The organism is Mameliella sp. CS4 (assembly GCF_019392335.1).
GTDB lineage: Bacteria > Pseudomonadota > Alphaproteobacteria > Rhodobacterales > Rhodobacteraceae > Antarctobacter.
Genome location: NZ_JAHXRQ010000023.1, coordinates 1 through 54,657, shown reverse-complemented (window position 1 = coordinate 54,657; position 54,657 = coordinate 1). Strand labels below are relative to the sequence as shown.

59 protein-coding genes and 3 tRNA genes (1 of these 62 only partly in view) are annotated in these 54,657 nt (G+C 64.9%); 37 read left to right on the top strand and 25 right to left on the bottom strand.

What is annotated here, in order from left to right; genetic code table 11:
* The 4 genes from KZZ07_RS21635 to KZZ07_RS21620 form a co-directional block, all read right to left on the bottom strand.
* Positions 1-873, bottom strand: the 5' portion of a protein-coding gene (locus KZZ07_RS21635; RefSeq protein ID WP_219517090.1) for an SLAC1 anion channel family protein. 117 nt of this gene lie to the left of the window's left edge; only the first 873 of its 990 coding nucleotides appear in the window; the start codon lies at positions 871-873; the stop codon falls past the left edge of the window.
* 159 nt (positions 874-1,032) lie between these two features.
* Positions 1,033-2,130 (bottom strand): redox-regulated ATPase YchF, encoded by a 1,098-nt coding sequence (gene ychF, locus KZZ07_RS21630; protein WP_219517088.1) that lies wholly within the window; start codon positions 2,128-2,130, stop codon positions 1,033-1,035.
* 145 nt (positions 2,131-2,275) lie between these two features.
* Entirely contained in the window at positions 2,276-2,656 is a 381-nt protein-coding gene (locus tag KZZ07_RS21625) for a DUF805 domain-containing protein (RefSeq protein WP_219517086.1), read from the bottom strand.
* Positions 2,657-2,794: 138 nt separating this feature from the next.
* Positions 2,795-4,165 (bottom strand): MATE family efflux transporter, encoded by a 1,371-nt coding sequence (locus tag KZZ07_RS21620; protein WP_219517084.1) that lies wholly within the window; start codon positions 4,163-4,165, stop codon positions 2,795-2,797.
* A gap of 102 nt (positions 4,166-4,267) precedes the next feature.
* Between KZZ07_RS21620 and KZZ07_RS21615 the strand changes: the two genes are divergently transcribed.
* Positions 4,268-4,909, top strand: coding sequence for a TIGR02453 family protein (locus tag KZZ07_RS21615; RefSeq protein WP_219517082.1), 642 nt, complete (start codon positions 4,268-4,270; stop codon positions 4,907-4,909).
* Between the two features lie 3 nt (positions 4,910-4,912).
* Here the strand turns inward: KZZ07_RS21615 and ppk2 are convergent, their stop codons facing one another.
* On the bottom strand, positions 4,913-5,914 hold the full coding sequence (gene ppk2 / locus KZZ07_RS21610; RefSeq protein WP_219517081.1) for a polyphosphate kinase 2: 1,002 nt from the start codon (positions 5,912-5,914) through the stop codon (positions 4,913-4,915).
* Positions 5,915-6,080: 166 nt separating this feature from the next.
* Between ppk2 and trpA the strand changes: the two genes are divergently transcribed.
* Positions 6,081-6,872 carry a tryptophan synthase subunit alpha gene (gene trpA / locus KZZ07_RS21605; protein WP_219517080.1) on the top strand — a complete coding sequence of 264 codons (792 nt, stop codon included), beginning with the start codon at positions 6,081-6,083 and terminating at the stop codon, positions 6,870-6,872.
* On the opposite strand, the gene KZZ07_RS21600 is transcribed toward trpA, so the two are convergent.
* Both KZZ07_RS21600 and KZZ07_RS21595 read right to left on the bottom strand, forming a co-directional pair.
* Entirely contained in the window at positions 6,860-8,215 is a 1,356-nt protein-coding gene (locus KZZ07_RS21600) for an ATP-binding protein (protein ID WP_219517079.1), read from the bottom strand. The genes trpA and KZZ07_RS21600 overlap by 13 nt on opposite strands.
* A 3-nt stretch (positions 8,216-8,218) precedes the next feature.
* Entirely contained in the window at positions 8,219-8,755 is a 537-nt protein-coding gene (locus KZZ07_RS21595) for a heme NO-binding domain-containing protein (protein ID WP_219517078.1), read from the bottom strand.
* Positions 8,756-8,884: 129 nt separating this feature from the next.
* Here KZZ07_RS21595 and KZZ07_RS21590 point away from each other — a divergent pair, with 129 nt between their 5' ends.
* Positions 8,885-10,048 carry an alpha-hydroxy acid oxidase gene (locus KZZ07_RS21590; protein WP_219517077.1) on the top strand — a complete coding sequence of 388 codons (1,164 nt, stop codon included), beginning with the start codon at positions 8,885-8,887 and terminating at the stop codon, positions 10,046-10,048.
* 60 nt (positions 10,049-10,108) lie between these two features.
* On the opposite strand, the gene KZZ07_RS21585 is transcribed toward KZZ07_RS21590, so the two are convergent.
* Positions 10,109-11,272: an MFS transporter gene (locus tag KZZ07_RS21585; protein ID WP_219517076.1), complete on the bottom strand. Its 1,164-nt coding sequence runs from the start codon at positions 11,270-11,272 to the stop codon at positions 10,109-10,111.
* A gap of 160 nt (positions 11,273-11,432) precedes the next feature.
* Between KZZ07_RS21585 and KZZ07_RS21580 the strand changes: the two genes are divergently transcribed.
* Positions 11,433-12,089, top strand: a complete 657-nt coding sequence (locus tag KZZ07_RS21580; RefSeq protein ID WP_219517075.1) for a 50S ribosomal protein L25/general stress protein Ctc — start codon at positions 11,433-11,435, stop codon at positions 12,087-12,089.
* 116 nt (positions 12,090-12,205) lie between these two features.
* On the opposite strand, the gene KZZ07_RS21575 is transcribed toward KZZ07_RS21580, so the two are convergent.
* Together KZZ07_RS21575 and hmuQ are read right to left on the bottom strand one after the other, a co-directional pair.
* Complete coding sequence (locus KZZ07_RS21575; RefSeq protein ID WP_219517073.1) at positions 12,206-12,385, bottom strand: hypothetical protein; 180 nt, start codon at positions 12,383-12,385, stop codon at positions 12,206-12,208.
* 38 nt (positions 12,386-12,423) lie between these two features.
* Complete coding sequence (gene hmuQ / locus KZZ07_RS21570) at positions 12,424-12,738, bottom strand: heme-degrading protein HmuQ (protein WP_219517072.1); 315 nt, start codon at positions 12,736-12,738, stop codon at positions 12,424-12,426.
* Between the two features lie 68 nt (positions 12,739-12,806).
* Here hmuQ and pth point away from each other — a divergent pair, with 68 nt between their 5' ends.
* The 3 genes from pth to KZZ07_RS21555 are packed head-to-tail and all read left to right on the top strand — an operon-like array spanning position 12,807 to position 15,046.
* Positions 12,807-13,502 carry an aminoacyl-tRNA hydrolase gene (pth, locus tag KZZ07_RS21565; protein WP_219517071.1) on the top strand — a complete coding sequence of 232 codons (696 nt, stop codon included), beginning with the start codon at positions 12,807-12,809 and terminating at the stop codon, positions 13,500-13,502.
* Complete coding sequence (locus KZZ07_RS21560) at positions 13,499-14,650, top strand: serine hydrolase domain-containing protein (protein ID WP_219517070.1); 1,152 nt, start codon at positions 13,499-13,501, stop codon at positions 14,648-14,650. The genes pth and KZZ07_RS21560 overlap by 4 nt, the downstream gene beginning before the upstream one ends.
* 15 nt (positions 14,651-14,665) lie before the next feature.
* On the top strand, positions 14,666-15,046 hold the full coding sequence (locus KZZ07_RS21555; RefSeq protein ID WP_219517069.1) for a DUF2237 family protein: 381 nt from the start codon (positions 14,666-14,668) through the stop codon (positions 15,044-15,046).
* A 219-nt stretch (positions 15,047-15,265) separates the two neighbouring features.
* Here KZZ07_RS21555 and KZZ07_RS21550 read toward each other — a convergent pair whose 3' ends face one another.
* The 11 genes from KZZ07_RS21550 to KZZ07_RS21500 all read right to left on the bottom strand — a co-directional run bounded on the left by KZZ07_RS21550 (position 15,266) and on the right by KZZ07_RS21500 (position 23,051).
* Positions 15,266-16,414 (bottom strand): slipin family protein, encoded by a 1,149-nt coding sequence (locus KZZ07_RS21550; protein ID WP_219517068.1) that lies wholly within the window; start codon positions 16,412-16,414, stop codon positions 15,266-15,268.
* 385 nt (positions 16,415-16,799) lie between these two features.
* Positions 16,800-16,874, bottom strand: a tRNA-Lys gene (locus KZZ07_RS21545).
* A 4-nt stretch (positions 16,875-16,878) separates the two neighbouring features.
* Positions 16,879-16,952 (bottom strand) — tRNA-OTHER (locus KZZ07_RS21540).
* Positions 16,953-17,225: 273 nt separating this feature from the next.
* A complete protein-coding gene (locus KZZ07_RS21535; RefSeq protein ID WP_370631217.1) occupies positions 17,226-17,741 on the bottom strand; it encodes a helix-turn-helix transcriptional regulator in 516 nt (171 codons plus the stop codon).
* A gap of 139 nt (positions 17,742-17,880) precedes the next feature.
* Entirely contained in the window at positions 17,881-18,426 is a 546-nt protein-coding gene (locus KZZ07_RS21530; protein ID WP_219517067.1) for a hypothetical protein, read from the bottom strand.
* Between the two features lie 7 nt (positions 18,427-18,433).
* The gene (locus KZZ07_RS21525) at positions 18,434-18,631 is read right to left on the bottom strand and encodes a hypothetical protein (RefSeq protein WP_219517065.1); all 198 of its coding nucleotides are present in this window, start codon (positions 18,629-18,631) and stop codon (positions 18,434-18,436) included.
* Between the two features lie 359 nt (positions 18,632-18,990).
* Positions 18,991-20,235 carry a tryptophan synthase subunit beta gene (gene trpB / locus KZZ07_RS21520; RefSeq protein ID WP_219517063.1) on the bottom strand — a complete coding sequence of 415 codons (1,245 nt, stop codon included), beginning with the start codon at positions 20,233-20,235 and terminating at the stop codon, positions 18,991-18,993.
* A 187-nt stretch (positions 20,236-20,422) separates the two neighbouring features.
* On the bottom strand, positions 20,423-20,653 hold the full coding sequence (locus KZZ07_RS21515; RefSeq protein WP_219517060.1) for an N-(5'-phosphoribosyl)anthranilate isomerase: 231 nt from the start codon (positions 20,651-20,653) through the stop codon (positions 20,423-20,425).
* Positions 20,654-20,687: 34 nt separating this feature from the next.
* Complete coding sequence (locus KZZ07_RS21510) at positions 20,688-22,010, bottom strand: MATE family efflux transporter (RefSeq protein WP_219517058.1); 1,323 nt, start codon at positions 22,008-22,010, stop codon at positions 20,688-20,690.
* A 109-nt stretch (positions 22,011-22,119) separates the two neighbouring features.
* Positions 22,120-22,629, bottom strand: coding sequence for a PaaI family thioesterase (locus KZZ07_RS21505; RefSeq protein ID WP_219517057.1), 510 nt, complete (start codon positions 22,627-22,629; stop codon positions 22,120-22,122).
* Positions 22,629-23,051, bottom strand: coding sequence for a PaaI family thioesterase (locus tag KZZ07_RS21500; protein ID WP_219517056.1), 423 nt, complete (start codon positions 23,049-23,051; stop codon positions 22,629-22,631). The genes KZZ07_RS21505 and KZZ07_RS21500 overlap by 1 nt, the downstream gene beginning before the upstream one ends.
* A gap of 136 nt (positions 23,052-23,187) precedes the next feature.
* Between KZZ07_RS21500 and KZZ07_RS21495 the strand changes: the two genes are divergently transcribed.
* The 12 genes from KZZ07_RS21495 (at position 23,188) to KZZ07_RS21440 (ending at position 34,094) form a co-directional block, all read left to right on the top strand.
* Positions 23,188-23,565 (top strand): MerR family transcriptional regulator, encoded by a 378-nt coding sequence (locus KZZ07_RS21495; RefSeq protein ID WP_219517055.1) that lies wholly within the window; start codon positions 23,188-23,190, stop codon positions 23,563-23,565.
* A gap of 245 nt (positions 23,566-23,810) precedes the next feature.
* Complete coding sequence (locus KZZ07_RS21490) at positions 23,811-24,212, top strand: MerR family transcriptional regulator (protein WP_219517054.1); 402 nt, start codon at positions 23,811-23,813, stop codon at positions 24,210-24,212.
* Between the two features lie 37 nt (positions 24,213-24,249).
* The gene (locus KZZ07_RS21485) at positions 24,250-26,031 is read left to right on the top strand and encodes an acyl-CoA dehydrogenase C-terminal domain-containing protein (RefSeq protein ID WP_219517053.1); all 1,782 of its coding nucleotides are present in this window, start codon (positions 24,250-24,252) and stop codon (positions 26,029-26,031) included.
* 83 nt (positions 26,032-26,114) lie between these two features.
* Complete coding sequence (locus KZZ07_RS21480; RefSeq protein ID WP_069209703.1) at positions 26,115-26,327, top strand: hypothetical protein; 213 nt, start codon at positions 26,115-26,117, stop codon at positions 26,325-26,327.
* Positions 26,328-26,335: 8 nt separating this feature from the next.
* A complete protein-coding gene (locus KZZ07_RS21475) occupies positions 26,336-27,475 on the top strand; it encodes an acyl-CoA dehydrogenase family protein (RefSeq protein WP_255564504.1) in 1,140 nt (379 codons plus the stop codon).
* 325 nt (positions 27,476-27,800) lie between these two features.
* Positions 27,801-28,439 (top strand): glutathione S-transferase family protein, encoded by a 639-nt coding sequence (locus tag KZZ07_RS21470; protein WP_219517052.1) that lies wholly within the window; start codon positions 27,801-27,803, stop codon positions 28,437-28,439.
* A gap of 16 nt (positions 28,440-28,455) precedes the next feature.
* A complete protein-coding gene (locus KZZ07_RS21465; protein ID WP_219517051.1) occupies positions 28,456-29,667 on the top strand; it encodes an acetyl-CoA C-acetyltransferase in 1,212 nt (403 codons plus the stop codon).
* 9 nt (positions 29,668-29,676) lie between these two features.
* On the top strand, positions 29,677-30,588 hold the full coding sequence (locus KZZ07_RS21460) for a hypothetical protein (RefSeq protein ID WP_219517050.1): 912 nt from the start codon (positions 29,677-29,679) through the stop codon (positions 30,586-30,588).
* Complete coding sequence (locus tag KZZ07_RS21455) at positions 30,585-30,989, top strand: hypothetical protein (RefSeq protein WP_219517048.1); 405 nt, start codon at positions 30,585-30,587, stop codon at positions 30,987-30,989. Before KZZ07_RS21460 ends, KZZ07_RS21455 begins: the two co-directional genes overlap by 4 nt.
* Positions 30,989-31,456, top strand: coding sequence for a cupin domain-containing protein (locus KZZ07_RS21450; protein ID WP_219517046.1), 468 nt, complete (start codon positions 30,989-30,991; stop codon positions 31,454-31,456). Before KZZ07_RS21455 ends, KZZ07_RS21450 begins: the two co-directional genes overlap by 1 nt.
* Positions 31,453-31,890, top strand: coding sequence for a hypothetical protein (locus KZZ07_RS21445; protein WP_219517044.1), 438 nt, complete (start codon positions 31,453-31,455; stop codon positions 31,888-31,890). The genes KZZ07_RS21450 and KZZ07_RS21445 overlap by 4 nt, the downstream gene beginning before the upstream one ends.
* Before the next feature lie 2 nt (positions 31,891-31,892).
* Positions 31,893-34,094: a 3-hydroxyacyl-CoA dehydrogenase NAD-binding domain-containing protein gene (locus KZZ07_RS21440; protein WP_219517042.1), complete on the top strand. Its 2,202-nt coding sequence runs from the start codon at positions 31,893-31,895 to the stop codon at positions 34,092-34,094.
* 48 nt (positions 34,095-34,142) lie between these two features.
* Here KZZ07_RS21440 and KZZ07_RS21435 read toward each other — a convergent pair whose 3' ends face one another.
* Positions 34,143-34,901: a helix-turn-helix domain-containing protein gene (locus tag KZZ07_RS21435; protein ID WP_370631219.1), complete on the bottom strand. Its 759-nt coding sequence runs from the start codon at positions 34,899-34,901 to the stop codon at positions 34,143-34,145.
* Positions 34,902-35,121: 220 nt separating this feature from the next.
* On the opposite strand from KZZ07_RS21435, the gene KZZ07_RS21430 reads away from it, so the two are divergent.
* The 6 genes from KZZ07_RS21430 (at position 35,122) to KZZ07_RS21405 (ending at position 42,932) form a co-directional block, all read left to right on the top strand.
* A complete protein-coding gene (locus KZZ07_RS21430; RefSeq protein ID WP_219517040.1) occupies positions 35,122-36,672 on the top strand; it encodes an ABC transporter substrate-binding protein in 1,551 nt (516 codons plus the stop codon).
* A gap of 84 nt (positions 36,673-36,756) precedes the next feature.
* Positions 36,757-37,701, top strand: a complete 945-nt coding sequence (locus tag KZZ07_RS21425; RefSeq protein ID WP_219517039.1) for an ABC transporter permease — start codon at positions 36,757-36,759, stop codon at positions 37,699-37,701.
* A complete protein-coding gene (locus KZZ07_RS21420) occupies positions 37,682-38,581 on the top strand; it encodes an ABC transporter permease (RefSeq protein WP_300442716.1) in 900 nt (299 codons plus the stop codon). Before KZZ07_RS21425 ends, KZZ07_RS21420 begins: the two co-directional genes overlap by 20 nt.
* A gap of 13 nt (positions 38,582-38,594) precedes the next feature.
* On the top strand, positions 38,595-40,661 hold the full coding sequence (locus tag KZZ07_RS21415; protein WP_219517038.1) for a dipeptide ABC transporter ATP-binding protein: 2,067 nt from the start codon (positions 38,595-38,597) through the stop codon (positions 40,659-40,661).
* Positions 40,658-42,082 carry a C69 family dipeptidase gene (locus KZZ07_RS21410; RefSeq protein ID WP_219517037.1) on the top strand — a complete coding sequence of 475 codons (1,425 nt, stop codon included), beginning with the start codon at positions 40,658-40,660 and terminating at the stop codon, positions 42,080-42,082. The genes KZZ07_RS21415 and KZZ07_RS21410 overlap by 4 nt, the downstream gene beginning before the upstream one ends.
* 298 nt (positions 42,083-42,380) lie before the next feature.
* On the top strand, positions 42,381-42,932 hold the full coding sequence (locus tag KZZ07_RS21405; protein ID WP_219517036.1) for an HD domain-containing protein: 552 nt from the start codon (positions 42,381-42,383) through the stop codon (positions 42,930-42,932).
* Here the strand turns inward: KZZ07_RS21405 and KZZ07_RS21400 are convergent.
* Both KZZ07_RS21400 and KZZ07_RS21395 read right to left on the bottom strand, forming a co-directional pair.
* The gene (locus KZZ07_RS21400) at positions 42,899-43,426 is read right to left on the bottom strand and encodes a DUF4166 domain-containing protein (protein WP_219517035.1); all 528 of its coding nucleotides are present in this window, start codon (positions 43,424-43,426) and stop codon (positions 42,899-42,901) included. The genes KZZ07_RS21405 and KZZ07_RS21400 overlap by 34 nt on opposite strands.
* Positions 43,423-43,884 carry a thiol-disulfide oxidoreductase DCC family protein gene (locus tag KZZ07_RS21395; protein WP_219517034.1) on the bottom strand — a complete coding sequence of 154 codons (462 nt, stop codon included), beginning with the start codon at positions 43,882-43,884 and terminating at the stop codon, positions 43,423-43,425. The genes KZZ07_RS21400 and KZZ07_RS21395 overlap by 4 nt, the downstream gene beginning before the upstream one ends.
* Positions 43,885-44,306: 422 nt before the next feature.
* Here KZZ07_RS21395 and KZZ07_RS21390 point away from each other — a divergent pair, with 422 nt between their 5' ends.
* From KZZ07_RS21390 to selD, 10 genes are all read left to right on the top strand, one after another.
* Positions 44,307-44,591, top strand: coding sequence for an STAS domain-containing protein (locus KZZ07_RS21390; protein WP_219517032.1), 285 nt, complete (start codon positions 44,307-44,309; stop codon positions 44,589-44,591).
* Positions 44,588-44,962, top strand: coding sequence for a response regulator (locus KZZ07_RS21385; RefSeq protein WP_219517031.1), 375 nt, complete (start codon positions 44,588-44,590; stop codon positions 44,960-44,962). Before KZZ07_RS21390 ends, KZZ07_RS21385 begins: the two co-directional genes overlap by 4 nt.
* Before the next feature lies 1 nt (position 44,963).
* Positions 44,964-47,081, top strand: coding sequence for a chemotaxis protein CheA (locus KZZ07_RS21380; RefSeq protein WP_219517029.1), 2,118 nt, complete (start codon positions 44,964-44,966; stop codon positions 47,079-47,081).
* Positions 47,074-47,541 (top strand): chemotaxis protein CheW, encoded by a 468-nt coding sequence (locus KZZ07_RS21375; RefSeq protein WP_219517027.1) that lies wholly within the window; start codon positions 47,074-47,076, stop codon positions 47,539-47,541. The genes KZZ07_RS21380 and KZZ07_RS21375 overlap by 8 nt, the downstream gene beginning before the upstream one ends.
* Positions 47,538-48,419 (top strand): CheR family methyltransferase, encoded by an 882-nt coding sequence (locus KZZ07_RS21370; RefSeq protein ID WP_219517026.1) that lies wholly within the window; start codon positions 47,538-47,540, stop codon positions 48,417-48,419. The genes KZZ07_RS21375 and KZZ07_RS21370 overlap by 4 nt, the downstream gene beginning before the upstream one ends.
* A 9-nt stretch (positions 48,420-48,428) precedes the next feature.
* A complete protein-coding gene (locus tag KZZ07_RS21365) occupies positions 48,429-48,815 on the top strand; it encodes a response regulator (RefSeq protein WP_219517025.1) in 387 nt (128 codons plus the stop codon).
* A gap of 20 nt (positions 48,816-48,835) precedes the next feature.
* The gene (locus KZZ07_RS21360) at positions 48,836-49,171 is read left to right on the top strand and encodes a DUF8776 family protein (protein ID WP_219517024.1); all 336 of its coding nucleotides are present in this window, start codon (positions 48,836-48,838) and stop codon (positions 49,169-49,171) included.
* A 56-nt stretch (positions 49,172-49,227) separates the two neighbouring features.
* Positions 49,228-50,409: a CheB methylesterase domain-containing protein gene (locus KZZ07_RS21355; protein ID WP_255564503.1), complete on the top strand. Its 1,182-nt coding sequence runs from the start codon at positions 49,228-49,230 to the stop codon at positions 50,407-50,409.
* On the top strand, positions 50,406-50,939 hold the full coding sequence (locus KZZ07_RS21350) for a chemotaxis protein CheD (protein WP_219517023.1): 534 nt from the start codon (positions 50,406-50,408) through the stop codon (positions 50,937-50,939). The genes KZZ07_RS21355 and KZZ07_RS21350 overlap by 4 nt, the downstream gene beginning before the upstream one ends.
* 62 nt (positions 50,940-51,001) lie before the next feature.
* Positions 51,002-53,134, top strand: a complete 2,133-nt coding sequence (gene selD / locus KZZ07_RS21345; RefSeq protein WP_219517022.1) for a selenide, water dikinase SelD — start codon at positions 51,002-51,004, stop codon at positions 53,132-53,134.
* Here the strand turns inward: selD and mnmH are convergent.
* A complete protein-coding gene (gene mnmH, locus KZZ07_RS21340; RefSeq protein ID WP_219517021.1) occupies positions 53,116-54,174 on the bottom strand; it encodes a tRNA 2-selenouridine(34) synthase MnmH in 1,059 nt (352 codons plus the stop codon). The two genes, selD and mnmH, sit on opposite strands and share 19 nt — an antisense overlap.
* Positions 54,175-54,308: 134 nt before the next feature.
* On the opposite strand from mnmH, the gene KZZ07_RS21335 reads away from it, so the two are divergent.
* Positions 54,309-54,383: transfer RNA gene (locus KZZ07_RS21335), tRNA-Phe, on the top strand.
* A gap of 61 nt (positions 54,384-54,444) precedes the next feature.
* Positions 54,445-54,657, top strand: a 213-nt coding sequence (locus tag KZZ07_RS28130) for a DUF6538 domain-containing protein (RefSeq protein ID WP_370631215.1), incomplete at its 3' end; no start/stop codon positions are given.

The window sequence follows — 54,657 nt, the reverse complement described above, 5'->3', positions numbered from 1 at the left end:
GGAGCCGGCAAGGTCCGCGTAGCGCAGGCAGGAGATCGTCAAACTCGCCAAGGGGAAGCTCAGCGCCCACCAGGACAGGGCAAAGGGCGGGCGCATCGCCTGGACCAGAAGGACCGTCGCCAGGGCGCCGAAGGCAAGCCCGCCATTGATCAGCACGCGCGCGAAACCGTCCAACTCACCGCCATTCAGCTGCAACCAGGACAGGAAGGCGACGGATGGCGGCGCCACGAGGATCGCCAACGTCGGCTGCAAACGCGCCGGCAGGGCCGGTTGCGTGATCAGGCGCAAGAGCAGGATCGGCAGCAGCGCGGCCCAGAAGAGGACGCCGGTTGCGAAGAACAGCCAGGAAAGATCGGCAAAGCCCAGCGGCACACCCGCCACCGGCACCACCACGTTGCCCACCGCCGGGATGAACCAGGCCGGGTTCACCTGTCCCAGGCCGAAGGTTCGCGGCCCCATCCAGGCCGCGATCACCGCCAGCGCCAGCCCCGCCTGCAGCGCCACGCCAACACCCCAAAGCCACAGCGCCGCGCCCGGCAGTTCAAATCGCAGGGCGGTGGCCACCAGCATCAGTGAAATCGGGATGGCGGGGAAAAAGTTCAGCTTGACCGGATGCGCCCATTCCTGCGCAACCGCGCCGGGATGGCGCAGCGCCTTGAGCGCGTAGAACAACGTGACCGCGATGAGATCCGCCGCTGCCACCGCCAGCGCGAACCGTGGCAGCCCCGGTCCCCAGCCGAAATAGCCCGCCGCCGCATGCAGCGCCAGCGCCAGACCGGACAGGCCCATCACGCTGGCAAAAAGGGTGATGTGAAAATGCGACAGCCTCTGCTCGGGCATCGGCGCGGCATGGGGGGAAACTTGGTCGGTCATCGCGGGCCTCCGGAAACACATTCATCTCTTGGAATGTATTTGCCGCGTTCGCGTTGACCTGCATCAAATCCGCGGAACCGCGTTACCTGGACAACAAAAAGCCCCCTGCCCGGCAGGGGCAGAGGGCCGTTGCATCAAGGCGCCGCTGATCGGATCAGGTCAGGTGTTGAAGAGGAAATGCAGAACGTCGCCGTCCTTGACCTCGTAGGCCTTGCCCTCGGCGCGCATCTTGCCCGCGTCCTTGGCGCCGGATTCACCGTTGCAGGACACGTAGTCGTCAAAGGCGATGGTCTCAGCCCGGATGAACCCCTTTTCGAAATCGCCGTGGATCACGCCCGCCGCCTGAGGCGCCGAGGTGCCCCGCTTGATCGTCCAGGCGCGGGCCTCTTTCGGGCCGACGGTGAAATAGGTCTGCAGGCCCAAGAGCTCGTAACCCGCCTTGATCAGCCGGTCGAGACCCGCCTCTTGCAGCCCCAGTTCCTCCAGGAACTCGGCGGCTTCCTCGGCGTCCAGCTGGCTGATCTCTTCCTCGATCTTGGCAGAGATCACCACGTGGGAATTGCCCTGCGCCGCCGCCATCTCGCCCACCTTGGCCGACAGGCTGTTGCCCTCGGCCGCGTCGCCCTCATCGACATTGCAGACGTAGAGCACCGGCTTGGAGGTCAGGAGCTGCAGCATCCGCCAGGCCTTGGCGTCCTCGTCGTCCACCTCGACCACGCGGGCGGGTTTGCCCTCTTCCAGAACGGCCAGGGCCAGCTTCATCAGCCGTTCCTGCTGAACCGCCTCCTTGTCGCCGCCGCGCACCTTGCGGACGATGTTCTGCAACCGCTTCTCGATGCTCTCCATGTCGGCGATGATCAGCTCGGTCTCGATGGTTTCGGCATCCGAGACCGGGTCGACACGCCCGTCAACGTGGGTGACGTCGTCATCCTCGAAACAGCGCAGGACATGGGCGATGGCGTCAACCTCGCGGATGTTGGCCAGGAACTGGTTGCCCAGCCCTTCGCCCTTGGACGCACCTTTGACCAGCCCGGCGATGTCGACGAAGGTCATGCGCGTCGGGATGATCTGGCCCGACTTGGCGATCTCCGCCAGCTGCGTCAGCCGCGGATCGGGCACTGCCACATCGCCCACGTTGGGCTCGATGGTGCAGAAGGGGAAGTTCGCCGCCTGCGCCGCCGCTGTTTTGGTCAGCGCGTTGAACAGCGTCGACTTGCCCACGTTGGGCAGCCCCACGATTCCCATCCGAAAGCCCATCGGGCACACTCCTTCTTGAATGACGGGCCGCTTCTAGTCGGGCAACCCCGTGCGTGCAAGCGGCGAGGCGTCCCGTGACACGCAAAACCCCTCTTCCCGTTGGGGAAGAGGGGTCCGTGCATGCCTTGAACTGACGAAGGAGGGATCAGCCGAAGCGGTTCGGGCCGGGGGTCGGCTTCTGGATGAAGAAGTAGATCAGCACCAGGAAACCGACAACCGGGACCAGGCCGATCAGCAGCCACCAGCCCGACTTGTCGATGTCATGCAGACGGCGGACGCCAATCGCGATGCCCGGGATCAGGGTCGCCAGCGAAAAGATTGCGCCCAGCACCATGATGCCCAGCATGCCGTCGATGATTCCCAGAACGAAGGAGATGAGGATGATGGCCAGGAAGGCCCACCAATATTCACCGCGGTTCGAGCGGCCTTCGAAATTGATGTAATTGCTGAAGAAAAGCTTGACTGCTTCTCCCATGCCGACCTGGCGGTCGTATCCGCCGGCACCCGCATCCATTGTATGGGCCATAATCTGTGTCTCCTGAAAACTGTCCGTGGTCCCTGAGTGGCCCGGATCGCGTCCCCGATCCGGTAGCGGCAATTAACCACCGTACCAGGGCGTTCTCAATGGTGGAATACCACCAGTCGCGCGAAAACGAGTGGTAAATCAGGCGCCTGACGTCTGCCGCGCCAGAATCGCCGGACTGTGCTTCCAGAAGCGCCACATCAACAGCCCCGCCGCCGCCGCAAGCCCCACGACCAGCCCGAACCAGATGCCCTCTCCGCCCCAATCCAGGGCAAAGCCAAAGACCCAGGCGCAGGGCATCCCAATACCCCAATAGGCCACCCCCGCCATGATCATCGGCACCCGCGTGTCCTGCAGCCCGCGCAACAGGCCGATGTGGATCACCTGGGTCGCATCGACGACCTGGAACAGCGCCGCCATCAGCAACAGCCCCCGGCCCGCCGCGATGATCGCGTCCCGCTGGGGGTCCTGCGGGTCGACAAAGAGGCTCATCAGCGTTTCGGGCAGCGCCACGAAGACGGTCACGGTCAGCGCCGCCGCCACGGCGCCCAGCACCGCCACCACCCGTGCCCCGCGCTGCATATGATCCAGGTCGCCCCGGCCCAAGGCATTGCCCGCCCGCACAGTCGCCGCATTGGACAGGCCCAGCTGTACCATGAAGGCCGCCGTCGAGATCTGCAGCGCCACACCATGCGCCGCAAGCGGGATCGTGCCCAGCCAGCCCATCAGCACGGCGGTGGCCGCGAACAGCGCGACCTCTGCCAGGGTCGTCAGCCCGATGGGCCAGCCAAGGTGAAAGACCTGCGCGAACATCTCCCAGTCCGGGCGCCAGAAGCGCACCATCAGTTCGTGCTCTGGCAGCTTGATCAGCGCATAACCCGCCACCAGCAGCAGCGAGATCACATGCACCGTCACAGAGGCGATCGCCGCCCCGGAAATCCCCAGTTCCGGCGCACCCCAGTTGCCGAAGATCAGCGCATAGTTGGCCAGCGCATTGGCCCCCGCCGCGGCCAGCGTGATCCACAGCACCACGCGTGTATGTTCCAGCCCGGCCAGGTAGTTCTTGAACACCATGACCCCCAGCGCGGGCAAAAGCCCGGCGGCCGCGATGCGCAGGTAGGTCTGTGCCAGCGCCGCCACCTCGGGCGTCTGGCCCATGCCGCCTAGGATCGTCCCCGAAAACCAGAACAACGGCAGGGTCACGAAGAAATAGAGGATCGACAGCCACAGCGCCATGCGTGTCGCGCGCCGCACCAGCACCTCGTCCTGCTGCGCGGCATAGCGCGCCACCATCGGCATGATCGCCCAGGCAAAGCCCGACCCGAACAGGAAAACCGTGAAAAAGAACGACCCGGCCAGGGTCAGGGCCGCCAGTTCCGGCACACCGTACCAGCCGATCATGATCGTGTCGGTCAGACCGATGGCAAATTGCGCCAGATGCCCGCCGATCAGCGGCAGGCCAAGGCGCAGGACAGCGCGCCTGTGTTCGGTGTAGGACATGGGCATGGTCATGCCCCGCCCTTAGTGCCAGCCCCCACGGGAGGCAAGGGCGCGGGGTGCGTTACCTGCCGTCCTGTGCTAGGCTGTTCGCAGGCGCCTTGATGGAGCTTTCCAATGGCCGACCCCGTTGATCTTGAGCGGCTTTTGCCGGACGCCCGCGCCTTCCTTTCGGAACTTGCGGAAAACAACGACCGTGAGTGGTTTCGGGACAACAAGGCGCGCTACGACAGCCAGCTCAAGCGCCCGTCGGAAAAGCTGCTTGCGCGGATTGCCGCCTGGCTTGGAGAGACCCGGGGCACGCCGCCACGGACCAAGCTGTTCCGCCCCCACCGCGATGTGCGCTTTTCCGAGGACAAGACCCCCTATCACACCCATCTGCACATGATGTGGTCGCTGCCGGACGGGCGGGTCTGGATGCTGGGTATCTCGCCCGACTATGCCACGCTGGGCGCCGGGTTGATGCAGTTCGAACCCGCGCAGCTTGACCGCTGGCGCGAGGCGGTGGCCTCGGACCGGGGGGCAGAGCTGGCCGCGCTGGTGGCGGAGGCGGGATGGCGCGTCGATCCCCCCTCGCTGCAACGGGTGCCCGCCCCCTACCCCGCCGATCACCCGCGCGAGGACATGCTGCGGTGCAAGGGCTATGTCGCCTGGCGCGATAACCTGGACGCGGCGCTGGCCGCCGATCCCGCCGCCAGCAGCCGGCAGGTCATCACCGAGTTCGCCCCGCTGATGGACTGGCTGGGCGAGATCGCCTGAGCGTCAGGTCCGGCGCCCGTCCGGGTGCAGGATCTTGCCCAGGATATGATCCGACCGGTGGATGACATGCCCGGCCCCGCCCACGATCAGCGGATCGGGCACGCCGACGATCCTGTGATCCTTGTCCGGGTAATCCAGCGTCGACAGGAAATGCCGCATGCAGTTCAGCCGCGCGCGTTTCTTGTCGTCCGACTTGATGACCGTCCAAGGCGCATCGGCGGTGTCCGTGTAAAAGAACATCGCCTCCTTGGCCTCGGTATAATCTTCCCACTTGTTCAGGCTGGCCTTGTCGATGGGCGACAGTTTCCACTGTTTCAGCGGGTCCGTCTCTCGGCTCTGGAACCGGGCCAGCTGCTCGTCCTGCGTGACAGAGAACCAGTACTTGTAAAGCTGGATGCCGGAGCGCACCAACATCCGCTCCAGATCCGGGGTCTGGCGCATGAATTCCAAGTAGTCGTTCGGCTCGCAAAAGCCCATGACCCGCTCGACGCCGGCGCGGTTGTACCACGACCGGTCATACAGCACGATCTCGCCCGCAGTCGGCAGGTGCTCGATATAGCGCTGGAAATACCACTGCCCGCGCTCCTGCTCCGTCGGCTTGTTCAGTGCGACGACACGCGCGTTGCGCGGGTTCAGATGTTCGGTGAACCGCTTGATCGTGCCCCCCTTGCCGGCGGCATCTCGGCCCTCGAACAGCAGCACGAATTTCTGCCCGGTTTCCTGCGCCCAGAGCTGCACCTTCAGCAGTTCGGCCTGCAGGCGCGCCTTGTCGCGTTCGTAGGCGCGGCGCGACACCTTCTTGTCATAGGGATATTCGCCGGTCTCAAAGGCGCGGCGGATCTCGTCCGGGGTCGGGTGATGGCGTTCTTTCCGCGCGGGCAGCGGCACGGCAACGGGATCGACTGCAGGTGCTTCGGCTTCCACGACAGGCTCGGGCGCGGCAACAGCATCGACGGCATTGGCAACAATCTGGTCTTCGGCGGGGGCGGTCTGGGATGGCGGCATGGGGTCTCCTTTATGTCACGGTCCAATGATCGCATGATCCCGGCGCCCCCGCCTTGCGACACGTCAAGAAACCGTCACGAAAGCTTCACCTTTTTCCATTTTCCAGGCGGCATTGATTTTCCCCCGCACATCCGGCAAGAGGCAAAAGCCTTGCAGGGAGTGAGCCATGACACGCATCGATTCCACCTTCGCCCGGTTGCAAGCCGAGGGACGGAAAGCCTTTGTCGCCTATATCATGGCCGGTGACCCGGACGTGGCCACCTCGTTGGCGGTGATGAAGGGCCTGCCCGGGGCCGGCGTCGACGTGATCGAACTGGGCCTGCCCTTTACCGATCCGATGGCAGACGGGCCGACGATCCAGCTGGCCGGTCAGCGCGCGCTCGAAGGCGGGATGACGCTGGACAAGACCCTGCAGATGGTGCGCGACTTCCGCGCCGGGGACAATGACACCCCGATCGTGCTGATGGGCTATTACAACCCGATCTACTCGCGCGGGGTCGAAACCTTCCTTGATCAGGCCAAGGAGGCCGGGATCGACGGTCTGATCATCGTCGATCTGCCGCCCGAGGAAGACGACGAGCTTTGCATTCCCGCGCAAAAGGCCGGGCTGAACTTCATCCGTCTCGCCACGCCCACCACCGACGACAAGCGCCTGCCCAAGGTGCTGCAGAACACCAGCGGCTTTGTCTACTACGTCTCGATCACCGGGATCACCGGCGCGGCGGCGGCCGAGGCGGCGGATGTCGCCCCCGAGGTGGCGCGCATCAAGGCCAAGACGGATCTGCCCGTGATCGTCGGTTTCGGCATCCGCACGCCCGAGACCAGCCAGGCCATCGCCTCTGTCGCGGACGGCTGCGTCGTGGGGTCGGCCATCGTGGGGGAACTCGCCTCCGGCAAGTCTGTGGATGAGGTCCTGTCCTTCGTGTCGGGCCTCGCCGGTGGCGCTCACTCGGCCTGAGCCAGCAACAGCCGGGCCATGACCGCGATCAACTCCTCGCGGCGGACCGGCTTGGCCACATGGGCATCCACCCCCTGCCGCAGGTAGCTGGAGACCTGGTGCGTCATCGCGTTGGCGGTCAGGGCGATGATCGGCACGGTGCGCAACTCGCGCGCCGCCTCGACCGCGCGGATCATGGCCGCCGCCTCCAACCCGTTCATGACCGGCATGTTCACATCCATCAGGATCAGGTCATAGGCCTCGGCGAAATGCGCCTCGACCGCCTCGGCGCCGTCATCCACCATGTCGATGCGCAGCGGATAGCGCCGCAGGAGCAGGCTCAGAACCCTCTGGTTCGTCTCGCTGTCCTCGGCCACCAACACGCGCCAGTCCCGCGCCATCAGCACCGCCTCTGCCGCATCCACAGAGGTATCGGCCGAGCGCGGGCGTGGCTGCGCATCGCGCACCTTGACCCGGGCGATGAAACGCGCCCCGGCCTCGGGTGCGGGTTCATGGACCAGATCACCGCCCAGCAACCGGCAGATGCGCCGTGATATCGCCAGGCCCAACCCCGTGCCGCCGAACTTGCGCGTGATCGAGGCATCGGTCTGGGTAAAGGCCTCGAACAGGCGGTCTCGCCTTTCGGGTGGTACACCGGGGCCGGTATCGCGCACCTCGATCTCCAGCACCTCGCCCTTGCGCCGCAGATCGACATGGATCCCGCCCGTGGCGGTGAATTTCAGCGCGTTGGACGCCAGGTTGGTGATCACCTGCCGCAGGCGTGTCGGGTCACTGCTGATCCAGCCGCGCGCCCGCGCGTCCTGCCGCACCCGCAGGTCCAGGCCCTTCGACTCGGCCCGTGGCTCATAGACCTGGCGGACCTCGTGGCACAGCGCGTCCAGGTCGAAATCGCGCTCTTCCATTTCCATCTTGTGGGCTTCGATCTTGGACAGGTCCAGAAGATCGTTCAGCAATTCCAGCAGCGACAACCCGCAGGACTGGATGATTTCCGCCATCTCGCGCTGTTCGCCCTGCAACTCATCGCTTTCGACCAGGGCCGTGGCCATGCCCAACACGCCGTTCAGCGGTGTGCGGATCTCGTGGCTGATCATGGCCAGGAAACCGCTCTTGGCGGCGCTGGCGCTTTCCGCCGCGGTCTTGGCCTGTTCCAGTTCCCGCGTCCGTTCCTGCACCGCCTCTTCCAGGGCGGCGGCCTGCGCCTGCAGCGCCGCGTTGGCCTCGAACAGGGCGCGGCTCTTGCCTTCAAGCAGGCGCTCGGCCTCCTTGCGGGCGGCGCGTTCGCGGTCGTAGCGGCGGCGCAGGACCCTGCCGTCATCCGGCGCGCTGACTACCGGAGAGCCCATGCCTCATGTCTCCAGCCGGACGTCAAACACCGCCTCGCGCGGCGAGACCCGGTCCAGCCCGATCTGCGCGTCCTGGCCGAAATGGTCCACGCAGGCCTCGATCAGGCCGTGGCAAAAGGCGACAAGCGGGCGTTCGGACCGATAGGTCATCCGCAGGTGCTCCGGCGTCACCCAGGCCGTCTCGAACCGCGGCAGTTCCGCGTCTGAATAGAGCTTGCGCACCTCGACGTGCACCTCGCCCTCGATCGCGGCGAGCATGTCCAGAACGGTTGCCTTGTCCTCGAAGAACTGGGGATAGGTCTGCACGAAACGGGCATGCATCCAGGCACCGAACTTGCGCTGCAGATCCTCCGTCGGAATGCCGGTCAGGTCGCTGACGGCACCAACGATCTGCATCAGCTCCCTGCAGGGGTAATTCCCGACCGAGGTATAGGCCGCACCGGAGTCCAGGTCGAGCTGGTCGAGGATGTCATCCACAGCCTCTTCGCCAATGGCCTGTTCGGCCATTTCCAGCAACTCCGTGAACACGATGCCCTTCATCGGCCTGATTCCTTGACCCGTTTGAACTTGCGTAGCCCAGGCCGATGAAGAGCGTCTTAAGAGTCGCATTGCATGAATGTCCGGCCATTGGTAATCGCTTCTTACCAATTCCCACGAAAGCGCCCTGCCATGCCCGTCATTACCGAAATCGAGGATCTCAAACGCATCTATCGGCGCAGGGTGCCGAAAATGTTCTACGATTACTGCGAGTCCGGCAGTTGGACCGAACAGACATTTCGCGAGAATTCTTCGGATTTCGACGACATCTACCTGCGTCAGCGGGTGGCGGTGGACATGGCGGGCCGCTCGACGAAAACACAGTTGATCGGGCAGGACGTGTCGATGCCGGTGGCGCTGGCGCCGGTGGGCCTGACGGGCATGCAGCACGCCGACGGCGAGATCCTCGCCGCCAAGGCGGCCGAGAAATTCGGCGTGCCCTTCTGCCTGTCCACCATGTCGATCTGCTCGATCGAGGACGTGGCGTCGAACACTTCGGCGCCGTTCTGGATGCAGGTCTACACATTGCGCGACGACGAGTTCATGCAAAACCTCTTTGACCGGGCGAAAGAGGCGAAATGTTCCGCCGCCGTCATCACCGTCGACCTGCAATTGCTGGGTCAGCGTCACAAGGACCTGAAAAACGGCCTCTCCGCCCCGCCCAAGCTGACGCCGAAATCCGTCGCCAACATGATGACCAAGGTCGGCTGGGGCCTGAACATGCTGCAGACCAAGCGGCGGTTCTTCGGCAATATCGTCGGCCATGCCAAGGGGGTGACGGACCCCTCGTCGCTGGTCACCTGGACGGCGGAAAGCTTTGACCAGTCGCTGAACTGGGACCGCATCCGCGAGTTCCGCAAGATGTGGGACGGCCCGCTGATCATCAAGGGCATCATCGACCCGCGCGACGCGCTGGAGGCCTGCAACGTCGGCGCCGATGCCATCGTCGTGTCAAACCACGGCGGGCGGCAGCTGGACGGGGCGCTGTCCAGTATCCGCGCGCTGGAACCGATCGTCGATGCGGTGGGGGACAAGATAGAGGTCCATATGGACAGCGGCGTGCGCTCGGGTCAGGACGTGCTGAAGGCGCGCGCGCTGGGGGCCAAGGGCGCCTGGATCGGCCGCGCCTTCGTCTACGGTCTGGGCGCGATGGGCGAGGCCGGCGTGACCCGCGCGCTGGAGGTCATCCACAAGGAACTGGACCATTCGATGGCGCTCTGTGGCCACACCGATATCGAGACGGTGAACCGCGATATACTGATGGTGCCCAAGGGGTTCTCCGGCGACTGGGCCTGACGGGTTAACCCGCTGTTAATGAATGAAAATGTTTCGCGCGCGAAACAGGACCCCGGCGGATCACTCTGCCGGGGTCATCGCGGTTGCCGCCGCCCGCCGGACCAGCGGCACCAGCACCAGCGGGATCGCCAGCATCAGCGCGCCCACCACGGCAAAGGAGGCGCCAAGGCCGAACCCCTCGGCCAGACCGCCCATCAGCGGCGGACCGACGAAGAACCCGGCATAGCCCAGCACCGCGACGCGGCTGATCGCCAGCGCCTTGAACTCGCTCGAAACCAGCCGTCCGCACCAGGAAAAGGCCATCGGCGCCACCACCGACACCCCCAGCCCCAGCACCGCGAAACCGGCATAGGCCACCGCCAGCCCCAGCGCAAAGGCCGCCGTCACGGCGCCCGCGCAGGTCAGCACGGCCGCCAGCCGGATCACCGCCGCTTCGCTGACGCGCTGCGCCACCACCTGGCCGGAAAACCGCCCCAGCGCCATTGTCACGCCCAGGATCGCCGGCCCCAATGCGCCCTGCGCCGCCCCCGCGCCCAGCGTGCGTTCCAGGTGCAGTGCCGACCAGCCCTCGGTCCCCTGTTCAGCCAGAAAGCCCAGCAGGACAATGGCCCCCAGGGGCGCCAGGACCCACCAGGACAGCGGCGCAGCCGGTGGCGCGCCCTCCTCTGGCGGGGTCTCGCGCACCGGGGCCCGCGCCATCAGGACGCAGAGCGCCACGACCGGCAGCGCCAGCGCCGCGAAAACGGCAAAGGGCGACCAGCCCGCCTCGCGCGCAAGCCCCGTCATCAGCGCGGCCACCGCATAGGCGGCGGAATAGATCCCGTGGTTGAGATTCATCAGCGACCGCCGGCTCTGCCCCTCCAGCATCGACAGGCGCGCGTTCATCGAGACGTCCAGCGTGCCAGAGGCCATCGCCGCCGCCATCATCGCCAGGGCAAATGTCACGCCGCCCCCGGCCAGCCCCGGCAACAGGAAGGCCAGCGCCATCAGCAGACCCGAGACCGGCAGATCGCCGTTGCCCAGCCGCCGCTGCGCCAGTGGCGCCAGCCACATGGCCAGCACGGCCCCCGCCGCCGAGACCAGCATCGCCAGGCCAAAGCCGCCATCGGACAGGCCCACCTGCGGCTTGAGATCGGGCACCAATGCCGCGAAGGCACCCCAGTAAAGACCCACGGCCACGAAACCCGCCGCTGGCCCCCGGCTGATGATAAGATCGCGCAACATGGGGATCGCCTGCCACGGGCCGCCGCCGTCGTCCAGCGCGAAACGGACCGGGCCGGGAGGACGAATCCGCTTGCCAAACGGGGCGATCCGGTTTACCGGCACGGCTTCACGCGGGGTGACAGCCTTGGAGGCACCCTGCATTTTTAGATGGAGATACAATATGGCTGGTGAGATTCCTGATCTCAACGCCCAGGAACGGACGGGGACAGGCAAGGGCGCCGCTCGTCAGGCACGTCGTGCTGGCATGGTTCCGGGCATCGTTTTCGGTGGCGACAAAGATCCTCTGCCGATCAATCTGCCCTTCAACGCCCTGCTCAAGCGCCTGAAGGCCGGTCGCTTCAAGGCGACGCTCTTCAACCTCAAGGTCGATGGCCACGAGGATGTGCGCGTGATCTGCCGCGACGTGCAGCGTGACGTGGTCAAGGACCTGCCGACCCACGTCGATTTCCTGCGCCTGCGCCGCACCACCAAGATCAACCTCTACATCCCGGTTGAATTCGTGGGCGAAGACGTGGCCCCCGGCATCAAGAAGGGTGGCGTTCTGACCATCGTTCGCCCGGAAGTCGAACTGATCGTGACCGCGGGTGACATCCCCGAGAAGATCACCGTCGACCTGTCGACGCTGAAAATCGGCGACATCGTCCACATCTCGGACGTGACCCTGCCGGAAGGCGCCAAGCCGACGATCGACCGCGACTTCGTGATCGCGAACATCTCGGCACCGTCGGGCCTGGCCGCACAGGAAGCCGAAGAAGAAGCCGAAGCCGCCGCAGAGGCTGCTGCAGAAGCCGCAGACAGCGCCTCCGAAGACGCCTGATAACAGGCGCTTCGCTGAACAGCTTTCGAACCCCCGCCCCCGGCGGGGGTTTTTCTTTGTCCGGGGAATGGTCAGCCGGGTTTGCGGACCACGCGGCTGGCAAAGAGGATCGCGCCCTAAACGCTCTGGGCCGCAACCCGCGCGGCGGTTTCGTCGCGAAATCCCTGCGCCAGCGCCTCGGAGCAGTCCCCGGCCCCGGCCGCCGCCGTGATACCGCGCGCCATGAGCGACTGGATATAGGCAGGCCGGTCCATCTGGACAAAACTGTAGGCCCGACTGTCGGGCGTCCTGTCCATGCCAATCCTGCCCCAAAGCGGCAGTTTCTCCGGTGACCTCAGGCGGTCAGCACCTGCACCGCCTCGAAGATCTCCAGCTCGGGCGGTTCCAGGTACATATGCGCCGAGCTTTTCGCCCCGCCATGCGCGGCGCGAAACGCCTCGGACTTGGTCCAGCCGGTGAAGCTGGCCTCGTCCTCCCACAGCGTGTGCGAGGCATAGAGGACATGATCCTCGCGCTCCGGCCCCTTCATCAGGGCAAAGCTGCGGAACCCGGGGACGCTTTTCAGGTGGCTGTCGCGGTTTTTCCAGAGGGTTTCAAAGGCCTCGACTTCGGATTTGACCACCTTGAACCGGTTCATGGTCAGGTACATTCCGCTCTCCCGTTGTGATCCATGCCGCCTCTGGCCTACATAGGGCGCAGGCGATCTCGGAGGGCACAGTGCAGATATTCGTTGGTCTCGGCAATCCCGGCACGAAATACGCCGGCAACCGGCACAACATCGGCTTTATGGCGCTGGACCGGATCGCCGAGGATCATGGGTTCGGCCCCTGGAAAGCCAAGTTCCAGGGCCAACTGGCCGAGGGCCGGCTGGGCAGCGAAAAACTGCTGCTGCTGAAGCCCGAGACCTTCATGAACCTTTCCGGCCAGTCGGTGGGCGAGGCGATGCGGTTCTACAAGCTGGACCCGGGCGATGTGACCGTGTTCCACGACGAGCTGGACCTGGCCCCGGGCAAGTGCAAGGTCAAGACGGGCGGCGGGCACGCGGGCCACAACGGGCTGCGTTCGATCCATGCCCATATCGGCGAGGCCTATCGCCGGGTGCGGTTGGGCATCGGCCATCCGGGCCGCAAGGAGCTGGTCGCGGCCTACGTCCTGCACGATTTCCACAAGGCCGATCAGGATTGGCTGGACGACCTGCTACGCGGGGTGTCGGACGGCGCCCCACAGCTTGCGGCAGGCGACACAGGCAAGTTTTCGAATGCCGTCGCGCTGCGAACGGCGCCGCCCCGGACCTCGAAGACGCCTGAGAAACCCAAGGCTGGCCCGGCGCCGAAAGCCGCCCCGCCCGAGGATACGGGCAGCGAGGAAGAGACCCGCAACCCCCTGCAACGACTGGTGGACAAGTTCCGATGAAGGGCAAGCGTCTCGCAGCCATCGGCCTTGTCGTCCTTGTGGGGCTGTCCGCCGCGGGTTTTGCCTATCGCGACGAGCTAGGCCGCCTGCGCGCCACCATGACGCTCTTTGACGAGGGCGAGATCGTCGAGAACTTCAGCCACATGGACCGACTGTTCGAGACGGTCCCGATCCCCGTCACGACCAGCGCCGTCCCGCTGCCCGAAGGTCCCGCGATGGAGATGCCGGCGGACTGGCAGGACTGGCTGGATCGGCGGGCCATCACCGGGGCGATTGTCCTGCGTAATGGAGAGGTTGTTCACGAGAGCTATCACCTGGGCACCGGCGCCGAAGACCTGCGCATCTCGTGGTCTGTGGCCAAATCCTATTTGTCCGCACTTTTCGGGATCTTGGTGGCGCAGGGTCATGTGGACAGCCTGGACGACCTGGTGGTGAAATACGCCCCGCAGCTCAAGGGCAGCGCCTATGAGGGCGCCACGATCCGCAATGTCCTGCAGATGTCCACAGGAGTCGTTTTCGACGAGGACTACCTGGATTTCTGGAGCGACATCAACAAGATGGGTCGCATCCTTGCGCTTGGCGGCTCGATGGACGGTTTCGCCGCAGGACTGACCGAAACCGATCAGCCGCCCGGCGAACGCTGGCGGTATGTTTCGATCGACACGCATGTCCTGTCGATGGTTGCGCGGGGCGCCACGGGGCGCCCACTGCCGGATCTACTGGCGGAGAACCTGCTGGACCCGATGGGGGCCTATGGCAAACCCTATTACCTGTCAGATGGTTACGATGTGGCCTTCGCGCTTGGCGGGTTGAACCTGATGCTGCGCGACTATGCCCGACTCGGAGAGATGTTTCGCAACGGCGGGCGCCTGCAGGGCAAGCAGATCGTGCCAGAGGACTGGGTGATCGAAAGCACCACGCCCTCGGCGCGCACGGAGCCCGGAGAGCTGCAATACGGCTATCAATGGTGGATGCCGTCCGACGCGCGCAAGGGTGAGTTCATGGCGCGTGGCATCTATGGTCAATATGTCTCTATCGACCGGCAAAGCGGCACGGTGGTGGCCGTAACGGGCGCGGATCGCGGCTTTCGCGAGGCCGGGGCCTTTGACGACGCACTGCAGATGTTCCGCCGTTTGGCCAACCAATAAGGGAGTGAGGAAAAGATGGAGAAAGACCCTTCTTTCAATGCCCTGGGCGGACCTCTTGAGTCCTGCTCTCAAGAGCCGCTGACGGGATTTTTCCGTGACGGCCATTGCAATACCTGTGCCGAAGACCGGGGCAGTCACACGGTCTGTGCGGTCATGACGGCAGAGTTCCTCGCCTATTCCAAATATGTCGGCAACGACCTTTCGACCCCGCGCCCGGAGTTCCATTTTCCGGGTCTGAAGCCCGGCGATCACTGGTGTCTCTGCGCCGGGCGCTTTCTGCAGGCCCACGATGAGGGCTGCGCGCCGCTGGTGAACCTCTCGGCCACCCATCGCGGTGCGCTGGACATCGTGCCGCTGCGGATTCTCGAGACATATAGCTGGACCGACCGGGGCTGAGACGCCGCTTGCCCCGTTCAGACGAAATTCCCGGACCTCGAAGGCAAGCTTAACCCGCCTTTAACCATTGCCGGATCACGATGAACGCAGGGTCTGGTTGCCCGAATATCTCCTGTTTGCTTTCAGGAAAGCGATCTGCCCCCAGGCTCCTCCGACCTGTGGACAGATCGCGAAACTGCCGCCCCGGTTTGACCGGAGCGGCTTTTCTTTGGCCGACGATCAGTCGCGCAGGCGCGCGATCTCCTGCATCAGGCCCCTGGTGCCGTTGTGCACCGTGAGGTGATCCACCTTGGCGGCGATCGCCTCCAACGCCTCCAACTCCTTGAGCCGGAGCATCACCGGGTTGTCCTCCATGACCTTGGCGGTGTTCAGAAGCGCACGCATCGCGTTCGTATCCTCGCGCCGCAGGATCACGTTGGCCTCGGCCTCTTTTTCGGCCTCGACCACGCGGTTCAGGATCTCGCGGATCTCGCCCGGCAGGATCACGTCCTTGAGGGCGATCTCCTTCAACTCGATCCCGATCCCGGCCAACTCGGCCCGCAGGCTGTCGCCCGCTTCGACGTCGATGGCGCCCTTTTCAGCCAGAAGCTGATCCAGCGTCAGCGCCCCAAGGCGCCGGCGAAAGACCAGCTGCACCGCCCGGTGCAGCGTCTCTTCAAAGTCGCTGACCGTGCTCACGGCGCGTTCCGGATCCGTCACACGGAAGATCGCGGTCAGGTTGACCCGGATCGTCACGCGGTCCTTGGTCAGGATCTCCTGGCCCACGACCTCATGGGCCCGGGTGCGCATGTCCACCAGCCGCGCCGTCACGCGCGGGCCGACCGCCCAGAAGCTGTGGACACCGGGCGGCAGACGGCGGATCAGCACCCCGTCGAAATGCAGCATCCCGACATGGCCCTCGGCCACTGTCACCGTGGTCAGCGCCCGGCCAAGACCGGCCCGGTCGAGGCGTCGCGCCAAAGTGGCATCGACACCGGGATCGCTGGCGAGGTCGAAGCGGTCCACCGTGAAGGGGCCCGCATCGGTCCAGAATACCTCGCGTTCTTCGGGGAAGAGCACCTGCATCGGGCGCCCGTCGCGCAGGACGATGGCGATGTCCTCGCTGCCGGTCCGCACCTCAGTCAGGTGCCCTTCGACAAGATCGGGGCGGCTGCGGAACAGCGCCCGGTCAAAGGTACTGGTGAACCGGAGACGGTCGATGCTGTGGACCTCACGCGTGCAGTTGTCGCGCGGCACAAGGTGCTCGCCCGGGCCGAGCAGCGCGTCGAAGCGACCGTTGACCAGAACCAGCATCCGCTGGGTCTCTGTCAGGGTGACGCGTTCGCGCCCGGTGAGGGCAAGTATCATTCGGGTCAGCACATGGGTCATCTTTCGTCTCCTTTTCCTCGTGCCTATCGTCGTCGCAAAACGATGTTCCTTTGTTTGCAGTGGGTTGGGGGCGACATGCCCCGCAGGTGTCAAAGAGGTGGATCCGGGACCGCCCCCATGCCGCGACCGCGGGCGGGAGCCCGGAGAGAGGGGCGCGGAGCACCGGCGCGCCGCGGGCCGTCAGACCCGTGGCAGACCGGCACCCGGCGGAACCGTCATCCGATACCCCGGCGCTCGACCGGAGCAGGCGACCCCTCTGCCGCCCCCATCGCGGTGCCGCGCAGGGATTGGCAGGGGACGCCTGCAAGAGACGCCCCGGATCCTGTGAGGTGGACCACTCTCGTGGACCGGCACCCGAAGCCGGTGCCCTCCATCAAGGGCGTTTTGGAGCAAAAGGCAGGAATCGAACCTGCTACACTTCGATTAAGGGCCGAATGCTCTACCCATGAGCTACATTTGCAGAACGACACAGGTGGGATTTGAGCCCACGCCCAACGGAAGAAAATCCGCTGCTCTGACCTGTCTGAGGTACAGTGTCCGTTCCAGACCGCCCGTCCCCGCCCTGGCATACAGTTTCGGCAGCGCCGCCTGCACCGGGGGAGAGATCACCTCCGCCCGCTAGGGTCAGTTCCGGAGTGTCCGGAGGTGCTGAATACCCGTGTCGGGCTGACTCGCTCTACCTTGAATTTTTCGCCCGCTTGCTGCCGTTGCGGAGGCGCAACAATATTTCAAGGTTGCGCAACTTTTGAAAAGGCCAGATGGCAAAGACGTGCAAATCGACCGGCCAAAGCGGTTCGGGTTTGGCAAAGAGTCACCGGGCTGCGAGTGCCGGCGGCTGATCCGGCGGGTCCGCCGCGATCAGATCGTCGATGAAGAGGCTCAGGAGCTGTGGCCGCCCCGTGACCTGGGCCTTGCGGTAGATGGCGTTGGTCTGCGCCTTGACCGTCCCCTCGGAGGTCTTGCGCACCTCTGCGATCTCGGCGGTGGACAAGCCCTTGATCGCCATCAACGCCACGTCGCGTTCGGCGGGCGTGAGGCTCCATTCTTCGAAATGTTCGTCCAGCACTTCCATGAAGGCGCCGCGCGCCAGACGCAGGCTGTCCTCGGCTTGGGCACGAGCGCGCAGGCTGCGCGCCAAAAGCGTCGCGGTGACGCCCAGGCCCACGATGAGCCCGATGGCGGCGCTGATCTGAATCAGCTCGTAAATCGCCCAGGGAATCGGAACGCTGCGCAGGCCAAGGCGCGTCGACAGGATGTCATTCAGAAAGAACCCGGCACAGCAAAGCTGGAAGGAAAACAGCATGCCGATTCCGATGCGGGTTTTCACGCCAGAAGGCTCCATTGGCGAGACGGCATGACCGCAAGGATCATGCCGGATTGCAGGGATGGGGATGGTTGCGCGTCTCGGGGCAAGAATGCACCCGCAGAGACCGGACAGGCAAGCCCGGAGACCGGCGGGAAACCGCCTAGTTGAGGCCGGGAGCCCCGTCGCGCCCTGGCGGGTCAGCGCCGGGCTTGTCGTCAGAGCGTCCGGGAGGATCACCCTTGTCCCCCTGTCCGGGCGGGTCGTCCTTGTCCTCCTGGCCCGGGGGGCCATCCTTGTCCGCCTGGCCCGGTGGGCCGTCCTTGTCCTGCTGTCCCGGCGCCCCTTCGTCGGGGGGATCGGCATCGGGACTGGCGTCAGGCGGGGCCGTGCCGCCGGCATCCGCCGCTTTGGCCGGGGGCGTGCTGCCGTGTGCCAAAGGCACACTGCGCGAACGGGGGACATCGGAGGTGTAGAGATAGTCGCGCAGGATGGCCCCGGTCGAGGGGTTCAGCACCACCTCGCGCCGGCCATCGGGCCCCAGGGCGATGATCTGGTCATAGCCCAGCCAGGTCCGGCGGACGCGGAAATTGGAAAAACCCTGGTCGGTCAGGCTCTGGATCACGCGGTCGCGGTAGGACTGCGCCATCGCGGGGGGCGTACAGAGCAGGCTGACGACAAGCCCGAGGCATATGAGAACAAGACGCATGGCGCGGCTACACGGCCACGAACCAGGCACCCGTGCTTGTCTTGCGCGAAGTCGCCATGTCGCCGGTCTGGCGAAGGCGTCGGTGCTTGGTCATGAGTTTGACCTTGGTCGTCGGTGTGACCAGCGTGGTCATCGTCATCATGAGGGTGGTTGTCGGGGTCATGGCCATGACAGTCTGTGTTCGTGTGATCCGGGTCTTCATCATGACATTCATTCGCGCGCGGGTCATCCCCTGCGGGGAGACTGTGAAAAATGTGTCGGCCACCTGCCGAGGCCTTACACCGATGACCGCGTTCCGTGAGCGTGCCTTAGCCCGGTACGGGGAACCGGACGGGTGCGGTCGGGGACCGGTGTGGGACATCCGGCGACGGCAGGTGACCGACGAGTTTGACCGATCAAGTCGGCAACCTCGGACAATCTGCCCGCTGCGCGCCGGGGGGGGAACTCAACGGGGGTTTATCATACGCCGCCTAAACCACATGAAGATGCCCATAAACCGAAGTTTATGGGCATCAAGCTCTTGATTCAAAAGGACATGGGTTTCAGGCGCTCAAAGTGGCCAGATCAGCCCGCGCTGCGGCCCTCGGTGCCGGACATGTCGACGCCCAGATGCTTGGCGACGGTAAAGATGTCCTTGTCGCCCCGCCCGCACATGTTCATGCAGATGATGTGATCGCTGGGCAGCTCGGGCGCGATCTTGGCCACATGGGCCAGCGCGTGACAGGGTTCCAGCGCCGGGATGATGCCCTCTGTCTCGCAGCAGAGCTTGAAAGCTTCGAGCGCCTCCTTGTCGGTGATCGAGACATATTGCGCGCGGCCCACGTCATGCAGCCAGCTGTGTTCCGGGCCGATGCCGGGATAGTCGAGGCCTGCCGAGATCGAAAAGCCCTCGAGGATCTGGCCATCGTCATCCTGCAACAGGTAGGTGCGGTTGCCATGCAGAACACCGGGGCGCCCACCGGTCAGCGAGGCGCAATGCTCCATCTTCTCGTTGACACCTTTGCCGCCCGCCTCGACGCCGATGATGTTCACTTCCTTGTCGTCGAGGAAGGGGAAGAACAGGCCCATCGCGTTCGAACCGCCGCCAATGGCGGCGATGATCGTGTCGGGGTTGCGGCCTTCGGCCTCTTGCATCTGCTCCTTGGCTTCCTTGCCGATGATCGACTGGAAGTCCCGGACCATCGCCGGATAGGGATGCGGACCGGCAACGGTGCCGATGCAGTAGAAGGTGTCGCGCACGTTGGTGACCCAGTCGCGCAGCGCGTCGTTCATCGCGTCCTTGAGCGTGCCACGCCCGGAAGTGACGGGGATGACCTCGGCGCCAAGCAGCTTCATCCGGAAGACGTTGGGCTGCTGGCGTTCGACGTCATGCGCGCCCATGTAGACAACACATTTCAGGCCGAACTTGGCGCAGACGGTTGCGGTGGCCACGCCGTGCTGGCCTGCCCCGGTCTCGGCGATGATGCGGGTCTTGCCCATGCGGCGGGCCAGGATGATCTGGCCCAGGACGTTGTTGATCTTGTGCGCGCCGGTGTGGTTCAGCTCGTCGCGCTTCATATAGACCTTGGCGCCGCCGAGGCGTTCGGTCAGCCGTTCGGCGTAATAGAGCGGCGAGGGCCGGCCGACATAATGCTTCCAGAGGAACTCCATCTCGTCCCAGAAGGACTGGTCGGTCTTGGCCTTTTCGTACTCGGCCTCCAGCTCGAGGATCAGCGGCATCAGTGTCTCGGACACGAAACGCCCGCCATAGATGCCGAAACGGCCCTTTTCATTGGGTCCGGTCATGAAGCTGTTCACGAGATCGTCCATAACACCTCTCCTCTGTCTGGCCGTCTGAATAGGGCATTTGGGGCGGAAAAGGCCAGAGGCAAAAGCAGGCGGCACATCGCGGGGGCTGCGGCGGCAAGACGCTTCGAAGCGCCTTGGAGAAGCGCGTTCGAACGCGCTTGGGCAACGCCGTTGGAACGGCGTTGTCAAAGGGCCTTTGAAGGCCCTTTCAGCGGACCCGGCGGATCGGTTTGCCGTTGCAGAAGATCACGAAGTGACGATGGTTCTCCACCACCTGGAACCCGCGCCGGGTCGCGGCCTCGACAAAGGCGTCGCGGCCGACCAGCCGTTCCACATCACGGATCTTGCGTTTGACCACACCCCCGCCCATCGCCTCGCGCGAGGCGAAGATCTGCGCCAGCCAGCGGTCGGGCGTGATATGATCGGGCAGAACGGCCATGCCCCGATCTCACCTCAGACCGGTTAATACCGCGTTAAGCGGCCATTGCCGCGCGTTCCAGCGCCGGGTAACGCAGCGCCAGCGTCGCCGCGCGGGTAACATAGGCGATCATCAGCGCCGCCCAGAGCCCATGCGGCCCCCAGACCGGCACCATAAGCGTGACGCCGATAAAATAGACCGCCACCGAGATCGCCATCATGTTGCGCATGTCGCGGGTTCGGGTCGCCCCGATGAAGATCCCGTCCAGTATCCAGGCGGGCAGGCCCAGGATGGGAGTTGCAACGATCCAGGGCAGGTAGATCCGGGCGGTCTCTTGTACCTCGGGGTCCTTGGTCATGGCATCGATGATCGTGCTGCCCAGAAGGGCAAAGCCCAGGGCGAAGACCAGGTTCGACAGGAATCCCCAGAGCGCGGTCAGCCGCACCGCCCGCCGCAGCGCGACCACCGCGCGGGCCCCAAAAGCCTGGCCCACCAGCGCCTCGGCGGCAAAGGCAAAGCCGTCCAGCGCGTAGGCCATGACCTCAATGAAATGCAGCAGGACCTGGCTGGCGGCCAGCGTCACCACGCCGAACCCTGCGCTGTAATAGAAGATGAAGGACAGCATGATCGCCTCGAGCAGAAGCGAACGGATCAGGATGTCGGTGTTCACCGCCGCCATGTGGCGCAGACGCGCGCGGTCGAACACTCGCGGCCAGTCGCGCCAGGCCGGGTTCGCGAAGGCGGAGCGGCACAGCCAGAGCCCCAGAACCAGCCCGGTCCAGTCGGCAACGAAGGTCGCCCAGGCTACGCCCTCGACCCCCATGTCAAAGCCGGTGACGAAGAGCACGTTCAGCCCGACGTTCACCGCCACCAGCCAGAGTTGCAGCACCAGCATGGCGCGAGTCCGCTCCTGCGCTCCCAGCCATCCGTTGATGCCGTAGATCGCGATGGCCGCCGGGGCAGAGAGTATCCGGATGTCCATATAGCCCTGGGCCAGCGCCTTGACCTCGTCGCTGGCGGGCGACAGGCCAAAGCCGAAGGCGGCGACGGGCCCGAAGAGCGGGATCAGCAACAGCCCGCCTGCCCCGCCGATCATCAGCGCCCGGGTCAACAGGGCCGCCACTTCGGCCCGGTTGCCGGCGCCCTGGGCCTGCGCCGTCATTCCCGCCGTTCCCATGCGCAAAAAGGCAAAGACCCAGAGCATAGCAGTGATCAGCGCGGCACCCACGGCCACGGCGGCGATGGGCGTGGCATCGGGGATCTGGCCGATGATCGCCGTATCCGCAATGCCCTGCAGCGGCACGGTCATGTTGGAAATCACGATCGGCACGGCGATCGTGAGAACGCGGGCATGGGTGATGGGCTGGGACGCGGTCATGGTTCCCCGGGTGTCTTTTGGAAACGGGATGACCCCGGGATATGGGCGCCCCGCGGAAACGGCAAGGGCGGGCCGACAATTTACGTCAGGTAATCCGCGCCCTGCCCGCTTACCCGTCCTGGCGCGGCATCAGGAAATGCGCATTGGCCTGGGCAAAGGGGCGGTCGCGGTTATCCTGCCAGGCCTCGGCCTGGACGCTGGCATAGCGCCGACCCGACCGTGTGACGCGGGCGCGGCCATAGGCGTCGCGCGGCAGGCCCGAGCGCAGGTAGTCCACCGTAAAGTCGATGGTCTTGGGCAGGCGGGGCAGCGCGCCCCGGGTCATGCTGTCGGGATCCAGCGCACCGGACTCGATATCCTGCCAGAGATAGCTCCAGTTCAGGGTGACCATCGCGGTGATTTCCAGAAAGGCCGCCGTCACCCCGCCGTGGATCGCAGGCAGCATCGGGTTGCCGATCAGCTTGTCATCGAAGGGCAAGACGGCAGTCAGCTCATCCCCGCGCCGGTCAAAGCGCACGCCGAGATACTGCATGTAGGGCACGCCAGACACCAACGCCGACAGCGCCGCGTCACGGCGCTGTTTGATGACCTGGACGGGTTCGGGGGCGGAACGCGCCATCACTGGGCCTCCACGGTGAAGGTGCCGGTTGCGGTGGCGACCGGGCGGTCGGTGTCCTCGTCCGTGGCCGTCGCGCGCACGAAGGCGACCGAGCGGGTGATATGGTGGCAGACTGCCCGCGCGGTGATCGCCTGGCCCGGTGTCGCCGGTCGCATATAGTCGATGCGCAGGTCGATGGTGGCTGTGCCCGCCGGCGATTTCGGATGGCTCATCACCGCCGCCCCGCTGCAGGTGTCCATCAGGGCCGAGACCGCGCCGCCGTGGATCACACCGGTCTCCGGGTCGCCGATGAACCGCGCGTCATAGGGCATACGGATCTCTGCGATGCCGTCGCCAAGATCCGCGATTTCCATGCCCAGCGCCTTGCAGTGAGGGATGGAATCGATGAATTGACGGGCGATATCTGCCTTGTCTGCGCTCATGCGGGATCTCCTTGGGGTCTTTATGGTCGCGGGATCGCGGCGCTGCAAGCGGGACGTTCCGCCTGCCCGGGCGAGGCGGCTTGTCACCCCGACGGGCTGGGCTTAGATTTCGCCCGAAGCCGATGGGAGACAAGCGATGGACGAGACGCGTCTGACCTTCAAGGAGATGTGCGCGAAGTTCGACGTGACGCCGCGGACCCTGCGGTACTACGAGTATATCGAACTGATCTCGCCCGAGCGTGAGGGGCGCACGCGCCATTATGGCGCGCGCGAGATCGCCCGCATGACGCTGATCCTGCGCGGACGCCGTTTCGGGTTCCAGCTCGAGGAAATCCGCCAGTGGCTGATGATCTACGAGGAAGAAGGCACCGAGGCCCAGATGCAGGCCTGGCTGGAAATGGCGGACCGGCAGCTGAAACAGCTGGCCGAGGAACGCCAGCAGCTGGAAGAGGCGATGAACGAGCTCAAGACCCTGCGCGACCAGACCGCCGACTCGCTGGGGCATTCTGCCTGACGCGAGTCGCCCCTGCGTCAATCTGGGTCAGGAATTCCTTACCCCGAGCGCGCCCTGGAATTTTTTACCACTTGGTATAAAATTGCGCAGTCGACCACTTGACCTTGCCTTATCTTACGTCAAGCATAAAGTGACGCAGCGTATGAGTTACGTCACCCGGTTTTCCCATTGTATGAAAGCCTCGAAAGACGCACCTCGGTTGTCGTGACGGAACTGTGACGGACGGAGAACCGAGGATGCGAGACATGGCAGACGAGCAACTGATGACGATCCGGGAGACGTGCGACGCCTTCGAAGTGACCCCGAGGACGCTGCGCTTTTACGAGCAGAAGGAGCTGCTCTTCCCGATCCGCGAAGGCCAGAAACGGCTGTTCACCCGGCGCGACCGGGCGCGGCTGAAGCTGATCCTGCGGGGCAAGCGTTTCGGCTTTAGCCTGGAGGAAATCCGGCAACTGCTGGATCTCTACGATGTGGGCGACCAGCAGCGCACGCAGCTGGCGGCGGCTTATGACGTGGCCCGGGACCGCCTGGCGGAGCTGATCCGGCAGCGCGACGAGCTGAACGCGGCGATCGGAGAGTTGCAGGACCAGATGAAATGGGGTGAGCGGATGCTGGCCTCGATGGACCAGAAGCGCGCGGCCGAATAAGCGCGGCCGCGGGCAGGACTTTCAGGGAGAGAGAGACATGCCCATCTACACGGCGCCGACCAAGGACCAGGTGTTCCTCCTGGACGACGTGCTGCAGCTCAGCGCGCAGGACATCCCCGGCTATGCCGAGCTCGACCGCGAGACGCTGGAGGCGATCCTTGGCGAAGCGGCGAAGCTGGCGGAGAACGTGCTGGCGCCGCTGAACCCGGTCGGCGACGAAGAGGGCTGCACGCTGGAAAACGGCGTGGTCCGCACACCCAAGGGGTTTCACGAGGCATTCGACCAGATGCGCGACGGCGGCTGGACGGCGCTGGACTGCGATCCCGAATACGGCGGCCAGGGCCTTCCTTATGTCGTGGCCACCGCGGTAGGCGAGATGTTCTCCTCGGCCAACATGGCCTTCAACATGTACCCGGGCCTGACGCATGGCGCCTACAACGCCCTCCATGCGCATGGCTCGGACGAACAGAAGGCGATGTACCTGCCCAAGATGGTCAGCTGCGAATGGGGCGGGACCATGAACCTGACCGAGCCGCATTGCGGCACGGACCTGGGTCTCATCCGCACCAAGGCCGTGCCGAATGACGACGGCAGCTATGCCATCACCGGTCAGAAGATCTGGATCAGCGCCGGCGAACACGACATGGTGGACAATATCATCCACCTCGTGCTGGCCAAGCTGCCCGACGCGCCCGAGGGCGTGAAGGGGATTTCTCTCTTTATCGTGCCCAAGTTCATGGTGAACGAGGATGGCAGCCTGGGCGAACGCAACGCGGTTTCCTGCGGCGGGCTGGAATCCAAGATGGGCATCCACGGCAACGCCACCTGCGTGATGAATTACGACGGCGCCAAGGGGTTCCTGGTGGGCGAGGCGCACAAGGGCATGCGCGCGATGTTCACCATGATGAACGAGGCCCGTCTGGGCGTCGGCCTGCAGGGATATGCACAAGGCGCGGTTGCCTACCAGAACGCGCTGGCCTTTGCCAAGGACCGGGTGCAGGGCCGCGACGTGACCGGGGTCAAGAACCCCGACGGCCCCGCCGACCCGATCATCGTGCACCCGGACGTGCGCCGCAACCTGATGGACCAGAAGGCCTTTACCGAGGGCGCGCGCGCCTTCGTCATGTGGGGCGCCTCGATGATCGACCGCGCGCATCGCAACGAGGACGCGCAGGCCGAGGGGCTGATTTCCCTGCTGACGCCGGTCATCAAGGGTTTCCTGACCGACAAGGGGTTCGAGACCACGGTGCTGGCACAGCAGACGCTGGGCGGATCGGGCTTTACCCGTGAATGGGGGCTGGAACAATTTGTCCGCGACGCCCGCATCACCATGATCTACGAAGGCACCAACGGCATCCAGTCGCTTGACCTCGTGGGCCGCAAGCTGGGCCAGGACGGCGGCAAACACGTCATGGGCTTCTTCGAGATGGTCAAGAGCTTCATCGCCGACCACAAGGGCCAGGACGAGGATTTTGACGCGCAATTCCTCGATCCGCTCAAGGCCGCCTCGAAGGACCTGCAGGCGGCGGGGATGTATTTCATGCAGCACGGCATGAAGAACCCGAACAACGCCCTGTCCGGCTCTTATGATTTCATGCACCTCTTCGGCCATGTCTGCCTTGGCCTGATGTGGGCGCGCATGGCCTGGACCGCGCGCGGCAAACTGGCGGCAGGCGATGGCGATGCAGAGTACCTGAACGCCAAGCTGGCCACCGGGCGGTACTACATGGCGCGGCAGCTGCCGATGACGGCGACGCACCTGAAACGCATCGAATCCGGGGCAGAGCCGGTCATGGCGCTTGAGGCAGAAGCCTTCTGAGTCGAAGGTGTGGCGGCGGGGATCTCCCCGCCCTGCGCCCGCGGCGGGATTTCCCGCCCGGCGCCCCTGACGTCGGAGGACCCATGCCCAAACGCTTTCGCCTGACCCGCCGCTTTCCGGTCGCCATGACCGAGGACGGCTATCGCAAGCTGAAATCCTTTGCCCATGAGGCCGGGCTGGACGAGGGCGAGGCCCTGTCCTTCCTCTTCGAACATTTCGAGAGCGTGACCGACAGCGAGGCGCTGGCCCACCGGCTGCGCCTGTTCAACGCCGACCTCGACGAGCGCAAGAAATAGGAGCCCGGATGCCGCGCGACTGGATGACAGACGAACACGCCATGCTGGCCGAGATGACCGCAAAGTTCATCGAGGCCGAATGGACCCCGCTCTACGACAAGTGGCGCAAACAGGGCCAGATGGACCCGGAGACCTGGCAACAGGCCGGGGACCTAGGTCTGCTCTGCCCCTCGATCCCCGAAGAATACGGCGGCGCCGGCGGCGACTTCGGCCACGAGGCGGTGATCCTGATGGAAGCGGCGCGCGCCAACCTCGCCTCATGGGGGCACGGCATCCACTCGGGCATCGTGGCGCATTACATCCTCGCCTATGGCACCGAGGAGCAGAAACAGCGCTGGCTGCCGAAAATGGTATCCGGCGAGATCGTGGGCGCCCTGGCGATGACCGAACCCTCGGGCGGGTCGGACGTGCAGGGCATTCGCACCCGCGCGATCCGCGAGGGCAATGCCTACCGGCTGACCGGCCAAAAGACCTTCATCACCAATGGCCAGCACGCCAACCTGGTGATCGTCGCGGCCAAGACCGACCCGGCCGAGGGCGCGAAAGGCGTATCCCTGGCGGTGGTCGAGACCGAGGGTGCCGAGGGGTTTTCCCGTGGCCGCAACCTCGAAAAGATCGGCTGCCACGCGGCGGACACCTCCGAGCTCTTCTTCGACAATGTCGAGATCGCACCGGAAAACCTGCTGGGCGGCGAAGAGGGGCGCGGCTTCTACCAGATGATGACCCAGCTGCCACAGGAACGGCTGATCATCGGCTGCGGCGCCGTGGGCGCGATGGAAGGCGCGGTCGCGCGCACCATCGCCTACTGCAAGGAACGCGAGGCCTTCGGCGGCCCGCTGATGCAATTCCAGAACACGCGTTTCAAGCTGGCCGAATGCCAGACGAAAACGACCGTGGCGCACGCTTTCCTCGATGCCTGTATTGCCGAACATCTCGAAGGCAAACTGACTGTCGAAAAGGCAGCGATGGCGAAATACTGGCTCAGCGACACCCAGGGCGAGGTACTGGATGACTGCCTGCAACTGCATGGTGGCTATGGTTTCATGCAGGAATACGCCGTGGCCGAGATGTGGACGGACGCGAGGGTGCAGCGCATCTATGGCGGCACCAACGAGATCATGAAGGAACTGATCGCGCGCAGTCTCTGATGGCGGCGCAGAATGGCAAATCGAAGATTGGAGTATTTTCAGAGAGAAGAAACAGGAAGGTCGCACATCGGACCCAAAGGTCAGGGCAGCAGTCGACCTTCCTGCGATGCCCGCACCTTTGGCTAGGTGCGGGGCTTCTCCTCTCGCGGTCATCGGCTCTCCAGCCTGTACCGCAAGGACGAGGATGGCGGGTTAACCTTAACGCGCCGTTACCCTGAGAGGCCCCTTTTTGCTTCTTCTCTCTGAAAATACCTCCACGGGGGTGCGGGGGTGTGAAACCCCCGCTGCCTGACGGGATCAACGAGCGCAACGGGAGGCGCGGCGCATGACGATCAAACTCTACTGCTTCGGCGAGTCGGGGCATTCCTACAAGGCGGCGCTGGCGCTGGAACTGGCGGGGCTGGAGTGGGCGCCTGTCAAAGTCGATTTCTTCAACGGCGAGACCCGGGGCGCGGCCTACCGCGCCGAGGTCAACGAGATGGGAGAATGCCCGGTGCTGGTGGATGGCGAAACCCGCCTCACCCAGTCCGGTGTCATCCAGCAGTACCTGAGCGACAGCTACGGGCATTTCGGCGGCACGACGCCCGAGGAAAAGCGCGAGGTGCTGCGCTGGGTGCTCTGGGACAACCACAAGCTCAGCTCGATCGCGGGCATGACGCGCTTCCTGATGAACTTCCTGCCTGAGGAGAAGCGGCCCGCAGAGGTAATCGGCTTCATGCAGGGGCGCCTGAAGTCCGCCTACCAGATCCTCGATGCCCACCTGGAGGGGCGGGACTGGATCGTGGGCGAGGCCCCGACCAATGCCGATCTGACTTGCTGCGGCTATCTCTATTACCCCGAACCCTTCGGCTTTGACCGCACCGACTGGCCGGCGATCGACCGTTGGCTTTCGAATATCCAGGGTCTTCCCGGCTGGAAGGCCCCCTATGACCTGATGCCCGGCTCCCCCGCGGACCGCGCCTGACGAAGAAGGACCCAAGATGACCGACGTATTTATCTACGACGCCGTCCGCACCCCGCGCGGCAAAGGCCGCAAGGATGGCGCGCTGCACGAGGTGACCTCGCTGCGCCTGTCCGCTCAGGTGCTGAACGCGGTCAAAGAGCGCAACGGGCTCGACGGCCACGCGGTCGAGGACGTGATCTGGGGCAATGTCACCCAGGTCGGCGAACAGGGCGGCTGCCTGGCGCGCTCTGCCGTTCTGGCCTCGGACCTTGACGAATCCATCCCCGGGCTGGCGATCAACCGCTTCTGCGCCTCGGGTCTCGAGGCGGTGAACCTGGCCGCGAACCAGGTCCGCGGCGGTGCGGGCATGGGCTATATCGCAGGTGGCGTGGAAATGATGGGCCGCGTGGCGATGGGCAGCGACGGGGCGGCGATTGCTGTCGACCCCAGCTTGGCGATGGAAAGCTATTTCGTCCCGCAGGGCATCAGCGCCGACATCATCGCCACCGAATACGGCTTCTCGCGTGACGATGCCGACGCGCTGGCGGTGGAAAGCCAGCGCCGCGCGGCCGCCGCCTGGGAAGACAAGCGGTTCGAGAAATCCATCGTCACCGTGCGCGACGTCAACGGCCTGCCGATCCTCGATCACGACGAGTACATGCGTCCGGAAACCAACATGCAGACGCTGGGAGCGCTGAAACCCTCGTTCAAGGACATGGGCGAGGTCATGCCCGGCTTCGACAAGGTCGCGCTGATGAAATATCCGCACCTGGAGCGGGTCAATCACGTCCATCACGCGGGCAACAGTTCGGGCATCGTGGACGGCTCTGCCGCCATGCTGATCGGCAACAAGGAATTCGGCGAGAAATACGGGCTGACACCGCGCGCACGCATCCGCGCCACCGCCAAGATCGGCACCGATCCGACCATCATGCTGACCGGCCCCGTGCCCGCGACCGAGAAGATCCTGAAGGACAGCGGCATGTCGATCAGCGACATCGACCTCTTCGAGGTGAACGAGGCCTTTGCCTCGGTCGTGCTGCGCTTCATGCAGGCCTTTGACGTGGACGACAGCAAGGTCAACGTCAATGGCGGCTCGATCGCGATGGGCCATCCGCTGGGCGCCACCGGGGCGATCATCCTGGGCACCCTGCTGGACGAACTGGAACGCACCGGCAAGGGCACCGGCCTGGCCACGCTCTGCATCGCCTCGGGCATGGGTGCCGCAACAATCATCGAGCGGGTCTGAGACCCGCCGATGCCCCAGTCGCCGGATATCGCGCACGAAGTGGCCGCCAGACTTCTGGCGGACACCGGCGATGCACTGATGACCGGCGACTTCGAGCTGTTCCGGGAGCAATTCCTGCTGCCACAGTCCATCGCCACGATCGGCGGCACCCGGACCCTGCGAACCGAGGAGGACATGCGCCGCACCTTTGGTCAGATCCAGGAGCATTACGCCAGAATCGGGCTGGACCGGCTGGACCGCTGGATCGAGGTGGCCCTGTTCGACGGACCGGACGAGATCCGCAGCTGCCACATCACGCATATGCTGTCGAAATCCGGCAAGCTGCTGAACAGGCCGATCCTGACCATGTCGCGCCTCCTGCGCGAGGGTGACCGCTGGCTGATCGGCGGGACACAGTACACCATTTCCGCCGAAAGCCCCCACGGCCAGGCCTTGCTGAGTGACGGTCCCCCCTACAGTCCCAAAAGCGCGGGCGGGGCGGCAGAGGCAGTCTTTCAGAACCACCTGGACCGGGTCACGCGGGCCTACATGGAAGACCGGTTCGACCTGCTGATGGCGGCCGTCCAGTTGCCGCTGTTCCTGCAGGCCAGCGAGGGCGCCATGCTGATCTCGGACATCCAGCAGATGCAGGAGGATTTCAACCGCTCGGTCACGCGCCTTCGGGTCCAATCGGTCACCGACATCGTGCGGCGGGTCCAGTCTGCCGAGATCATCGGGGAAAAAAGGATCCACGGCACCTACCGGACCCATATCCTGAGCCGGGACCAACTGGTTATCCCCGCCTACAAGAGCGCCATGAGCATCGAGATGGGCGCCGACCTCAACTGGCGCATGACCTCGGTCATGCATCCAATCGGCCACCTGACCTTGCCGGAAGGCCCGGGGGAGTCAGGCGGATTGGGCCCGGGAGGACCGGTATGACGGGTCAGACTGCTGCGGAAAATTACCAGGCGCACCTGGACGCGGTCAGCCGGGCGTTCTTTGCCGGCGATCTCGACAGGACCGGTTGTCACATCGCCCTGCCCTGCTCGTTGCATACCCGGGACAGGTTGCAGCGCATCGGACACTTGGAAGAATTTCCGATCATGCTGTGCGAACAAGATGACGGCCTGCGGCGGCTGGGCGTGACGGACGATCACCGCATCTGCGTCAAGGCAGAGTTCACCGGCCCGACGGGCCAGCACATCCGCGGCCGATACAGAACCGCCTTGCTGCGCGGCGGGTCCTGCCACATGCGAAACAGCGACCTGACCATCGTCGGCCCGCAACGGATGGAATCCCTGCGCCGCCGCATGGGCGACTCCGAAAAAGGAGAGCGCTGATGCCCAAAATCGACATTCAAAAAGTGCCCGCGAAAACCGGTTCGTCCTATCCCGCGCCGCATGACGCCGCGATGGCGGGCCGAAGTCAGCAGCGGCTGGGCGATGCCGCCGGGCTGACCCAGTTCGGCGCCAACTTGGTGCAGCTCGCGCCCGGGGCGATGTCCTCTCTTCGGCACTGGCACGAACGCCAGGACGAATTCCTGGTCGTTACAGAAGGCGCGCTGACCCTGGTGGACGATCACGGCGAGACGCCGCTGGCGCCCGGCGATTGTTGTGCCTTTCCCGCCGGCGACCCGAACGGGCATCACATCGTCAACCGCTCGGAGGCCGACGGTGCCTTTGTGGTCGTGGGCACGCGGACAGAGGCCGAGACCGGCTGGTACCCAGACCACGACCTGAAGGTCGAGGCCGCGGACGGGACCATGCGCTTTCTGCGCCGGGATGGTGGGGAGGTGCCAGATCCATGAGTTCTGCCGTCTTCACCGACAGCGATTTCGCCGAGTTCATCGCCGATATCTCTACGCCCTTCATGACCGGCCAGATCGCGCGCTGGCGGGCGCGCATCCGCCTGCCCTTCAGCATGGTCACGGGCGCCGGTCCCGTCACGCTGAAGACCGACGATGACGTCGCCCGCAACTTTGGCCTCTACCTGGACGCGGTCAAGACGATGGGCCTGAATCTCGTCCACCGCGAACCGCTGGGCGTCGAACACTGCGAGGACGGCACCGTCCTTGCGACCTACCGCACGCACCTGATGCGCAACGGCACCCGCATGGTCGACCCCTATACGTCGACAGCGCTTTTGCATCCCGATCCCGAGGGATGGCGCATGTCGGCAATCCTCAACGCCCGGGGCCACCACGACTGGACCGGGCGCCCCCCGAAAGACACTGGAGAGTGAGCATGACTGATTTCACGATGGAAACCGGCGCCGATGGCGTGGCCGTCATCACCTGGGACGTTCCCGGCAAGTCGATGAACGTGATGACGCTGGAAGCCTGGGAGGAACTGGACCAGCTGATCGACCAGGCGCTGGCGGACGATGGCATCAAGGGCGTCGTCATCACCTCGGGCAAGGACAGCTTTGCCGGGGGCATGGATCTGAAAGTGATCGCGAAGATGAAGGAAATGGCCGGTGACGATCCGGCCAAGGGCCTCTTCGACGGTATCATGAATGCCCACCGGATCATGCGCAAGATAGAGCGCGCGGGCATGGACCCGAAGACGCTGAAGGGCGGCAAGCCGATTGCCACCGCCCTGCCCGGCACCGCGCTGGGGATCGGGTTGGAAATCCCGCTGTCGACGCACCGCATTTTCTGCGCCGACAATCCAAAGGCCAAGATCGGCCTGCCCGAGATCATGGTCGGCATCTTCCCCGGCGCGGGTGGCACCACGCGGCTTGTGCGCAAGATGGGCGCGATGGCGGCCTCTCCGCTGCTACTGGAAGGCAAGCTGAATGATCCGAAAAAGGCCAAGGCGGCGGGGGTGATCGACGAGGTAGTCGAGGATCCGCTGGCCGCGGCGAAGGAATGGGTGTTGCAGGCCACGGACAAGGACATCGTGAAACCCTGGGACGCCAAGGGCTACAAGATGCCCGGCGGTGCGCCTTATCACCCGGCGGGCTTCATGACCTTTGTCGGCGCCTCCGCGATGGTGAACGGCAAGACCAAGGGCGTGTACCCGGCAGCCAAGGCGCTGCTCTCGGCGGTCTACGAGGGCGCGCTTGTGCCTTTCGACACGGCGCTCAAGATCGAGGCGCGCTGGTTCACCAACGTGCTGATGAACCCCTCTTCGGGGGCGATGATCCGCTCGCTCTTCATCAACAAGGAGGCGCTGGAGAAAGGCGCGGTGCGCCCTGCGGACGTGCCGGACCAGAAGGTGAAGAAACTCGGTGTTCTGGGCGCGGGCATGATGGGCGCGGGCATCGCGCTGGTCAGCGCGCAGGCAGGCATCGAGGTCGTGCTGCTGGACCAAAAGCAAGAGGCCGCCGACAAGGGCAAGGCCTATAGCGCCGACTATGCCGCCAAGGGTGTCAGCCGAAAGAAGATCACCCAGGAAAAGGCCGACGAAATGGTGGGCCGGATCACCGCGACCACCGATTACGGCGCGCTCAAAGGCTGTGACCTGATCGTCGAAGCGGTGTTCGAGGACCCCAAGATCAAGGCCGAGGTGACCAAGGCCGTGGACGCGGTGACAGGGGACGACTGCATCTTTGCCACCAACACCTCGACCCTGCCGATCACCGAGCTGGCCAAGGCGTCAAAGAACCCTGAGCAGTTCATCGGCATCCACTTCTTCTCGCCCGTCGAGAAGATGATGTTGGTGGAGATCATCAAGGGCAAGCAGACCGGCGACCGTGCCGTGGCCAAGGCGCTGGATTTCGTGCGTCAGATCCGCAAGACGCCCATTGTCGTCAATGACGCGCGGTTCTTCTACGCCAACCGCTGCATCATCCCCTACATCAACGAAGGCATCCGCATGGTGAAGGAGGGGGTCGCCCCCGCGCTGATCGAGAATGCCGCCAAGATGGTGGGGATGCCGCTGGGGCCGCTGCAACTGGTGGATGAGACCTCGATCGACCTGGGCGCCAAGATCGCGCGGGCCACCAAGGCGGGCATGGGCGACGACTATCCCGACGGCGAGGTCGACGAGGTGATCTTCTGGATGGAGGACGAGGGAAGGCTGGGGCGCAAGGCCAAGGCCGGGTTCTATGACTACGACGACAAAGGCAAGCGCACGGGCCTGTCGGAGGTGGTCAAGGCACGCTATCCGCAGGCCGAAGAGCAGCCCGACCTGATCGAGGTGCAGCACCGCCTGCTCTTCGTGCAGTCGCTGGAGGCCGTTCGCGCGCTGGAAGAAGGCGTGCTGATGGACATCCGAGAGGGCGATGTGGGCGCGATCCTGGGCTGGGGCTTTGCTCCTTGGTCGGGTGGCCCGCTGAGCTGGCTGGACATGATCGGCGCGCCCTATGCGGCCGAGCGCTGTGACCAGTTGACCGAGGCCCACGGCGCCCGGTTCACATGCCCCGACCTGCTGCGCGAGATGGCCGAGAAGACCCAGAGCTTTTACGGACGGTTCGCGCCGGACAGCGCCGCCGCGGCCTGAGAGTCAAGGTTGGGCGTGGCGCCGATGGTGCCACGCTCTCCCCCCGTGTCAGGGTTCATCGACCTCCAGCACATAGGCACCCGGGTCGATCCGGTTGCCGATCGCCTCGACGATCTCGCGCCGCAAGGCCGGGTCGCTGGGGTGGAACAGCCCGGTCTGGCGCATGGCCCGGGATAGGCTGATGTCGGTTCCGAGAAATTCCAGCGCCACGCGCGAGGCGCCCGGTTTGCGCCCGCGCCGCGTCGGTCCGCCGGTCTGGATACCCAGCAGGTAATCCATCCGGCTGCGATAGCTGGGGTACAGGGTCATCTGCGTGACCGAGTTCATCTCCATCGTCTCATACTCGAAAAGCTGGATACGGTCGGCCAGTTGAAACAGCACGCCCTGGTACTTGTTGGTACGGATCCAACGGCGGGTATCCGGATCGCGCAGCACCTCGACGTTCTTGAAATAGCCACGGCCGTCCCGGACCACGATCCGGGCCAGCGACCGAATGATGCTGCCCTTGTTCCCGAAGGAATAGAAATAGCGAAAGTAATAGCCCTCGTAGCGGTCCACCGGGCTGCTGCGCGCCAGCAGCGTTTCCAGGTGGTGCATCGGTAAATCCAGCTGCGGCTTGTCCAGCGGCTGGCGTCGCAACCCGATCACCTGGGCAAAGCGGCTTTCGTCCATCAGCATCTCGGATTCCGTCACGCCGATGAAATCGCAGATCCGGCGCATGTTGTGGCGCGAGGGATGGACCTGCCCGTTGAGATACTTGTTGAATTGCTGCCGGTTGATGCCGATGCGCCGGCAGACCTCGGAAATGGAGCGGTGATAGCTGCAGGCGAGCGTGAGGTTGGTGCTGAAGCTGGAGATGCCCTATCGCATACTGACGCAACCACAGTGTCAAGTCGCGTAAGGTAGCGAAATTGTCTTACGCAGGACGCTGGCTCATCCTTCGCGGTACAAAAAGAGTTGCAAAGACCGTCGGCGCATCGCCCGAAATCGCATGCCCGGCGTTGGGACCCCAACAGGAGCGATCACCTTGACACTCAGCAATACGACGCGACGCACCTTTCTGACCTCTGCCGCGGCCCTGGGCGCGGCGGGCATCTTTCCCGGTGGCGTGGGCATGTTGCGCGCCCAGGAAGGCCGCGTGCTGAACTTGCGGCTGGACGGAGACAACTCGATCCTCGACCCCGGCTACATGGTCGGCGGCACCGAGATCGAGGCGCAGAAACAGTGCCTCCCCTTCCTGGCCGAATACGTCCGGAACGGCGACACCTTCACCTGGCAGCCGACGGCGCATGTGACCCGGCTGGAATATGTCGACGACACGCATATCGAATTCGAACTGGCGCCCGGGCTGGTCTGGTCCGGCGGGCACGGCACGCTCAAGGCGTCGGACGTGGCCTACTCCTACGCCCGGATGAAGGACAGCGAATGGTCGGGCTATTTCGACGCGCTGGAGACCGTCGAAGTGACCGGGGAACTCACCGGGACGCTGGTCCTGAGCAAGCCGTTTGCGCCCTTCATCATGGTCACGCTGTGCCACGGTCCCGGTGCCATCGTCTGCGAGGCGGCGACGGAGGCGGCAGGCGGCCGTTTCACCACCGAGTTTCCGGCGATCTGCGGTCCCTACACTTACAGCGCGACCCCGGGTCAGCGCGCGGTGTTCGAACGCAACCCGGAATGGACCGGCCCGGCCCCGGGCTTTGACCGGGTGGTCTGCCATGTCATCACAGAGGTGCAGGCCGCCGAACTGGCCTACGAGGCGGGCGAGATCGACTGCACCGAACTGGGCCCTGACAGCCTGGCGCGGTATTCGCGGGAAATGCCGGACAACACGGCGATCACCACCGCCGGCCAGCTTCAGTACATGTGGATGGGGATGAACACCCAGCACCCCAAGCTGCAGGACCTCAAGGTGCGGCAGGCAATCCAGCACGCGGTGGACGTGGACAGCATCCTGGCCGGGGCCTTTGCGGGCACCTCGGCCCAGTCGCACGGCATCGTCTGTCCCGGCCTTCTGGGCGCGCGGTCCGAGCACGGCTACAGCTATGACCCCGCCAAGGCGCGCGAACTGTTGGCAGAGGCCGGTGTTTCCGGGCTGCAACTGACCCTGCGCACGCAGAACTGGCAGGAACGCCTGCTGACCGCGCAGATCATCCAGGCAAACCTGGCCGCGGTGGGCATCACGGTCAAGATCCTGCCGATGGAAAGCGGCCCGTTCTGGGAAATGGGCATGGAAGAGGCCGGTGACACATGGAAAGAGCTCGAGCTTTGGCTGATGCGCTTTGCCACCGTGCCGGACCCGTATGAAGCCACGCAGTGGTTCATCTCGGAACAGGTCGGCGTCTGGAACTGGGAGCGCTGGACGAATGAAGAATTCGACCGCCTGTATGACGAAGGCCTGTCCGAGACCGACACCGCCAAGCGCGAGGCGATCTATTTCCGCATGCAGGAAATCATGGATGAGACCGGCGCCTATGTCTGGATCAACCATGAGCCCGAGACCTACGCCCACCGCACCGACATCGAAGTCGTGGCGGCGCCCTCGGGTGAGCTGAACTACCACAGGTTCCGGCAGGTCTGATCCTGCCCTTGCCATCGTCCCATGCCGCGCCCCCGCGCGGCATGGGACACCCGACCGGCCCCAACCCCGGAGCGCCTTGCAGGCATGTTCACCTATCTTCTCAAACGTCTGGGCCTGGCGGCACTTGTGGTCGTGGCGGTTCTGCTGCTGCTGTTTTCCATGCTGCACATGATCCCCGGCAACCCGGCGATCCTGGCCCTCGGCACCCGCGCCTCGCCAGAGGCCATCGCGGAATACTCGGCACGGATGCACCTGGACAAACCCGTCCTGACGCAGTTCGTCTATTTCCTCGGCAATGCGGTGCAGGGCGACCTGGGGCAGGACGTCTTCTCGAACCGGGCCGTGACCTCGGTGATCGGGGAGCGTATCGGGTTTTCGCTGGCCCTGATCTGCACCGGCATGGGCTGGGCGGTGCTGCTGGGGGTGCCGCTGGGCTGCCTGGCCGCCGTGCGCCCGGGGTCCTGGCTGGACCGGGTGACAGGCGTCTTTTCCGTCGGCATGATCGCCGTGCCGTCCTTCCTGGTGTCAATCTGGGCGCTGCTCTTCTTTTCGCTCGAACTGCACTGGCTGCCCGCCATCGGCGCCGGAGAGCCGGGCGATCTGGCCGATCAGCTAAGCCACCTGGTGCTGCCCGCCTTCGCCATCGGCCTGGGCTGGGTCGGCTACCTGGCGCGGATGGTGCGCGCCTCGATGCTGGAAGTGATGGGCGAGCCCTACATCCGTTCGGCCCGCGCCTATGGCCTGCAACCGCGCCGCGTGGTTCTGGGCTATGCGCTGCGAGTGGCGATCCTGCCGACCATCACGTTGATCGGCATGGGCTTTGGCGGGCTGATCTCTTCCGCCGTCTTCGCCGAGATCATCTTTTCCCGGCCCGGCGTCGGCAAGATGATCTTTGACGCGGTCTCCGACCGCAACTTTCCCATCGTGCAGGGGGGCGTGCTGGTGGCCACCGGTTTCTACATCCTCGTCGTCCTGCTCTCCGACCTTCTCATAGCCTGGCTTGATCCCCGTGTCCGCTCCTCTCTCTGACCCCGCCGCCCCCGCCGAAATCCGCGAAAGCGCCAGCCGGGAACGGCGGGAAAAGCTTTGGCGGTTCCTGACCGACTGGCAGGCGATGGCCGGGCTTGTCCTGGTGGTGCTGTTCTTTGCCAGCGCGATATTCGCCCCTTGGCTCGCGCCTTACGATCCCAACGCGATGGACATTCCCGCGCGGATGTCCGGGCCGACCTGGGCACATATCGCGGGCACCGACCAGTTGGGGCGCGATACCTTCTCACGCATCCTGCACGGCGGACGCGTGGCGCTGTATATTTCCGCCATCGGCGTCTCGGCCTCGCTGAGCATCGGCCTGGTGCTGGGCATGATCGCGGGCTACGGGCCTCGCTGGCTGGACAACCTGATGCTGTTGATGTTCGACGCGGTGCGGTCTTTCCCGGCGGTGATCCTTGCGCTGGCCACCGTGGCGCTGACAGGGCCCAGCCTGACCGTCGTCCTGGCCATCGTGATCCTGACCACCATTCCCAGTTACGGCCGCGTGGCACGCACCGCGACGCTGGCGCTGCGCCATACGGAATTCATCCTGGCGGAGCGATCCCTTGGCGCCTCGACGCCGCGCATCCTGTTCCAGCACATCATGCCCAACGTGATCGGCCCGCTGCTGATCCTAGCGGCGATGGAGGTGCCGGTGGTGGTCTCGATCGAGGCGGGGCTGAGCTTTCTGGGCATCGGTGTTCTGCCGCCTCAGGCCAGCTGGGGCACCATCCTGAACGAAGGCTATCTGGTGATCCGCGATGCCCCGTGGATGGTGATCGCCGGGGGCATCCCGCTGATCCTGACGACGCTGGGCTTTACCTTCCTGGGCGAGGCGCTGCGCGACGTCTTTGATCCCCGCATGGGCCGTGGCCGGTAAGGGGCGCAGACAGATGACCAAAGACATACTGTTGAACATCGAGGGGCTGTCGCTCGACTTCCGCACAAACCGGGGCCGGGTCAAGGCGCTGCGCGACATCAGCTTTCCGGTCCAAAAGGGCCGCATCCTGGGCATCGTCGGCGAAAGCGGATCGGGCAAGAGCACGGTCCTGTGGTCCATCCTGGGCCTTCTGGCCGGAAATGCCGAGGTGACGGCCGGGCGCGTCGACTATGGCGCCCGCGACCTGCTGACACTGGATGCCCAGGCCCTGCGTGCCATCCGGGGTGAAGAGATCAGCGTGGTTTTCCAGGACCCGATGACATCGCAGATCCCGGTGCTGCCCTATGCAAGGCAGATGTCCGACATCCTTTATCGCCGGTCCATGTCCGAGGCGGACAAGCGCAAGGCCGCCATCGACATGCTGCGCCGCGTGGGTATTCCCGATCCGGACAGCCGCATTGATGCCTACCCGCACCAGTTTTCCGGCGGCATGCGCCAGCGTGCCGGCATTGCCATGTCGATGCTGACCGGGCCGAACCTGCTGTTGGCGGATGAGCCGACCACAGCGCTGGATGTCACGATGGAAGCGCAGATGATCGGGCTGATGCGGGGCCTGCGCGACGATTTCGATACCACCATCGTCGTCGTGTCGCACAACCTCGGGCTTATCGCCGAGATGTGCGACGACGTGGTGGTGATGTACGCGGGCGAGGTGGTCGAGACCGGCGAGGTCCACGAGATCTTTCACAACGCGCGCCATCCCTACACCCGGGCATTGCTGGAATGCGACCCGGCCCGGATCGCCGAGGTTTCCCGCAAGCTGCCTGTGATCCCGGGCGACATTCCCGACCTGACCCGCCCGCTGCCGGGCTGCATCTTTGCCGACCGCTGCCAGAAGGCGATGCCCGATTGCGCCAAGGTCGCGCCGCCGATGGTGGCACGAGGCGGCGGAATGGCGCGCTGTCACCTGCTGGAGGGGCCTCTTGCCGATGCCTCCTGGCCGCCACCCGCCGATGTTGTCACCGTCGGGCGCGACCTGGGCGGGCTGGCCCCGGTCAAGGCACGCAGCGATGCGCCGCCGTTGCTGGAAGTGCATGACCTCAATGTCCGTTTCCGCACGATGGGACCGCTCAAGGCGCGGCTGAACGGCGTGTCCGATCCCTTTGTCGATGCGGTTCTGGACGTCAGCCTGGACGTGAAGCCAGGCGAGACGCTGGCGCTGGTCGGTGAAAGCGGATCGGGCAAGACGACACTGGGGCGCACGATCCTCAACCTTCAAGGCGCGTCCGGCGGCACGGTGCGGTTCGACGGGCGGGACATCGCGGGCATGGCAGAGGGGCAGTTCAAGCCGCTGCGCCGCGACATGACAATGATGTTTCAGGATCCCGTCGGCTCGCTTTCGCCACGCAAGTCGGTGCGGGCGCTGATCACCGAACCGCTGGTGATCCACGGCGCCCAAGGGCGTGACCTGGACACCGAGGCCGAACGGCTGGCCGACATGGTGCGCCTGCCGCGCAGTTTCCTGTCGCGCTATCCGCACGAACTGTCGGGCGGACAGGCCCGACGCGTGGGCGTGGCCCGCGCGCTGGCGTTGAACCCGCGCCTGATCGTGGCCGACGAGCCGACAGCGGGGCTGGATGTCTCTGTTCAGGGCGAGATCCTGAACCTGATGGCCGACCTGCAGGCAGAGCACGGGCTGAGCTATCTCATCATCACGCACAACCTGCCGGTGGTGCGCCACATCGCCGACCGGATCGCCATCATGTACCTGGGTCGCATCGTCGAGGACGGCCCGGCGGCAAAGGTCTTTGCCCGGCCCGCGCATCCCTATACCCGCGCCCTGGTCGAAGGCGTCCCGCAGCCCGACCCGGATCGCAGGCGCCCGCCGACCGCCGTGATCGAAGGCGAGGTGCCCAGCCTGCTGCGCCGCCCCAAGGGCTGCGATTTCGCCGCCCGCTGTCCGCTGGCGCAAGACGCCTGCCATGCGGCGAAACCCCGACATACCCATATCGCGCCGGACCACAGGCATGCCTGCCTGTTCCCCCTGCGCACCCCTTCTGACTTGACGGAGACCGCATGAGCTACGGGATCTACATCGGCCGCAACCTGACGGCCGACGGACATGCATGGCTGGCCGGATACGGCGACGAACCCTCCAGCCACTGGCTGGAGATCGTGGAGCGCGCAGAGCATGCGCCGGGCAGTACCATCGCCGTGGGCGTCGGCCCGGACAGCGACATGCCCGGCCACCGGACGCAGATCCCGCAGGCCGCGCAGACCGCCCGGCACCTGCGCGTCAGCTACAGCTACTACCTGGGCGTGCCCGCGCCGATCACCAACGGCGGGCTGAACGAACACGGCGTGGCCGTGCGCGACATCTGGTCGACCTCCTGCGATGCGTTGATCGAGATGACGCCGAAGGACCAGACCGGCCCCAACTATTCCGACCTCGCCCGCATCGTGATCGAACGCGCCCGCACCGCCCGCGAAGGGGTCGAGATCATGGCGGCGCTGATCGCCGAGCACGGTTATTCCTGCTATGGCGGCAATTCCCACATCATCGCTGACCCGGACGAAGCCTGGGTGGTGATCCAGTTCTCGGGCGGCAAGGGGCTTTGGGTGGCCGAGCGCCTGGGGGCCGATGACATCCGTGCGTCCCGCCCCGGCTATGTGGGCGTGGTTCCGCTGCAATCGGACGAGCGTTTTCTCTACCCCGATCATTTCATCCAGACCGCTGTCGATCTGGGCTGGTACGACCCGGCCTCCGGCGCGCCCTTTGACGTCAATGCCATCTATGGCGACGGCAAGGGTCCGTGGGAGGGCGTGGCCTGGGTCGAGGCCGAGATGCGCAAGCGGGCGGAGGCCGGGCCGATCACCTTCACGGATGTCTGCTGGGCGATCCAGACAGAGGTCCTGACCGGGGATACGGCGGGCTATGGACAGGTGGTGCCGCTGGTTCACCCTGCGCATCCGGACCTGCGGATGATGTGGCATGCGCCGGTCGGCCCGGTGACGGCGCCGCTGGTGCCGGTCTTCCTTGGCCAGACAGAGGTGCCGGACGAATTCGCCCAGCACCGCTACCTGACCACGGGCGAGGCGCATCGCTTTCTCGACCGCCGGAAGGAGGACAAGGACCCCGATACCGTCAGCCATGTGCCGCAGGGGATCGAGGTCTCGGACAGCGCGGTCTACCAGTTCAAGCGCCTGATGCACCTCGCCTTTCAGGACGAGGGGTTGCTGCGCGAGGCCTGGGATCACTGGCGCCTGATGGAGGCGCGCCTGGCGGAACAGCTGCCGGACGTCTTGCGCAGCGCCGAGATCCTGCTGGACGCGGGCGAAACCGGCCTTGCCCGCCGGGTGCTGACGCGGGAAAGCGCGGTCTGGCTGGGCGCCGGTCTGGAGGATTGCCGCGCGCTTGTCGCCGCCGGGCACGCAAGGCTGCGGATGCGCGATGCCCTGAACCGCCACGGCAAGCCGCAGGCCCCCGCCCAGCTCTGGTAGCGGCAGGCCCGGAACCAGCCCAGCGCGGTCTCGATCGCGGGCGCATCGGTCACGCGGCCCGCTCGCCGGTTCGCCTGACCCATGAAACAGACCGTAAAGGCTGACTTTGAGTTGAAAAGGACGGCGTCCCGGGGCATCACCTGCTCGATCCGGTCCACCGCATCGCGTTGCGATGTGACAACCGCGTGCAGGTTGCCGCGCAGCTGGTCGCGGGCGAAGGTTTCGGCGGACGGCGCGGACTTGTGCCCCTGCACAGCTGCGGGCAAGCTGCGCTTGCCCCGCCACAGGAGACCCCCGGATGTCCATGCCACAAACGGGCCGCTGTCCATCGGATTGCCGTTTGCACCCCACGCTGGAAGAAAGCGCCGCCTGGGCCGGATATTGGCACGCGGCACAGCGGGACAAGGCCGGTCAGCCCTACGTCGGACACCTGGTCCGTGTCTCGCGCCATCTGGTCCGGTTGTTCCCGGATGCCAGTTCGGTGGAGCGGCATGCCGCCTGGCTGCATGATGTGTTGGAGGACACCGAGATCACCGCAGCGGATCTCGCCGCACGAGGCTATGCGCCCGAGGTGATCGACACGGTACAGGCGGTGACCAAATCGCCCGACCCGGAGAAGACCTACGCACAGCGGATCGAGCGGTTGGCGCGCGCGGGCACGGTATCGGCCATCCGGGTCAAACTGGCCGACCTGACCGACAATTCCGATCCCGATCGGCTGGTACAGCTGCCAGAGGCCAAGGCCGCAAGCCTGGGCGCGCGCTATCGTGCCGCGAAACAACACCTTTTCGAGGAACTGGACCGGCGGTCCGGCGATCAGGATGCCAACGGATCGAGCCAGCCGGAATAAGCGATCAGCCGCGTGCCAAGAACGGGCAACCTGATGTCGATCTCGAACCGATAGAGCCCGCCTTCGGCCCATTCGCGCGCCTGCACCCCTGGCCAGAACAGCCGTGGCAGTCGCAGGCCCAGAAAGCGCACCCAGGCGGTTTCCAGGTGCAGACCTTCAACGTCAGGCACCAGCCTGGCCGCCAATGTCACCGGGCCAAGCTGCTCGGCCAATGTGCCATCCGGCATGGCGCGTTGTTCTGACACCATGCATTGCGTGCCGATCACGCGTGTCCAACAGGCCCCCTGCTCGCTGGGCGCAGTTTCCAGCACCAAAGGAGCATCGCGGGTCGCCGCGGGCAGCCCCATCAGACGCGCAAGCAAACGCAGTGCTGGAAACGGCGCCGGCTTGACGGTGATCCGCCCTTCGAAACGGCCGAATGCACGGTGCAATGCCTGGCACGGCGATGGCAGCCGGTCCAGGTCCGCCCCCAGCACTTGCGCATAGGGCGTCACCCGATCAGCTTTCGGCGCAGGGCCTCGTCCGGCAAGGCACAGATCTGCTTTCGGCCGAAAATGCGGTACCGGTTGCGGGCAACACGGGCATAGAGCCAATCCCGCAGCGGCCCGGGCAGCAGGCGCAGCGCCCTGAGCGGCGCATAGCCCGCATGAAGCTGCGGGAACAACCATATCGCCCCGTCCAAACCGGCCCGGGCCCGACCGTCTTGCAACATCAGCCAGCTGTCAGGGTTGTCCGGATCAAGGCCGAAATGGCGCATCAGCCCCTGCCCCAGCGCGGCTTGGGTCGTACAGATGCGGACACGGTCCGCCTTGTCGAGCCGCGCTATGCGCCGCGCGGTCACCGAGCAAAGCCCGCATTCCCCATCCATCACCACCAGGATGATGGTCTCGTCAAAGACCGGCACTTGCGGATCGGCGCGCCACGAATAGGGGGGCTGACTAGCGAGACGCATCGGAGACCTCCTTTGGACTCGATATAAGGTGCCCTGCGACACAGCAAAACAAAAGACCCCGGCGTACGATGCGGCGGGCAAGGGCATGACGCGCAGTTTGACGGGCCGGGCCAGCATTGCCGGGCCATGTGTCAAGACGGGTCGACGCCGAACAGAGGGCGGATGGCTCGAATTTTCAGTTTTAAAAGTGCGGAAGGAATCCGTTGGGCAGATCGGGCCCACACCGATTTTCCTTACGTTATTTCATGCAGTTATCCGCTCACCCCTCGCAAATGCGCCGCCCCGCGCCATGCCGGCCCGGCGCCCGCGTTGTGGTCTCCGAAGATCGGAACCCTTTGTTAAGGCAGCATCCTTATTCCTGCCGAGTGTCAGATGTGCCGTTTCAAGGCGCACACCCGTGCCACGAAGGATGCATACCAGCTATGTCAGACATCAGTTTCCACGCCCTCGGCCCGGCCCGGGCCCGCTCCGGTGAAGATCCGCTTGTCGCCTTTCTGCTGAATGCCCGGCGTATGCCGGTCACGATCTCGGCGCGCGACGTCAACCGGCTCGACTCTCACCGGCTGCAACTGCTGCTGGTGGCGCGGAAACAATGGGAAACGGACGGCATTCCCTTCGACATCACCGACATGGCGCCAAGCTTTCGCGAGGGACTCGAAAGGCTCGGTCTCTCTCCCGACCATTTCGACAAGGAACCTCTGCAATGACGACCAAAGTCCTGGCAATCGACGACTCGCGAACGATCCGCAACCTTTTGCGCGTCTCTCTCGAAGGCGCGGGGTTCGAGTTTCACTCTGCCTGTGACGGCCAGGAGGGTGTCGACATTTTCCCCGATGTCGATCCGGACGTGGTCATCACGGATATAAATATGCCCAAGATGGACGGGTTCGGCGTGATCGACACCCTGCGCGCCGGCCCCAACCGGACCAACGTGCCGATCCTGGTGCTGACCACCGAAAGCTCGGACGAATTGAAGGCCCGCGCCCGCAACGCCGGGGCGACAGGCTGGATCGTGAAACCCTTCGACGACGCCTCTCTGGTGTCCGTCCTGCGGCGCTTGACGGGGCATGTGAGCTGAGATGTCTGGAAATTCGATCAGAGATACATTCTTCGAGGAATGCGAAGAACTGCTGGAGGCCCTTGTCGAAGGGCTGGCGCAGATGGAACAGGCCCCCGAGGACATGGAGGTCGTGAACGCCGTCTTCCGCTCGGTGCATTCGATCAAGGGCGGCGCCGGGGCCTTTGCGCTAGATCGGCTGGTGTCCTTCGCCCACTCCTTTGAAACGGTGATGGACAAGGTCCGCGACCGCGAGCTGACGGTCGATGAAAAGCTGATGAGCCTGTTTCATCGTGCAGGCGATCACCTGTCCGACCTCGTCGAAGCCGCGCGTGACGAAACCCATCTCGACGATGAGGCCGAGGCTGGCCTGACCGGGGAACTGGACAGCTACCTGGGCGACGAGGCCGCGGCGGAAGAATTCAGCTTTGACGCGGTCACACTGGATTTCGATGGCCCCGCGATCGAATTGCCGTCCGAGGACGATGGCGGCGCCTTGCGGGTCTTCGAGATTCGTTTCGTGCCGAGCCGCGCGCTCTACGAGAACGGACATGAACCGCTGCTGATCCTCGACGCGCTTGCCGACCTCGGGGACATGACGGTCGAGGCCGACATCAGCCGCATCCCCGAGTTCGATGCATTCGATCCCGCAGACGCCTTTCTGTCATGGCACATGCGGCTGGCCAGCAGCGAGCCCGAAACCACCCTGCACGAGGTGTTCGAATTCGTCGAAGGCCTTTGCGAGCTGGATATTTCTGTCACAGCCGGGCCCGAGGAGGTGCCCGTATCCACCCCTTTCGATCCAGAGCCGTCGACCGGCACTGAAGAGCCCATAGCAGAAACTGAGACCGTGCTGCCGGAAGCCGAAGAGACCACCGACAGCGCCCCCCCTCCCGATCGACGCAAGGAAGCGCGTGGCCCCAAACCCACCCTCAGGGTCGACCTCGATCGGGTCGACCGGCTGATCAACACGGTGGGGGAACTGATCATCAATCAGGCGATGATCTCTCAGAGGATCGAAGAACTGGACCTGCCGACAGTCGCGCATCTGACCAACGAGCTGGAAGCCTACAAGCTGTTGGCCCGCGACATCCAGGAAGGTGTCATGGCCATCCGCGCCCAACCGGTCAAACCGCTGTTCCAGCGCATGTCTCGCATCGTCCGCGAGGCCTCGGACGCCACCGGCAAGAAAGCGAAGATGGTGACCGTGGGCGACTCGACCGAGGTCGACAAGACCGTGATCGAACGCCTGGCCGACCCGCTGACCCATATGGTCCGCAACGCCGTCGACCACGGATTGGAAAAACCCGAGGGTCGGGAAGCCGCCGGTAAGGACCCGGTGGGCACAATCCGCCTTTCGGCCTCACATCGGTCGGGCAGCGTCTTCATCGAGATCTCGGACGATGGCGCCGGGTTGAACCGGGAGCGGATCCTGGCAAAGGCCATCGAAAAGGGTTTGGTGCCTCCAGACGTGGAACTTTCCGACCCGGAGATCGACAACCTCCTGTTCCTGCCCGGTTTTTCAACTGCGGGCGAGGTCTCGGCCCTCTCGGGTCGCGGTGTCGGCATGGACGTGGTCAAGAACGCAGTGCATGCGCTGGGCGGGCGGGTGTCGATCACCTCGACCCCGGGCAAGGGCACGACCTTTTCCATCGTCCTGCCGCTGACACTGGCCGTGATGGATGGTTTCGTGATCTCGGTGGCCGACCAGACTATGGTTATCCCGATTTCCTCGATCCTCGAGACCATACGCCCCAACCCGCGCGACATCCATGTTGTCGGAACAGACAGCCAGGTGGTCAGCGTGCGTGGCTCCTATGTGCCGATCGTGGACGTGGCCGACAACCTGGGCCTCGCACGCCACGACGACACCGGCGGCGCGGGCATCCTTTTGCTGGTCAGTACGGAACTGCAGGGGCTGACGGCCCTGCGCGTGACGGCGATCCACGACCAGCGCCAGGTGGTGATCAAGAGCCTAGAAAGCAACTATGCCGCCATCCGGGGCGTCTCGGCGGCAACCATCCTGGGCGATGGCAAGATCGCCCTCATCCTCGATCCCGAAGAGCTGATCAATCTCGCACATGCCTCGGGCAACGATCCCTTTGCACAGCACAGCAGAATGGAGCTTCGTCATGGCTGAGACCGCGGAAGCGCATGCGGATACGCAGTTCGAATTCATAACCTTCTCGGCAGGCGGTCAAAGTTACTGCCTGGAGATAACGCAGATCCGTGAAATCCGTCGCTGGACCCCGGTGACCGCCCTGCCCCACACACCGGCCGATGTGCTGGGCGTGATGAACCTGCGCGGCGCGGTGATCCCGATCTTCGACCTTTCGGCGCGTTTCGGACTGGGCGCCACTCCCGCGAACGAACGCAACGTGGTGATCGTCGCCGCGGTGGATGGCGCAACCATCGGCCTCTTGGTGGAATCGGTGTCCGAGATCCTTTCGGTCGACAAGTCCGAGATCCAGGAAACCCCCGACATCAAGTCCGAGGCGACGCGCAACAGCATCCAGGGCATGATCTCGGTCGACGAGACGATGGTGCGCGTTGTCAACCTGGGCGCCGTCGTCGAAAGCGGCAAGGGGCTGCCTGCATGACAAGCTCTCCGCCGGGCGCCTTCACGCGCGACATCCCTTTCAGCGATGCGGATTTTCGCGCCATCGCGCAGCTTGCCCAGGAACGGTTCGGCCTCAGCCTTGCCGAGAGCAAGAAGCCGCTGGTCTATTCGCGGCTGTCGCGGCGGCTCAAATCCCGGCAAATCGGGAACTTCACCGACTACCTTGCCTTGCTCGAACGCCGTGAAGAAGAGGCTGAGCGGCTGGAACTGATCTCGGCCCTGACCACCAATGTCACCAGTTTCTTCCGTGAGACCCACCACTTCGACACCCTCGCAAAGCACTTCGCGGCGGGTCTCGCGGAGCGTACAAATGCCGGACAAAGGGTGCGGATCTGGTCCGCCGGCTGTTCCTCCGGTCAGGAGCCCTATTCGATCGCGATGACGGTCCTCGAGGCTGTGCCAGAGGCCGCGCGCAAGGATCTGCGCATTCTCGCAACCGACATCGATCCCAAGATCGTGCACAGGGCCCGCGACGGGGTCTACTCGGCCGAGGACATCGCCGGCATTCCCGCGCCGATGCGCAGCAAATGGACCAAGGCAACCGATGCGACCGGCAAGACATACGCCGTGGCACAGGCGTTGAAGGAACTGATCACCTTCAACGAGCTGAACCTCATGGTGGACTGGCCCTTCCGCGGCCCCTTTGACGCGATCTTCTGCCGCAATGTCGCGATCTATTTCGACCAGGAGACGCAAAAGCGCCTCTGGCAACGCTTCAGCGCCATGCTGAACCCCGATGGGCTCTTGTTCATCGGACACTCCGAACGGGTGACAGGCCAGGCCCTGCAGACCCTCACCGGATTCGGGATCACCAGTTACCGCAGGGCACGCAGCAATGTGCCGCCTGCGCTGCAATAGGAGAGCAAGATGGGAATGAAGGATTCTCTCAGGGTCATGGTCGTCGACGATATGGCGACAAGCCGTGGCCTGATCACCCAGGCCCTCGATGACATCGGGGTCAAGAATTATGTCACAGAGAACGACGGGCGCGCCGCGCTTGAACGCATGGCCGCAAGCCCGGTGCACCTGGTGCTGTCGGATTACAACATGCCCGGCCTGGATGGGCTTGGCCTGCTCAAGGCGGTGCGCGGCCACCAGGCGCTGAAGAAGATGGGGTTTATCCTGGTCACCGGCCGCCCGACGCCGGAAATCGTGGCCGAGGCCAAGCGGCTGGGCCTCAACAACATGATCAAGAAGCCCTTTACCTCGGCCTCGATGAAACAGTGCATCGAAAGCGTGGTCGGTCGCCTATGACCAGGGGAAAAGACACCGTATTGCCCCTGAAACTCGCCACCCGGCGTGCCTCGGACGAGCTGGAGGGCCTGCACGCCCGGCTCGAACGGCTCGAACACGGGCTGGACGCGGTGATCGGCCAGTCCACGAAGGCTTTCGATACCAGTTCGATCCGCATGCTGCAGGAGCTGGACATGCTGCGGCAATCGATCGGCGCGCTTGCCGACTATCTCGACCAGATCTCGGCCGCGACCGACGCCAATGGCATGGTCAACGTCAGCGAAGCTCTGACCGCGGTTCCCTTGCGCGACATGGCCTGCCGTCTGGGGGGGCAGGTCAATTCCGCCGCCGATGGCGGCCACGCGGAACTGTTCTGATGGATCGGTCCTTTGGTCTCTGGCCACATTGGCCCCACGCGGGCGGGGCCTGAACCATGTCGGTTAAGAGTGTCGTCATCGCCACGCCGGACGCCGCCCAGCGCAAGCGGCTGGGCCTGATCGTGGACGGCATGAGCCAGTTCAAGGTCATCGCGCAAACCGGCGACCTCATGAACACCTACAACGTCGTCGAGGAAGAGTTGCCGAAGGCCGTGCTCATCGCGGATGTGCTTGCCGGCCTCGCGGAATTCGAGGTGATGCGGGCGCTATTTTCGACACTGGACATCCGCTGGCTGGTGGTGACGGTGCCGAACCGCAGGGTGCGCCGCCCGGCCACAGTCCCGGCGGGCGGCGACCCCCGATCCGACCTGTTTTCGATCCCGGCGGATGCGCCCGACGAGGTTTATGAAAGGCAGCTCCGCTCCCTGACCCGTACAGGACTGAACCCTCACCCGGCGGCAAAACCCATGCCACACCGTTCGACCGAAACGACCGGAGTGGTCGGTCCCGGCACGCAGACCAACAGCCTGGGCAAGCGGCGCCGGATCAATATGGTCTCGACGCCAAGCCAAGGACCCGGCACCGCCCGCATGAACAGCATCACTAGCAAGCCCCAGGCAGACCTGCGCGGCCCCGCGGGTGGCGATCCCATCGTCCTGATCGGTGCCAGCACTGGCGGTGTCGATGCGCTGCTGGCCGTGTTGACCCGCTTTCCCGAAGATTGCCCGCCGACGATGGTCGTGCAGCACACCGGTTCCGGCTTTGGCGAAAGCCTGGCCGGATTGCTGGACCGACAGTGCCTGCCAAGCGTCCTGCTGGCGAATGGCCCCATGCCCCTGAGGCGGGGACAGATCCTGATCGGCGCCGGTATCCGGGCACATCTGGTCCTGGACGGGCGCGCCGCGACACGGGTCACGACCATCGCCGACGGCCCCGTGGCCGGGCATGTCCCCTCGGTCGACCGGCTGTTCCTCTCGGCCTTGCCCGTGGCGCCGCGGGTTTCTGCCGCATTGCTGACCGGCATGGGCCGCGACGGCGCCGAGGGGATGAAGGCGCTCAGGCATGCCGGCGCGCGCACGCTGGCACAGGACGAGGACAGCTGCGTGGTCTACGGCATGCCGCGGGCCGCCGCCGAACTTGGCGGCGTCGAGCGGGTCCTTCCGCTGAACAAGATCGCCGAGGCGTTGCTGGCCCGCCGCGGCACAGGCATTGGCCCAGGCAGGGAATTGCAGACATGACACCCCAAACCGAGAAGCTGGTAAATGTCATCCAGGGCGAGTTCGAAATCTCGGACAGTCTCGAGGTGATCCTGACAACCGTTCTGGGGTCCTGTATCGCGGTCTGCATGTTCGATCCGCACCGCAGGATCGGCGGGCTTAACCACTTCCTCCTGCCGAAGCGAGACGGGGGTGAGGGGGCGAATGTCCGCTATGGCGCCTACGCGATGGAGCTGTTGATCAACGGGCTCTTGCGCAGTGGGGCCGACCGCGCCCGGTTGCAGGCCAAGATCTTTGGCGGGGCCAGCATGATGGGCAACCTGCGCGACATCGGCGCATCGAACGCGGCCTTTGCACGCAGCTTCCTCAAGGACGAAGGTATCCCCTGCATCGCGGAGAGCGTGGGCGGCACATCGGCCCGGCGGATACGCTTCTGGCCCACGAGCGGGCGGGTACGTCAGCTCATGGTCTCTGCAGATGCGGTGTCGTTGCCGGTAGAGAAACCGGCCCCCATCCCCCGGCCCAAGACGGACGAGATCACGCTTTTCTGACGGACGCTTCGGCGGTATCCCAAACCGGGCGGATATCTGCCCGCAGGCCGAGGGAGACCGAGATGCAGCCACTGTCCCATCCGTTTACCCGCGATCTCGTGCTGGTTGGCGGCGGCCACAGTCACGCGCTGGTCCTGAAATTCTGGGGCATGAAGCCGCTGCCCGGCGCGCGCCTGACGCTGATCAACCCCGGGCCGACTGCTGCCTATTCCGGCATGTTGCCGGGACATATCGCCGGACATTACACGCGCGACGCGCTGGAGATCGACCTTGTCCGGCTGGCGCGGTTCGCCGGGGCGCGGCTGATCCTTGGCGCGGCTGAAGGCATCGACCTGTCCAGGGGAGAGGTTCACGTGGCGGGCCGTCCACCGGTCGGCTTTGACCTGGCCAGCATAGACGTCGGCATCACCACGGCCATGCCCGAGATCCCCGGCTTTTCCGAACACGCCATCCCGGCCAAGCCGCTGGAACGGTTCGCCACCGCTTGGCAGACCGTCCTGCAAACCAGCGGCCCGGCCAGCGTGGCTGTGATCGGCGGCGGGGTCGCGGGCGCCGAATTGATCCTGGCGATGGGGCACGCATTGTCACGGGCTGAGCGGCCGGCAAAGCTGCATCTGATCGAACGCGACAAGGTGCTGACCGCCCTGCCCGCCCGTTCGGCGGCTCGCCTGCGAGAGGCGTTGGAACGCGCCGGGGTCACGTTGCATGAAGGCGTCGAGGTGCGGGCAATCACCTCGGAGGGCGTGACGCTGGAAGGTTATGAAATCTCTGCGGACTTCGTCTGTGGCGCAGCCGGTGCGCGTCCGCATGCATGGCTTGCGGAAACGGGGCTGGCGCAGCAGGACGGCTATCTGAATATCGATCCACAGTTGCGCACCTCGGATCCGCGCATCTTTGCCGCGGGGGATTGTGCGCATATGCCATTCGCACCACGGCCCAAAGCCGGTGTCTATGCCGTACGGCAGGCCCCGGTGCTGGCGCAAAACCTGCGCGTGGCGCTGCGCGAAACCGGGCGCATGCACCGTTACTCCCCACAGAAGGATTATCTGAAACTTGTGTCGATGGGCGGCAAAACCGCCCTGGGCGACCGTTTCGGCCTGAGCTTCGCCGGTCCCCTGATCTGGCGCTGGAAAGACCGGATCGACCGTAAATTCATGTCCAAGCTCAAGCACCTGCCGCAAATGGCCCCGCCTGCCCTGCCGGATCCACGTGCCGCGGGTGCCGCGGAACTTGGCGACAAGGTCCTGTGCGGAGGTTGTGGCGCCAAGCTGGGCCAGGGCGCCCTGATGGCGGCGCTGTGCGAGACGCCATCGGTCCTGCCCGGGGACGACGCCGCACAGGTGCGCATCGGCGGTGCCGATCTGGTCTTCAGCACCGACCACCTGCGCGAGATCACCGCCGATCCCGTGACCATGACACGCATCGCCGCTCAACACGCGCTTGGCGACATCTGGGCGATGGGTGGCCAGCCGCAGGCCGTACTTGCCAGCCTTGTCCTGCCCCGGATGTCGCCCCGGCTGGCCGGCCGTACGCTGGACGAGATCATGACAACCGCCCGCGCCATCATGCGCGCGGGCGGGGCAGACATCGTCGGCGGCCACACATCGCAGGGGACGGAACTGACCATCGGCTTCACCATCGCCGGCACCTGCGACGGGACAGCGATCGGCCTTGCCAGGGCGCGCCCCGGTGATGCGTTGATCCTGACCAAGCCGCTGGGCTCCGGCGTCCTCATGGCCGGCGAAATGGCGGGGCTTGCACGGGGCGAAGACGTGGCCGCCGCCCTGCACCGGATGGTCCAATCGCAGGCGCAGGCCTCGACCCTGCTGAAAAGCGCGCACGCCATGACGGATGTGACCGGTTTTGGCCTGCTGGGACACCTGCGCAACATCTGTCTGAATTCAGGCGTCGGCGCAGAGATCACACTGGAGGCAGTGCCGCTGATGCAAGGCGCATTGGAGCTTTCCCGCCAGGGCGTCCGCTCCAGTCTTTACCCGGACAATCGGGCCCCTTTCCCCGATCTCGCAGACAGCCCCCGGCACGATCTGCTGATCGACCCGCAGACCTCCGGCGGCCTGCTGGCGGCCCTGCCCGGCGATGGGGCCCACACCCTTTCGGCCCTGCGCGACGCAGGGTACGAGGCCGCGCGGATCGGCATCGTCACAGAGGGCGTCGGTCAGATCCGAATTGTCTGAAGCCGCGCCGCCAGCCGGTCGGCCAGTGCGTCCAATGCCCCGGGCGCCAGCGATGGTGTCTCCTCCCGGTGCAGGACCTCGGGCACATGGGCGCGCATGGAACTGCGATAGGCCGGATCATAGTGATCCTCGGCCAGCGCGCGGCACAGGGCCAGACGATCCCCCGCGTCGATCAGCGCCTCCCACCGGTCGACCATCTCGTGCCCCCGGTGATAGCGGAGCGGCGCCAGCTTTTCGCGCAGACCTGCCGCGTCGGACAGGATGTCGTCATAGGCCTGCGCCAGATATTCGGCGCGCGCGGCAATCGGTGCAGAAACCTCGACCCAGGGCGCGGTTTTCATCGCGTCCCAGAGCGCCGGCGGCAGGTTGATCTGCCCGATCTTGCTGCTTTCCGCCTCGACCACGACAGGTCGCGCCGGATCGAGGGCGCAAAGCGCCCGGGCAAGATCGGTTTCGAACCCCTTCTGGGCCGGTTGTCCGCCGGGCATCTCGCCCAGTAGCGATCCCCGATGGCGCGCCAGCCCTTCGAGATCCAGAACCTGAACGCCACGGTCTTTCAGGCGCGGGAGCAGTGCGGTCTTGGCCGTCCCGGTGTAGCCGCCCAACTGGACCAGTCGATGCCGCAGCGGCCTGTCGTAGAGGTAGGCGGTGACAAGCCTGCGATAAGTCCGGTAGCCTCCCGGCACCACCTCTGCCCGCCAGCCGATCTCGCGCAGCATCCAGGTGAACGAGCCTGACCTCTGCCCTCCGCGCCAGCAATAGACCAGCGGCCGCCAGCCACCTTCGTGATGCGCCAGGTGACGTTCGATGTGGTTGGCGGCATTGCGAAACACCAGCGCAGCCCCCAGCTTGCGCGCCTTGAAGGGGCTCTCCTGCTTGTAGATCGTCCCGACACGGGCCCGTTCCTCGTTGTCGAGAACGGGGAGATTGATCGCACCGGGGATGCGATCCTCTTCGAATTCCGCCGGGCTGCGCACGTCGATCACGGTATCGAAACCGTGCGAGTAAAAGCTCTCCAGGCAATCTGGGATCAGGGTCATTGCGAGGATTTATCCCGGCAACCGGCGCTTGGGAAGAGCCGGATTCAGCGAGGTGAAATTCTGTTGAAAAGCTGCTGGACACCGGGTCGGACCTCGGCTAAACCGCCTCCACCCGAAGCGACAGCTTCTCCCGTGCCCGGGTAGCTCAGGGGTAGAGCAGTGGATTGAAAATCCTCGTGTCGGTGGTTCGATTCCGCCCCCGGGCACCATTTAATCCGCTAAGCCATTGTAAGACCTCAGCTTTATCTGATGATGGAGCTACTGTAGAACATGGCGGAGAACAAAACTGCACCTCACTCATTTGTCAAAGATGGCGTCTTTTACTTCGTGAGGCGAGTCCCGAAGGACCTGAAGCAACACTATACGTCGTCAAAAATCTCATACTCACTGAGAACCAGATCAGCTTTGACCTGCCCCCAAAGAACTGGGCCATTCAAAAGTAGAGTTTGTTCTCGTAACGTTCAAAACGACGAGGAGAACAGA

Excerpts from the sequence above, each read along its gene's own strand:
- ychF (WP_219517088.1), bottom strand. The coding sequence starts at position 2,130 with ATGGGCTTTCGGATGGGAATCGTGGGGCTGCCCAACGTGGGCAAGTCG.
- KZZ07_RS21625 (WP_219517086.1), bottom strand. The coding sequence starts at position 2,656 with ATGGCCCATACAATGGATGCGGGTGCCGGCGGATACGACCGCCAGGTC.
- KZZ07_RS21620 (WP_219517084.1), bottom strand. The coding sequence starts at position 4,165 with ATGACCATGCCCATGTCCTACACCGAACACAGGCGCGCTGTCCTGCGC.
- KZZ07_RS21615 (WP_219517082.1), top strand. The coding sequence starts at position 4,268 with ATGGCCGACCCCGTTGATCTTGAGCGGCTTTTGCCGGACGCCCGCGCC.
- ppk2 (WP_219517081.1), bottom strand. The coding sequence starts at position 5,914 with ATGCCGCCATCCCAGACCGCCCCCGCCGAAGACCAGATTGTTGCCAAT.
- trpA (WP_219517080.1), top strand. The coding sequence starts at position 6,081 with ATGACACGCATCGATTCCACCTTCGCCCGGTTGCAAGCCGAGGGACGG.
- KZZ07_RS21600 (WP_219517079.1), bottom strand. The coding sequence starts at position 8,215 with ATGGGCTCTCCGGTAGTCAGCGCGCCGGATGACGGCAGGGTCCTGCGC.
- KZZ07_RS21595 (WP_219517078.1), bottom strand. The coding sequence starts at position 8,755 with ATGAAGGGCATCGTGTTCACGGAGTTGCTGGAAATGGCCGAACAGGCC.
- KZZ07_RS21590 (WP_219517077.1), top strand. The coding sequence starts at position 8,885 with ATGCCCGTCATTACCGAAATCGAGGATCTCAAACGCATCTATCGGCGC.
- KZZ07_RS21585 (WP_219517076.1), bottom strand. The coding sequence starts at position 11,272 with ATGTTGCGCGATCTTATCATCAGCCGGGGGCCAGCGGCGGGTTTCGTG.
- KZZ07_RS21580 (WP_219517075.1), top strand. The coding sequence starts at position 11,433 with ATGGCTGGTGAGATTCCTGATCTCAACGCCCAGGAACGGACGGGGACA.
- KZZ07_RS21575 (WP_219517073.1), bottom strand. The coding sequence starts at position 12,385 with ATGGACAGGACGCCCGACAGTCGGGCCTACAGTTTTGTCCAGATGGAC.
- hmuQ (WP_219517072.1), bottom strand. The coding sequence starts at position 12,738 with ATGTACCTGACCATGAACCGGTTCAAGGTGGTCAAATCCGAAGTCGAG.
- KZZ07_RS21560 (WP_219517070.1), top strand. The coding sequence starts at position 13,499 with ATGAAGGGCAAGCGTCTCGCAGCCATCGGCCTTGTCGTCCTTGTGGGG.
- KZZ07_RS21555 (WP_219517069.1), top strand. The coding sequence starts at position 14,666 with ATGGAGAAAGACCCTTCTTTCAATGCCCTGGGCGGACCTCTTGAGTCC.
- KZZ07_RS21550 (WP_219517068.1), bottom strand. The coding sequence starts at position 16,414 with ATGACCCATGTGCTGACCCGAATGATACTTGCCCTCACCGGGCGCGAA.
- KZZ07_RS21530 (WP_219517067.1), bottom strand. The coding sequence starts at position 18,426 with ATGCGTCTTGTTCTCATATGCCTCGGGCTTGTCGTCAGCCTGCTCTGT.
- KZZ07_RS21525 (WP_219517065.1), bottom strand. The coding sequence starts at position 18,631 with ATGATGAAGACCCGGATCACACGAACACAGACTGTCATGGCCATGACC.
- trpB (WP_219517063.1), bottom strand. The coding sequence starts at position 20,235 with ATGGACGATCTCGTGAACAGCTTCATGACCGGACCCAATGAAAAGGGC.
- KZZ07_RS21515 (WP_219517060.1), bottom strand. The coding sequence starts at position 20,653 with ATGGCCGTTCTGCCCGATCATATCACGCCCGACCGCTGGCTGGCGCAG.
- KZZ07_RS21510 (WP_219517058.1), bottom strand. The coding sequence starts at position 22,010 with ATGACCGCGTCCCAGCCCATCACCCATGCCCGCGTTCTCACGATCGCC.
- KZZ07_RS21505 (WP_219517057.1), bottom strand. The coding sequence starts at position 22,629 with ATGGCGCGTTCCGCCCCCGAACCCGTCCAGGTCATCAAACAGCGCCGT.
- KZZ07_RS21500 (WP_219517056.1), bottom strand. The coding sequence starts at position 23,051 with ATGAGCGCAGACAAGGCAGATATCGCCCGTCAATTCATCGATTCCATC.
- KZZ07_RS21495 (WP_219517055.1), top strand. The coding sequence starts at position 23,188 with ATGGACGAGACGCGTCTGACCTTCAAGGAGATGTGCGCGAAGTTCGAC.
- KZZ07_RS21490 (WP_219517054.1), top strand. The coding sequence starts at position 23,811 with ATGGCAGACGAGCAACTGATGACGATCCGGGAGACGTGCGACGCCTTC.
- KZZ07_RS21485 (WP_219517053.1), top strand. The coding sequence starts at position 24,250 with ATGCCCATCTACACGGCGCCGACCAAGGACCAGGTGTTCCTCCTGGAC.
- KZZ07_RS21480 (WP_069209703.1), top strand. The coding sequence starts at position 26,115 with ATGCCCAAACGCTTTCGCCTGACCCGCCGCTTTCCGGTCGCCATGACC.
- KZZ07_RS21475 (WP_255564504.1), top strand. The coding sequence starts at position 26,336 with ATGCCGCGCGACTGGATGACAGACGAACACGCCATGCTGGCCGAGATG.
- KZZ07_RS21470 (WP_219517052.1), top strand. The coding sequence starts at position 27,801 with ATGACGATCAAACTCTACTGCTTCGGCGAGTCGGGGCATTCCTACAAG.
- KZZ07_RS21465 (WP_219517051.1), top strand. The coding sequence starts at position 28,456 with ATGACCGACGTATTTATCTACGACGCCGTCCGCACCCCGCGCGGCAAA.
- KZZ07_RS21460 (WP_219517050.1), top strand. The coding sequence starts at position 29,677 with ATGCCCCAGTCGCCGGATATCGCGCACGAAGTGGCCGCCAGACTTCTG.
- KZZ07_RS21455 (WP_219517048.1), top strand. The coding sequence starts at position 30,585 with ATGACGGGTCAGACTGCTGCGGAAAATTACCAGGCGCACCTGGACGCG.
- KZZ07_RS21450 (WP_219517046.1), top strand. The coding sequence starts at position 30,989 with ATGCCCAAAATCGACATTCAAAAAGTGCCCGCGAAAACCGGTTCGTCC.
- KZZ07_RS21445 (WP_219517044.1), top strand. The coding sequence starts at position 31,453 with ATGAGTTCTGCCGTCTTCACCGACAGCGATTTCGCCGAGTTCATCGCC.
- KZZ07_RS21440 (WP_219517042.1), top strand. The coding sequence starts at position 31,893 with ATGACTGATTTCACGATGGAAACCGGCGCCGATGGCGTGGCCGTCATC.
- KZZ07_RS21425 (WP_219517039.1), top strand. The coding sequence starts at position 36,757 with ATGTTCACCTATCTTCTCAAACGTCTGGGCCTGGCGGCACTTGTGGTC.
- KZZ07_RS21415 (WP_219517038.1), top strand. The coding sequence starts at position 38,595 with ATGACCAAAGACATACTGTTGAACATCGAGGGGCTGTCGCTCGACTTC.
- KZZ07_RS21410 (WP_219517037.1), top strand. The coding sequence starts at position 40,658 with ATGAGCTACGGGATCTACATCGGCCGCAACCTGACGGCCGACGGACAT.
- KZZ07_RS21405 (WP_219517036.1), top strand. The coding sequence starts at position 42,381 with ATGTCCATGCCACAAACGGGCCGCTGTCCATCGGATTGCCGTTTGCAC.
- KZZ07_RS21395 (WP_219517034.1), bottom strand. The coding sequence starts at position 43,884 with ATGCGTCTCGCTAGTCAGCCCCCCTATTCGTGGCGCGCCGATCCGCAA.
- KZZ07_RS21390 (WP_219517032.1), top strand. The coding sequence starts at position 44,307 with ATGTCAGACATCAGTTTCCACGCCCTCGGCCCGGCCCGGGCCCGCTCC.
- KZZ07_RS21385 (WP_219517031.1), top strand. The coding sequence starts at position 44,588 with ATGACGACCAAAGTCCTGGCAATCGACGACTCGCGAACGATCCGCAAC.
- KZZ07_RS21380 (WP_219517029.1), top strand. The coding sequence starts at position 44,964 with ATGTCTGGAAATTCGATCAGAGATACATTCTTCGAGGAATGCGAAGAA.
- KZZ07_RS21375 (WP_219517027.1), top strand. The coding sequence starts at position 47,074 with ATGGCTGAGACCGCGGAAGCGCATGCGGATACGCAGTTCGAATTCATA.
- KZZ07_RS21370 (WP_219517026.1), top strand. The coding sequence starts at position 47,538 with ATGACAAGCTCTCCGCCGGGCGCCTTCACGCGCGACATCCCTTTCAGC.
- KZZ07_RS21365 (WP_219517025.1), top strand. The coding sequence starts at position 48,429 with ATGGGAATGAAGGATTCTCTCAGGGTCATGGTCGTCGACGATATGGCG.
- KZZ07_RS21355 (WP_255564503.1), top strand. The coding sequence starts at position 49,228 with ATGTCGGTTAAGAGTGTCGTCATCGCCACGCCGGACGCCGCCCAGCGC.
- KZZ07_RS21350 (WP_219517023.1), top strand. The coding sequence starts at position 50,406 with ATGACACCCCAAACCGAGAAGCTGGTAAATGTCATCCAGGGCGAGTTC.
- selD (WP_219517022.1), top strand. The coding sequence starts at position 51,002 with ATGCAGCCACTGTCCCATCCGTTTACCCGCGATCTCGTGCTGGTTGGC.
- mnmH (WP_219517021.1), bottom strand. The coding sequence starts at position 54,174 with ATGACCCTGATCCCAGATTGCCTGGAGAGCTTTTACTCGCACGGTTTC.